At 71.3% G+C, this 45,640-nt stretch carries 40 protein-coding genes and 2 pseudogenes; 22 read left to right on the top strand and 20 right to left on the bottom strand.

The annotated features are described in order from the left end of the window. Positions 1-403: 403 nt before the first annotated feature. Together thrS and TN53_RS32120 are read left to right on the top strand one after the other, a co-directional pair. Positions 404-1,624 (top strand): annotated as a pseudogene (gene thrS, locus TN53_RS32125) (threonine--tRNA ligase); the annotation flags it as partial. A 27-nt stretch (positions 1,625-1,651) separates the two neighbouring features. Beyond that, on the top strand, positions 1,652-2,614 hold the full coding sequence (locus TN53_RS32120) for a nucleoside hydrolase (protein WP_046262265.1): 963 nt from the start codon (positions 1,652-1,654) through the stop codon (positions 2,612-2,614). A 90-nt stretch (positions 2,615-2,704) separates the two neighbouring features. On the opposite strand, the gene TN53_RS32115 is transcribed toward TN53_RS32120, so the two are convergent. Next, positions 2,705-3,631: an LAETG motif-containing sortase-dependent surface protein gene (locus TN53_RS32115; RefSeq protein ID WP_046262264.1), complete on the bottom strand. Its 927-nt coding sequence runs from the start codon at positions 3,629-3,631 to the stop codon at positions 2,705-2,707. Positions 3,632-3,915: 284 nt separating this feature from the next. Here TN53_RS32115 and TN53_RS32110 point away from each other — a divergent pair, with 284 nt between their 5' ends. Continuing rightward, positions 3,916-5,565: a glycoside hydrolase family 13 protein gene (locus tag TN53_RS32110; RefSeq protein ID WP_095046848.1), complete on the top strand. Its 1,650-nt coding sequence runs from the start codon at positions 3,916-3,918 to the stop codon at positions 5,563-5,565. On the opposite strand, the gene TN53_RS32105 is transcribed toward TN53_RS32110, so the two are convergent. Together TN53_RS32105 and TN53_RS32100 are read right to left on the bottom strand one after the other, a co-directional pair. Next, entirely contained in the window at positions 5,566-6,309 is a 744-nt protein-coding gene (locus tag TN53_RS32105; RefSeq protein WP_046262262.1) for a DUF4142 domain-containing protein, read from the bottom strand. A gap of 147 nt (positions 6,310-6,456) precedes the next feature. After that, positions 6,457-7,131 (bottom strand): DUF6445 family protein, encoded by a 675-nt coding sequence (locus TN53_RS32100; protein ID WP_046262261.1) that lies wholly within the window; start codon positions 7,129-7,131, stop codon positions 6,457-6,459. A 423-nt stretch (positions 7,132-7,554) separates the two neighbouring features. Between TN53_RS32100 and TN53_RS45795 the strand changes: the two genes are divergently transcribed. Next, entirely contained in the window at positions 7,555-11,004 is a 3,450-nt protein-coding gene (locus TN53_RS45795) for an AAA family ATPase (RefSeq protein ID WP_046262260.1), read from the top strand. A gap of 4 nt (positions 11,005-11,008) precedes the next feature. Here the strand turns inward: TN53_RS45795 and TN53_RS32090 are convergent, their stop codons facing one another. Both TN53_RS32090 and TN53_RS32085 read right to left on the bottom strand, forming a co-directional pair. Then, entirely contained in the window at positions 11,009-11,779 is a 771-nt protein-coding gene (locus TN53_RS32090) for a hypothetical protein (protein WP_046262259.1), read from the bottom strand. Positions 11,780-11,869: 90 nt separating this feature from the next. Continuing rightward, on the bottom strand, positions 11,870-12,340 hold the full coding sequence (locus TN53_RS32085; protein ID WP_046262258.1) for a hypothetical protein: 471 nt from the start codon (positions 12,338-12,340) through the stop codon (positions 11,870-11,872). 124 nt (positions 12,341-12,464) lie between these two features. On the opposite strand from TN53_RS32085, the gene TN53_RS32080 reads away from it, so the two are divergent. Next, positions 12,465-12,980 (top strand): DUF7144 family membrane protein, encoded by a 516-nt coding sequence (locus tag TN53_RS32080; protein ID WP_046262257.1) that lies wholly within the window; start codon positions 12,465-12,467, stop codon positions 12,978-12,980. Positions 12,981-13,070: 90 nt separating this feature from the next. Here TN53_RS32080 and TN53_RS32075 read toward each other — a convergent pair whose 3' ends face one another. After that, positions 13,071-13,433 carry a DUF6479 family protein gene (locus TN53_RS32075; RefSeq protein ID WP_046262256.1) on the bottom strand — a complete coding sequence of 121 codons (363 nt, stop codon included), beginning with the start codon at positions 13,431-13,433 and terminating at the stop codon, positions 13,071-13,073. A gap of 157 nt (positions 13,434-13,590) precedes the next feature. Between TN53_RS32075 and TN53_RS32070 the strand changes: the two genes are divergently transcribed. The 3 genes from TN53_RS32070 (at position 13,591) to TN53_RS32060 (ending at position 16,651) form a co-directional block, all read left to right on the top strand. Continuing rightward, positions 13,591-14,517, top strand: a complete 927-nt coding sequence (locus TN53_RS32070; protein WP_046262255.1) for an SMP-30/gluconolactonase/LRE family protein — start codon at positions 13,591-13,593, stop codon at positions 14,515-14,517. Between the two features lie 215 nt (positions 14,518-14,732). Continuing rightward, positions 14,733-15,575 (top strand): hypothetical protein, encoded by an 843-nt coding sequence (locus tag TN53_RS32065; protein ID WP_046262254.1) that lies wholly within the window; start codon positions 14,733-14,735, stop codon positions 15,573-15,575. A gap of 23 nt (positions 15,576-15,598) precedes the next feature. Beyond that, the gene (locus tag TN53_RS32060) at positions 15,599-16,651 is read left to right on the top strand and encodes an NAD-dependent epimerase/dehydratase family protein (protein WP_234441747.1); all 1,053 of its coding nucleotides are present in this window, start codon (positions 15,599-15,601) and stop codon (positions 16,649-16,651) included. Between the two features lie 38 nt (positions 16,652-16,689). Here the strand turns inward: TN53_RS32060 and TN53_RS32055 are convergent, their stop codons facing one another. Then, positions 16,690-17,070 (bottom strand): luciferase family protein, encoded by a 381-nt coding sequence (locus tag TN53_RS32055; protein WP_046262253.1) that lies wholly within the window; start codon positions 17,068-17,070, stop codon positions 16,690-16,692. Positions 17,071-17,334: 264 nt separating this feature from the next. Here TN53_RS32055 and TN53_RS32050 point away from each other — a divergent pair, with 264 nt between their 5' ends. The 3 genes from TN53_RS32050 (at position 17,335) to TN53_RS32040 (ending at position 21,110) form a co-directional block, all read left to right on the top strand. Beyond that, a complete protein-coding gene (locus TN53_RS32050) occupies positions 17,335-19,038 on the top strand; it encodes a lysyl oxidase family protein (RefSeq protein WP_095046847.1) in 1,704 nt (567 codons plus the stop codon). 212 nt (positions 19,039-19,250) lie between these two features. Further along, positions 19,251-19,841, top strand: a complete 591-nt coding sequence (locus TN53_RS32045) for a TetR/AcrR family transcriptional regulator (protein WP_046262251.1) — start codon at positions 19,251-19,253, stop codon at positions 19,839-19,841. Positions 19,842-19,991: 150 nt separating this feature from the next. After that, the gene (locus tag TN53_RS32040) at positions 19,992-21,110 is read left to right on the top strand and encodes a sugar ABC transporter substrate-binding protein (RefSeq protein WP_046262250.1); all 1,119 of its coding nucleotides are present in this window, start codon (positions 19,992-19,994) and stop codon (positions 21,108-21,110) included. Between the two features lie 566 nt (positions 21,111-21,676). Here the strand turns inward: TN53_RS32040 and fxsT are convergent. From fxsT to TN53_RS32010, 5 genes are all read right to left on the bottom strand, one after another. Beyond that, on the bottom strand, positions 21,677-25,369 hold the full coding sequence (fxsT, locus tag TN53_RS44280; RefSeq protein WP_052745346.1) for an FxSxx-COOH system tetratricopeptide repeat protein: 3,693 nt from the start codon (positions 25,367-25,369) through the stop codon (positions 21,677-21,679). Next, positions 25,369-25,956, bottom strand: a complete 588-nt coding sequence (locus TN53_RS32025; protein WP_046262249.1) for a toll/interleukin-1 receptor domain-containing protein — start codon at positions 25,954-25,956, stop codon at positions 25,369-25,371. The genes fxsT and TN53_RS32025 overlap by 1 nt, the downstream gene beginning before the upstream one ends. Positions 25,957-25,962: 6 nt before the next feature. Beyond that, a complete protein-coding gene (locus TN53_RS32020) occupies positions 25,963-26,139 on the bottom strand; it encodes a DUF397 domain-containing protein (protein ID WP_046262248.1) in 177 nt (58 codons plus the stop codon). Further along, on the bottom strand, positions 26,136-26,978 hold the full coding sequence (locus tag TN53_RS32015; protein ID WP_046262247.1) for a helix-turn-helix domain-containing protein: 843 nt from the start codon (positions 26,976-26,978) through the stop codon (positions 26,136-26,138). Before TN53_RS32015 ends, TN53_RS32020 begins: the two co-directional genes overlap by 4 nt. Before the next feature lie 125 nt (positions 26,979-27,103). Next, the gene (locus tag TN53_RS32010) at positions 27,104-27,433 is read right to left on the bottom strand and encodes an antibiotic biosynthesis monooxygenase family protein (protein WP_046262246.1); all 330 of its coding nucleotides are present in this window, start codon (positions 27,431-27,433) and stop codon (positions 27,104-27,106) included. Between the two features lie 116 nt (positions 27,434-27,549). Here TN53_RS32010 and TN53_RS32005 point away from each other — a divergent pair, with 116 nt between their 5' ends. Then, the gene (locus TN53_RS32005) at positions 27,550-28,332 is read left to right on the top strand and encodes a hypothetical protein (protein WP_046262245.1); all 783 of its coding nucleotides are present in this window, start codon (positions 27,550-27,552) and stop codon (positions 28,330-28,332) included. Between the two features lie 66 nt (positions 28,333-28,398). Here the strand turns inward: TN53_RS32005 and TN53_RS47515 are convergent, their stop codons facing one another. Together TN53_RS47515 and TN53_RS31995 are read right to left on the bottom strand one after the other, a co-directional pair. Then, the gene (locus TN53_RS47515; RefSeq protein ID WP_046262244.1) at positions 28,399-29,076 is read right to left on the bottom strand and encodes an ankyrin repeat domain-containing protein; all 678 of its coding nucleotides are present in this window, start codon (positions 29,074-29,076) and stop codon (positions 28,399-28,401) included. 89 nt (positions 29,077-29,165) lie between these two features. Beyond that, positions 29,166-29,459 (bottom strand): annotated as a pseudogene (locus TN53_RS31995) (alpha/beta hydrolase); the annotation flags it as partial. Between the two features lie 305 nt (positions 29,460-29,764). Between TN53_RS31995 and TN53_RS31990 the strand changes: the two are divergent. Next, complete coding sequence (locus TN53_RS31990; protein WP_199924682.1) at positions 29,765-31,336, top strand: CBM35 domain-containing protein; 1,572 nt, start codon at positions 29,765-29,767, stop codon at positions 31,334-31,336. 72 nt (positions 31,337-31,408) lie between these two features. Further along, complete coding sequence (locus tag TN53_RS31985; protein ID WP_234441746.1) at positions 31,409-32,032, top strand: phosphoribosylanthranilate isomerase; 624 nt, start codon at positions 31,409-31,411, stop codon at positions 32,030-32,032. Positions 32,033-32,068: 36 nt separating this feature from the next. On the opposite strand, the gene TN53_RS31980 is transcribed toward TN53_RS31985, so the two are convergent. Then, a complete protein-coding gene (locus TN53_RS31980; protein WP_046262242.1) occupies positions 32,069-32,683 on the bottom strand; it encodes a TetR/AcrR family transcriptional regulator in 615 nt (204 codons plus the stop codon). Between the two features lie 52 nt (positions 32,684-32,735). Between TN53_RS31980 and TN53_RS31975 the strand changes: the two genes are divergently transcribed. Then, positions 32,736-33,818, top strand: coding sequence for an alpha/beta fold hydrolase (locus TN53_RS31975; RefSeq protein ID WP_052745345.1), 1,083 nt, complete (start codon positions 32,736-32,738; stop codon positions 33,816-33,818). Positions 33,819-33,870: 52 nt separating this feature from the next. After that, complete coding sequence (locus TN53_RS47510) at positions 33,871-34,206, top strand: hypothetical protein (RefSeq protein ID WP_159038224.1); 336 nt, start codon at positions 33,871-33,873, stop codon at positions 34,204-34,206. Between the two features lie 193 nt (positions 34,207-34,399). Here the strand turns inward: TN53_RS47510 and TN53_RS31965 are convergent, their stop codons facing one another. From TN53_RS31965 to TN53_RS31945, 5 genes are all read right to left on the bottom strand, one after another. Continuing rightward, positions 34,400-34,810 (bottom strand): nuclear transport factor 2 family protein, encoded by a 411-nt coding sequence (locus tag TN53_RS31965; protein WP_095046843.1) that lies wholly within the window; start codon positions 34,808-34,810, stop codon positions 34,400-34,402. Between the two features lie 2 nt (positions 34,811-34,812). Beyond that, entirely contained in the window at positions 34,813-35,622 is an 810-nt protein-coding gene (locus TN53_RS31960; RefSeq protein ID WP_046262239.1) for an MBL fold metallo-hydrolase, read from the bottom strand. A gap of 28 nt (positions 35,623-35,650) precedes the next feature. Further along, a complete protein-coding gene (locus tag TN53_RS31955; RefSeq protein ID WP_046262238.1) occupies positions 35,651-36,271 on the bottom strand; it encodes a DsbA family protein in 621 nt (206 codons plus the stop codon). Between the two features lie 167 nt (positions 36,272-36,438). Beyond that, positions 36,439-36,930 (bottom strand): MarR family winged helix-turn-helix transcriptional regulator, encoded by a 492-nt coding sequence (locus tag TN53_RS31950; RefSeq protein WP_046262237.1) that lies wholly within the window; start codon positions 36,928-36,930, stop codon positions 36,439-36,441. Between the two features lie 121 nt (positions 36,931-37,051). Further along, positions 37,052-37,963, bottom strand: a complete 912-nt coding sequence (locus tag TN53_RS31945) for an amidohydrolase family protein (RefSeq protein WP_095046842.1) — start codon at positions 37,961-37,963, stop codon at positions 37,052-37,054. Positions 37,964-38,142: 179 nt separating this feature from the next. Between TN53_RS31945 and TN53_RS47505 the strand changes: the two genes are divergently transcribed. From TN53_RS47505 to TN53_RS31920, 6 genes are all read left to right on the top strand, one after another. Then, on the top strand, positions 38,143-38,283 hold the full coding sequence (locus TN53_RS47505) for a hypothetical protein (protein ID WP_159038223.1): 141 nt from the start codon (positions 38,143-38,145) through the stop codon (positions 38,281-38,283). Positions 38,284-38,466: 183 nt separating this feature from the next. Beyond that, positions 38,467-39,420, top strand: a complete 954-nt coding sequence (locus TN53_RS31940) for an aKG-HExxH-type peptide beta-hydroxylase (protein ID WP_046262235.1) — start codon at positions 38,467-38,469, stop codon at positions 39,418-39,420. Further along, positions 39,417-40,643, top strand: coding sequence for a ThiF family adenylyltransferase (locus tag TN53_RS44275; RefSeq protein ID WP_052745344.1), 1,227 nt, complete (start codon positions 39,417-39,419; stop codon positions 40,641-40,643). The genes TN53_RS31940 and TN53_RS44275 overlap by 4 nt, the downstream gene beginning before the upstream one ends. A 37-nt stretch (positions 40,644-40,680) precedes the next feature. Further along, a complete protein-coding gene (locus TN53_RS31930) occupies positions 40,681-41,958 on the top strand; it encodes an MFS transporter (protein ID WP_046262234.1) in 1,278 nt (425 codons plus the stop codon). Beyond that, positions 41,955-43,355 (top strand): metallopeptidase TldD-related protein, encoded by a 1,401-nt coding sequence (locus TN53_RS31925; RefSeq protein WP_046262233.1) that lies wholly within the window; start codon positions 41,955-41,957, stop codon positions 43,353-43,355. Before TN53_RS31930 ends, TN53_RS31925 begins: the two co-directional genes overlap by 4 nt. Continuing rightward, on the top strand, positions 43,352-45,640 hold a 2,289-nt coding region (locus TN53_RS31920; protein ID WP_046262232.1), incomplete at its 3' end, for a lantibiotic dehydratase family protein. The genes TN53_RS31925 and TN53_RS31920, both read left to right, overlap by 4 nt.

The following is a 45,640-nucleotide window of genomic DNA, read 5'->3' as shown; positions in this document are numbered from 1 at the left end:
CGGTGGTGGGGGCGGCCGAGGCCGTGCTGGGGGACGCGGCGGGCTTCTTGGCGGGGAGCGCCTTGTCCGTGGCGATGGCGGAGCAGGCGGTCGTGGCGAGGAGGGCGGCCAGCGGAAGGGCGAGGAGAGGGCGGCTCATGTGTCCACGGGAGCACCGCGGGTGAGGGGCCACCAGCGCGGCGGGCCGGATGGGGTACGGGCGTTGGTGCCGGGGAGTGGAAAACCCCTGGCGCCCGTTGGCTCCCCACCGCTACCGTCGACCCCATGAAGCGCGCCAATCCGTCTGCCACGACGACGCCGGACCACGTCCCGGCGCGCTGACCCATGAGCTGACGCGAACCCCGGGGCGAGTGCCCCGGGGTTCTTCGCTGTCCGGCGGCTCTCGCCCTCTCACCGAGAGGAAACCGCCATGTCCGACCACCGCCGCCTCGGCCGAGAGCTCGACCTGTTCGACACCGACCCCCTGATGGGCGCGGGGCTGCCGTACTGGCTCCCGGACGGGGCCGTCGTACGCCACACCCTGGAGGAGTACGTCCGTGAGGCCGAGCGGGTCGGCGGCTACCGGCATGTGTACTCGCCCGTACTGGGCAAACGGGAGCTGTACGAGATCTCCGGGCACTGGGACCACTACAGCGAGGACATGTTCCCGCCCATGGAGCTGGGCAGCGAGCAGGTCGTGCTGCGACCCAGCCTCTGTCCCCACCACGCCCTCATCTACCGATCCCGCTCGCACAGTTACCGTGAACTCCCCCTCCGCATGGCCGAGTTGGGCGGCATGTACCGCTCCGAGCTGTCCGGTGTGCTCGGCGGGCTGACCCGGGTCCGGGCCATCCAGCTCAACGACGCCCATATCTTCTGCACCCTGGAGCAGGCCGTCGACGAGGCCCGCGCCGCCCTCGACCTGATCCGCCGCGCCTACGCCGACCTCGGCATCCGGGCCGCCCGGTACCGGCTGTCGCTGCCCGGGGAGGGCAACAAGTACGTGGCGGATCCGGACCTGTGGAGGCGGGCCACCGCCCTGCTGGAGCAGGTCCTGGACGGGGTCGAGTACGAGGCGGTGGAGGGCGAGGCGGCCTTCTACGGCCCGAAGATCGACGTGCAGATCACCGACCGCGCCGGCCGCGAGTCCACCCTCTCCACCGTGCAGATCGACTTCCACCAGCCCGAACGCTTCGACCTGCACTACATCGGCGCCGACGGGGCCAAGCACCGGCCGGTCATGGTGCACCGCAGCATCATCGGCAGTGTGGAACGGGCGGTCGCGCATCTCATCGAGGAGCACAACGGGGCGTTCCCGGCCTGGCTGGCACCGGTGCAACTGGTCGTGCTGCCCGTGTCGGAGGAGCAGTACGACCAGGCGCAGCAGGTCGTACGCCGCGCACTGGACCTCGGACTGCGGGCCGAACTCGCCGGTCCCGAGCACGGCACCCTCGGCGCCCGCATCCGTGCGGCACGGCTCGCGCCGTACGTCGCGGTGATCGGCGCACGGGAGGCCGACGGTGACCTGAGTGCCGTACGGCTGCGGGACGGACGCCGGCCGGGAGCCGTACCGGTGGAGGAGTTGCTGCACCGGGTCCGGTCGGTCGTCCAGGCGCGCGGGGCCGAACTGTGGGCCGCTGCGTAAGGTCGGTCCCGACGGAAGGAGTCCCCTGTGACCGCCCAGCCCATTCCCGTGATCATCGACTGCGACACCGGTGTCGACGACGCCCTGGCCCTGTTGTTCGCCGTACGCCATCCCGGTCTCGACGTGCGGGCGATCACCTGCGTGGCCGGGAACACCGACGTCGACGGTGTCGTACGCAACACCCTGACCGTCCTGGAGCAGGCCGGGGCCGGTGACATCCCCGTCGCGCGGGGCGCCGAGCGGCCGTTGGTCGAGCCGGCCCGGTCGGCGAAGCATGTGCACGGACAGGACGGGATGGGCGACCTCGGGCTCCCCGCGCCGACCCGGCGGGCGGTGGACGTGGACGCGGTGACGCTGCTGCGGCGGGAGATCCTGGCGTCGCCGCGGCCTGTGACGCTGATTCCGACGGCACCGCTGACGAACATCGCGCTGCTGCTGCGGACGCATCCCGAGGTGGTGCGGAACATCGAGCGGATCGTGTTCATGGGCGGGGCGGTGACCACGGGGAACGCGACGCCGGTCGCCGAGTTCAACGTCTGGCACGACCCGGAGGCGGCGGCGGTGCTGCTGACCGCGGGGGTGCCGATCACCATGTACGGGCTCGATGTGTTCAAGCGGGTGCTGGTGCCGGCGGCGGATGTGCAGCGGCTGCGGGCGAGTTCGGAGCCGCGGCTGCGGATGGCGGGGGAACTGCTGGCCCACCGTGATCCGGCGACGTCCGGGGATCCCACGCCGACGGGCGGGCTGGGAGACGCGGGGGCGGTGTGTGCGGTGGTGGATCCGGGGGGTCTGAGCACTGAGCTGCTGCCGGTCGAGGTGAGTCTGGCGCCGGGGGCGACTCGGGGGCAGACGATCGTCGACCGGCGGCCGCGGCCGGGGGAGGCCGAGATTCACGAGGGTGAGCGCGAATTGGCCCTGGTGGATGTGGGGTTGGACGTGGATGTGGAGCGGTACGTGAAGTTGTGGCTCTCGGTGGTGGAGGGCGACTAGGTGGTGACTTGGCTGCGGGCCGGCGGGGGCTGGTGGTGCAGTTCCCCGCGCCCCTGAAGGGGCGCGGGTCACCGCCGTTTCGTACCGCTACTACGCGCGCGTCGCCTTACGACGGCGCGTCGCCAGGACGATGCCCGCGCCGCCGGCCAGCAGGGCGGCCGCGCCGATGGCGATCGGGCCGGTCGCGCTGGAGCCGCCGGTCTCGGCGAGGTCGTCGTCGCCGCCGTTCGGGGTGGCCGCGGGGGCCGTGGTGGACGCCGAGGCGGACGGGGTGTCCGTCGACGGGGTCTCGGAGGCCGGAGGCGTGGACTCGGAGGCCGGGGGAGTGGACTCGGAGGCCGGCGGGGTCGACTCGGACGCCGGGGGAGTCGACTCGGCGGGCGGGGTCGCCGGAGGCGTGGTCTGTGTCGTCGAGCAGTCCTTCGTGCCGCCGTTCCAGGCCGCGATCAGCTTGTCCTTGATGACCGGGCGGTCCGGACCCTTGGGCAGCTCACCGTGGGTGAAGCCGTCGCCCGCGTCGAGGTTGCCGTCGAACTTCGTGGCGCCCCGGTAGAGGTCGATCTGCGCGTAGCAGCCGGCGTCGGGCACCGCGATGTCGAGGGAGTCGGTCTGGCCCTGCTTGGCGGTCACCGTGTCGAAGTCGACGAAGATCTGCTCGCCGGAGGTCGCGAAGGTCGGACCGTGGGCGATGTAGGAGGCCAGCGAGGCCGTGCAGGTGGCCGCGTCCTGAGCCGCGCGGACCTTGATGTGGACCTTGCCGTCCTCGGTCGGCTTCAGGTTCTGGTCGTCGACCTTGACCGAGTCGAAGAAGCTGACCCCGTCCAGGGAGAACTGGCAGCGGTCGGTCCCGGTCTCCGTACCCGCGCCCGTGCCGGGCTTGTAGGTACCGCCGTGGTTCCAGCCGTCGCCGCCGGGCCCGGTGGCCCAGGCGGCGGATGCGCCCGAGGCGCAGAGGGCGAGCGTCGCGGCGCCCGTCCCCAGCAGGCGGCGCACAGTGACACGTCTCGCTATGGACATGCGTATCCCATCAGGGTGGAGTGATCCGAAAACGCCGAGGGCACAGAAAAGCACTCGGCAACACTGGGCTCATTGGTCACATGCGCCACAGCTGCGGACAGCTTGGATCTCGCCGCCGAACAGTGTCAACCTGCGGGAATACAAGGTCGGTTCCTTGGCCATCACAATTCCGCCACACAAGGAACAGGGTGCTCCGCACAGCCGGGAGGTTCGTCCCTCCACAGGTGTGGACAGATTCCCCTTTGTTCGTCTTTGCCGTAGGCACAGAGCACCCAGGAGATCGTGTGACCCCCGACCTCTCGTCCAGGGACCCGAACTGGTGGCGGCAGGCTGTCGTCTACCAGGTCTACCCCCGAAGCTTCGGCGATGCCGACGGCGACGGGCTCGGTGACATCAGAGGCGTCACCGAGCGGCTCACGCATCTGAGCGGCCTCGGCGTCGACGCCCTGTGGCTGAGCCCCTTCTATCCGTCCGAGCTGGCCGACGGCGGCTACGACGTCGCCGACTACCGGGACGTCGACCCGCGCCTGGGCACCCTCGACGACTTCGACGCCATGGTCGCCGAGGCCCACCGCCTCGGACTGAAGGTCATCGTCGACCTCGTCCCCAACCACAGCTCCCACCAGCACGTATGGTTCCAGGAGGCGCTCGCCGCCGGGCCCGGCTCGGCCGCCCGCGAGCGGTATGTCTTCCGGGACGGGCGGGGTGCGCACGGGGAACTGCCGCCCACCGACTGGCAGTCCGTGTTCGGCGGCAGTGCGTGGCAGCGGGTGCCGGACGGGCAGTGGTATCTGCACCTGTTCACACCCGAGCAGCCCGACTTCAACTGGGACCACGACGAGGTCCGCGCCGACTTCCGCACCACCCTGTGCTTCTGGTCCGACCGGGGCGTCGACGGCTTCCGCGTCGACGTGGCCCACGCCCTGGCCAAGGACCTCGCCGAGCCGCTGCGCGACCTCGGGGCACCCGAACTGAGCGGCGAGGGGGCGCTGACCGAGTTCGCGCCCGGCACCCACCCCTTCTTCGACCGCGACGAGGTCCACGAGATCTACCGCGACTGGCGGGGGGTCTTCGACTCCTACCGCCCGCCCCGCATGGCGGTCGCCGAGGCCTGGGTCCCGAGCGCGGCCCGGCGCGCGCAGTACGCCCGCCCCGAGGAGCTCGGCCAGGCCTTCAACTTCGCCTATCTGCTCGCGGGCTGGGACGCGACGGAACTGCGCCAGGTCATCGTCGACTCCCTCGCCGGTGCCCGCGAGGCGGGGGCCTCGGCCACCTGGGTGCTCTCCAACCACGACGTCGTACGCCACGCCTCCCGCCTGATGCTCCCGCCGGGCACGGACGAGAACGCCTGGCTGCTCTCCGGCGGCCACGCATCCCAGGTCGACGCCTCCAAGGGGCTGGGCCGTGCGCGCGCCGCCACGCTTCTCATGCTGGCGCTGCCCGGATCCTCGTACGTCTACCAGGGCGAGGAACTCGGTCTGCCCGAGGTCGCCGATCTGCCCGTCGAGGTGCTCCAGGACCCCATCTGGGAGCAGACGGGACGCGTCCGCAAGGGCCGTGACGGCTGCCGGGTGCCGCTGCCGTGGACGCGGACCGGGCCGTCGTACGGCTTCGGCGCGGGCGGGGCCTGGCTGCCGCAGCCGGAGAGCTTCGCGCAGTACGCCGTCGAGGCGCAGGACGGCAGCGAGGGCTCCACCCTGGAGCTGTATCGCACGGCCCTGAAGCTGCGCCGCAAACTGCTCGAGGGAGAGGCGCTGACCTGGACGGACGGGGCCGCCGACGGGGTGCTGGACTTCGTACGGCACGACGGGTGGCGGTGTGTGGCCAATCTGTCCCCGGCGGCGGTGGAGCTGCCGCCGGGTGAAGTGCTGCTCGCCAGCGGCCCGTTGGAGGACGGGCTGCTGGCACCGGACACGACCGTCTGGCTCGCCTAGTCACCCGATGGTGGGACTCGGGCTGGCGCCGCCGTTCGGGGTGCCGCCCGACTGTTCGCCCGGGATCGCGATCGGCGTGGACGTCGGGTTCGCCGGCGGGCTGAGCACGACCATCGGCTCACCGGGCTGCGGCGCCGGCGGGGTCAGGTCGTCGGTGGGCAGCTTGGGTGGGGTGGTCTGCTGGAAGAGGGCCTGGTCGAAGTTGACGAAGCCGGTCTTCTCCATGACCGTGATGTGGTCCAGGACCGTGTTGTTGGCCATGTCGGCCAGCGAGCGCACCAGCGAGTTCTTCGTGGTGGAGCGGATCTTGGCGATCGTGTTGAAGATCGAACCGTGGGTCGTGCGCAGGATGTTGGCGAAGGTCGAGTCGAACTCCCGCCCGTTGGCGGTCTGGATCTGGTTCACGAAGGCCACCTGCTGCGGGCTCGCCACGTTCGGCAGGGTGACATTGAGCATCGGGGCGATCTTGCGGCAGGCGGCGTCCAGGGCCGCGTGACCGTCCAGAAGATGCCGTCCCGCTTCCTTGACCTCCTCGGTCGTCCCCTTCTGCAGGGCGACGTTGCCCAGCGGGTACTCCCACAGGCCCGCCGCCCGGACCTTGACCACGAAGTCCCGGTCCTGCTCGGTCAACGGCCCCCACTGGGTCTGGGCGATGACGCGGTCCTGGGCGGTGGACACCTTGTCGAAGCCGAGCATCGCGGGATAGGCGAGCGCGACCAGGGTCAGGCTGAGCGCACCGCCCACGAAGAGCGTTCCCGTGGCATTCCGCGAAAAGCGCACCGTGGCTCCTGTTCCGATCGGGGTTGTTCGGCCCTGTAATACGGATGAGGAGCCACGGGTGTTCATGACGCGTACGTCACTTCGTCGGTCACTCGGTCGCGTGTCGAAGTCTCACGCCATCCAGAAGAAGACCGCCGTCATCCGCTTCTCCTCCAGGGTGGCGCCGCAGTACCCGGTCGCGCTGTGCACCAGGTTGGCGCTGTAGAGCAGCAGCCGGTTGTACCGGTGCGGCACGCGTACGTCCTCCTCGAAGGCGTCCGGTGCCACGAACCGGGTGCCGAGCGCGTCGACGAGGTTGTTGTGCGGGGCTTGGACGACGTTGCCGCCGAGGCGGCCGCCGGGCAGGGACTGGCGGTAGAAGCTGGTCCCGCAGTCCTTGGGGACGCCGGGGTTGAGGTAGAGCACCGCCGCGTACCGGCACAGGTTGCGCGAGTCGGTGTGCGGGCGGGGTGTGCTCTCGCCCTCGCCGACCACCTGGACGCAGTTGTGGTTGAGGGTGCCGCCGCCGGGTGTGCGCTGGACCCACAGCTCCTTGGCGCCGGTGGCCTGCCGCACCAGCCGCTCGACCCGGGCCAGTTCGTCCGGTTCGAGGCCCGGCATGGCCCGCAGCCCCGGCCACGCCTCCGGCTTGTGCGGGTAGCCCTCGACCCAGTCGTCCTTGGCCAGACATCGCTCCCGTACGGCGTCCGCGTCGGGCAGGACGTCGTCCAGGACCCAGTAGTCGCGCCCCTTGGTGGGCTTGCGGTAGGGGAGCACGGGCAGGGTGGCAGGGGGGTGTGGGGGCATGCGCCGAATCTAGGGGCGGGCCTTCTTTCGACTCTCCCGCAAAGGGGTCTGGACTCTCCCGCGAAGTGGTCAACGTTCCGTCAACCAGCGCACGGAATACGGGATATCACGCGGGCAATTGTCCGCATTCCGAACCCCAAGCGTCAGTAATGTGCGAGTAACGCCCGCTGCCTAAGGTCACTCGCATCGGCCCCGTTCCGACACATTGGCCACGAGCAGGGCCGAGTCTTTACCCCTCGGGACGGGAGCCGCCGTATCCCTCCTGTGGGGGGTAGGGATACACGCCGGGAGCCCCGTGAGACCGATGAGGTCACCAACCGCGGGGCCTCCGGTGATCCGTCCGGACGTTTCATATGTCTGGACATTTTGTTTGTCCGGTCATATTCCGGTCAAAACAGGAAACCGGGCTAGAGTGCGGCCCTCATGAGCAGCAGAAACGCAGAAACGGCGGACGGTGCCGTGCGCCGGCCGGCGCCGCCCGTCCTGCGGCTGTATCTGCTCGGCGGCTTCCGCACCGAACGCACGGACGGGGCCCCCGTCGCCGATCGCTGGCCGCGCCCCAGCTCCCGGCGCCTCGTCGAACTGCTGGCCGTCTCCCCCGGCCGGGTCAGGCACCGCGAGGAGATCATCGAGATGTGCTGGCCCGACACGGCCGGCACCCCCGCCGCCCTCGGCAGCCTCCGCGTCGCCCTGCACGCCGCCCGCCGCGCCCTGGAGCCGGAGCTGACGGCCCGCACGCCCTCCTCGTACCTGGTCGGCGAGGGTGCGCTGCTCCGGCTGGCACCCGGGACGGTGTGGATCGACGCCGACGAGGCCGAGACCCTCGCCGAGCGGGCCCTGCGCACCGCGACCACCGCCCACCTGGCCGCCGCCCTCGAAGCCTTCACCGGCGAACTGCTCCCCGAGCACCGCTACACCCCGTGGGTGGAGGCGCGGCGCGAGCGGCTCGACGCGCTGCGCGACTCCGTACGGCTCACCCTCGCCGAGGCGTACCTGGCGGACGGCGAGACGGAACGGGCCGCGGCCACCGCCCGCCGGATCCTCGCCGACAGCGCCGCCGAGGAACGCGCCCACCGGGTCCTGATCGGCGCCTACCTCCGCCAGGGCATGCGGCGCCGCGCCCTCGCCCAGTACCACCAGTGCCGGCGCGCGCTGGACGCCGAGTGGGGCATCCGGCCGGGTCCCGAGACCGAGACGCTGCACCGCGCGGCGCTGGCCACGTCCACGACGGTCCTACGACGTCCCGCTGCCGCCGCTCCGACACCGCCGCCGGCCGTGATCGACACCCTCGCGGCCTCGCCCTTCGTCGGCCGCCACGCCGAACTGGAACGCCTTCTCGACCCCACCCGCCCCGCCCTGTCCGTGGTCGGCGGCGAGGCGGGCATCGGCAAGACCCGGCTGGCCGCGGAGGCGGCACGGCGGGCCGCGGCGGACGGGGCGGCCGTGCTGTGGGGCGCGAGCCACGGCACGGCGGAGCAGGCGCCGTACGGCCTGTTCGTGGAGGCCCTGGAGGGCTGGCTGGCCGGCCGTCCGGCGGCCGAACGGGCCCGGGCGGGCGCGGAGTACCCCGAGCTGGCGGCGCTGCTGCCGTCGCTGGGCCAGATCGGCCCGGCGTCGGGGCCCGGCGGCGGCCCCGAGTACGAGCGCGAGCGGATCTTCGCCGCCGTCTTCGGCCTGCTGGCCTCGGCGGCGGCTCCGGGCGGTGTGCTGGTGGTGCTGGACGACGTCCATACGGCCGACACGGCGTCGCTGCACCTGCTGAGCCGTCTGGCCCGCCGCACCCAGGTGCCCGCGAACGTGCGCTTCCTGGCCACGTACCGCCCCGAGGACCTCCCCGAGCCCGACCCGCGCCGCACCCTCCTCGACGGCCTCGTGCGCCAGGGAGCGGCCCACCGGCTCCACCTGTCCCGCCTGGACCGCACGGACTGTCTGACGCTGGCGGCGGACGCGATGAGCGGCGACGGCGACTCCACGACCCTGGAACGCGTCTGGGAGCTCTCCCTGGGCCACCCCCTGTTCGCCGTGGAACTGGCCAAGGCGACGTCCGGGATGTCCGGGTACGAGGACCTGGCCCCTCCGGAGGGCGTCCGCCTCCTCGTCGCCGAACGCCTGTCCCGCCTCAGCCCGGCCGCCTGCCGGGTCATCGAGGCGGTGGCGATGGCGTGCGGCGGGGTCGCGGCGCTGACGGAGGTGCAGGAGGTCGCGGGTGCCACGGCGGAAGTCGCCGACGGCATCGACGCCGCGCTCGCCGCCGCCGTACTGGAGGAACGGGCCGTACCGACGGACGGGCGGACCGTGCCCGGCCTGGGCTTCAGGCATCCGCTCATCCGGCTGGTGTGCCGCGAGCGCCTCTCGGTCGCGCGGCGCCGCCGGCTGCACGCCGCGTACGCCGAGTTGCTGCTGCGCCGACGTCCCGGCGCGGTGGACGCCGTGGCCGCACATCTCACGGGCGCCGACGATCCGCGCGCCGCCGACCATCTGTACCTCGCGGCGCGCCGGGCCGCGGCCGTCGGCGCCGACGACACCGCCGACCACTACTACGGCGAACTGACCGCCCGCCTCGACGCGGTCGCCGTCGAGGCCGCCCGCGTCCGCCTCGACCACGCCGCCGTACTGCGCCGCATGGCCCGCCACGAGGACGCGGCGCGGGTCCTGCGGGAGGCGCTGACGGATCTGCGAAGGCACGGCAGCGCGGCGGAACAGGTGCGGGTGGCCGCCCGGTTGGCGGAGACGCTGGCCAGGACGGGAGAGGCGGAGAAAGGTTTCTCCCTGCTGGACACGTACCTCCCGAGCGAGGAGATGCCGGCGCAGACGGTCGCGGCACACTGGATGGCGCGCGGGGTGCTGTGTTTCGTGACGGGCGACTACGAGGGTTCGTTGAGGGCGGCACGTACGGCAGAACAGAGCGCCGGTGAGTGTGACGCCCCTAGGGGCGCGGGGCCGTATCGACATGCGGCTCCGCCGCGGGGCGCGACCAGCCACAACGCACCCGCACCCGCCAACGGCGAGAACACCCCCCACGGTCTGCGAGCCCGTGCACTGGCCCTGCAGTCCACATCACTCGCCCTCACCGGAAGGCTCCCCCAGGCCCGCGCGGCAGCGGACGCCGCCCTCCAGCACGCCGAGGCACACGGCGACCCCCGCCTCCTCGCGACGGTCCTCTCGATCCTGCGCGAACACGCCCGCCGTTCCGGCCGCCTCCACGAGGCCCTGGCCACCGGAACCCGAGCCCTCGACCTCGCCGACCGATGCGGAGACTGGGAGGCCGCCGCCTTCGAGAAGGCCAACCTCGCCGAAGTGCACCTCCTCCTGGGCGAGCTCGAAAGGGCCGCCGCCCTCGCCTCCGACGCCGTCGCGGAGGCTGAGGCCCGCCCCGGCACCGCCCTGCCGTACGCCCTCGCCGCCCTCGCCCGCGTCCAGTTGCGCGGCGGCCCCCGCCCCACGCTCCCCGACCCCCGGGAACTGCTGACCCGCGCGGCCCACTGTGTGTCCCGCCGCCCCGACCACCAGGCCGAGTACGAAGTACGCACTGCCCAGGCCGAGTTGGCGCTCCGCGATGTCCGCCCCGACCGTGCCCTCGTCCTGCTGGCCACCGTGTCCGGCACCGGCGTCCCCGTCATCGCCGCCTGGGCCCACCTCACGGCGGGCGATCCCGCGCGCGCCGCCCGGCTCGCCGCACAGGAGGCCGTACGGGCCGCCGGGGCGGGCGAGGCGGTCACCGAGTGCGAGGCCCGTACCGCGCAGGCGACGGCGCTGGCGGTGCTGGGCCGCACGGACGAGGCCGGGCGGTGTGCGGCGCGGGTGCGTGAACTCGCCACGGCCCTGCCCTATCCGACGGTGCTGCGCAGGGTGTCCCACGCGAACCCGTCGTGACCCGTCACCGCGTGGCGGACCCGACCGTGACGTTCTTCTGCTCGCTCACCGCGCTGACCCCGTTGAGGGAAGCGGTCGCCTGGAGCCGTCCCGGACCGGCGGGAAGCGGCAGCGCGGGCCGGCAGGACCACTTGCCGCCGGCGCCGGCCGTCGTGGTGCACACCTCGGCCCCCGGCTCCGGCCCCTGCCCCGTCACCCCCTCGTCCTCCGCGTCCTCGTGCCGCACGGTCACCTGCGCCCCCGGATACGCGGTCCCGGCCATCTCCGGCCGCGCGCCGAGCGCCACCCCGGACTCGGGCCGGGCCAGCGTCGGTTCGGGCAGGCCGACGATCACCGTGCAGGTTCCGTGGTCCTTGCGGGTGCCGCGCGCGTCCGTGAGCCGCATCGCGCAGCCGGTCAGACGGGTGCCGGGCACCGCGTCGGCCGGTACGGCGAGGACGAAGGGGAAGGTCCGCTCCTGCCAGGCGCTGCCGTTCGCGGTGCCCGTGTAGGTGTACGTGGCGCTGTCGCCGTCGGTGTCGACCGCGCCGCGGTAGCCGTGGGCGTCGAGGGGGGTGTCGGTGACCTCGGTGCCCTCGGGGGCGGTGAACGTCAGTCGTGACCCCGCGCCGAGGGCGGGGCCGGTGTATCCGGCGGCCTCCACGATGCCCTCGCGACCGGGCACGATGCTGACGGTGGCCCAGAGGTCACGGCCGCCGTGCGCGGAGGCGGGCGTCCAGGCCGATGTGATCAGGGTGAGTGCGGTGATACCCAGGGCGGCTGTCTTCCGGCTCATTCCTTGATTCTGACGGGGCGTCGGGTGTGAGGGCCTGCGCTGCGCGTCCGTACGGGTTGCGGCTGACGAACCCGCACCCCCGGACACCCGTCAGTAGCGGACCGCCCTGTCCACCTCCGCCTTCACCTCACCGGACAGATCGCGGTTGCTGCGGGCCGTCGCCTTCCCGGACCTGCCCGCCGCCACGTCGGAGACGGTCACCGCGACCGCGTCGAGGAAGTTGCCGTCGCCGTCGGTGAAGTTCACCTGCACCAGGAAGGACTTCTGCGAGCCGCCGGTGTTGGTCGCGCTCACCTCGGCCTCGGCGCGCCCGCCGGAGGTGGTGACCTTGCCGAGCTTCACGTCGTCCTTGACGTCGACGCCGTTCTTGATGTCGTCGAACCTCTCGCCGACCTTCGCCGTCGCCGACGCGAACACGTCCGCGCCCTGGGACGCGGCGGACGCGGCCCTGCTCGCCACCGATGCGGGTGTGTCGTCGTCGGAGCAGCCGGTGAGTGCGGTGAGTGCGGTGAGTGCGGCGGCCGCGACGGCCGCCGCCAGGGCCCGGCGGTAGCCGGTCATATCGCCTCCAGGGTGCTGCGGGGGTTCCCAGTGAAGATCGGCCCGCCCGCGGCCGCACCCCGGCCGTCACCCGTACGGCCCTGCCCCCGTGGTGCCCGACAGGGCCCGGGCAGATCGTCGAACCATGACTCAGCAACCGCATGCGACGCCGCCCCCCGCGACACCCCCCTCCGCGACACCGCCCGTATGGGACAAGGAGCACCAGCAGGCCGCGCCCACCCCGGCCGACATGCCGGCGGGCAGCGGGTTCGCGACCGGCGGGCTCGTCTTCGCCGGTGTTCTGATGCTGGTGAACGGGGTGATGGCGATCCTCCAGGGCATCTCCGCGCTCGCCACGGACGATGTCTACAACCGGGTCGGCGACTACGTCTACAAGATCAACCTCACTGGCTGGGGCGTCATCATGCTCGTCCTGGGCGTCGTCCTCCTGGGCGTGGGCTACGGCGTCCTCAAGGGCGCCTGGTGGGCCCGGATGACCGGCATCTTCCTGGCGTCGATGAGCATGGTCCTGCACTTCCTGTTCCTGCCGTACGCCCCCGTCTGGTCCGTGATCATGGTCGGCGTGGACTTCTTCGTGATCTGGGCCCTGGCGACGGCGCCCCACGTTTCAGGGCGCCGTACCGCTTCAGCAGGGCGCTGACCCGGGCCGGATCCCTGACGGCACATCCCAGATGGCACAGGTGAAGAGGGGCTGCCCCTGGTAGGCGGGGCAGCCCCGAGCGTCACACCGTCACACGTGTCCCAGGCCGCCGCTGCCGAAGGATCCGCTGGACCCGGGCAGCCAGCGCTTTCGCTGCTGGTCCTCGCCTCGTTTACTGCCGTGATGGAGCTGGTACGGCATGAGCCGCTCCCGCTCCGCGAGCGGGACCACGTTCGGCTCCCGCATCTCTCTGATCTCGTGGACCGCGCCGGTGCTGGGAAGACTGGGCTGCTCGTCCGGGCGGGGCCTGACAAGTTCCCGGTCCTGCACCCGCATGCCGAACTGCACGGCCCAGATCAGTGCACCGGCGATGAACGCACCACCGACGAAAGCGGCGATCACGTTGAGCACATCGCTCCCCGCGGCCGCTACTACAAACGCTGCGGTACTCATATGGCAAGTATCGCCGAAATGCCTAAAAAGGGCAGTCCTGAATTCGAGGAACCTGTCCAAGTGCTGTCTTCGGGATTTCCGGGAACTCGGCTTTGCGCTGTGCCGTTTCCAACTAAAGGAACGGTAAACGGAGTTGGATTCCACGGAGGTCCCCACCATGATCCAGAACCCGAGTCGCCGAGCCGTCCTCGGCGGTGCCGCGGCACTGGCCGCGCTGGCGGTGACGGCCGCCCCCGCCACCGCACAGGCCGCCGCCGGGCCCACCGAGTTCCCGCTGCCGAACGGCTGGCTGCCCGAGGGCATCGCGATCGGCTCGAAGCCGTACGCCTACTTCGGCTCCCGTGGCACCGGCGGCATCTACCGCGCCGGCCTGCGCACCGGCGAGGGCACGGTCCTCTACGCCGGAGCCACCGGGCAGGCAGCCGTCGGCCTGAAGATCGACCGCGACGGCCTGCTGTACGTCGCGGGCAACACCGGCGTCGCCCGCGTCCATGACTCGCGCACCGGCGAGGTCGTCCGCACCTTCCAACTGAGCGAGGCCACCGGCCACTTCATCAACGACGTCACCCTGCTCGGCGACCGCGCCTGGTTCACCGACTCCCGCGCCGCCCAGCTCTACAGCGTCCCCCGCGGCCGCGCCGGTGCCGTCCGCACCCTCCCGCTCACCGGCGACTGGGTGCAGCTCCCCGACGTCAACAACGCCAACGGTGTCGTCGGCACCCCCGACGGCCGCGGCCTGATCGTCGTCAAGTCCACCCCCGGCGAGCTCTACCACGTCAACCCGGGGACCGGGCACGCCACGAAGATCACGCTGGTCGGCCAGGACACCGTCGTCAACGGTGACGGTCTGTGGCGCGTCGGTCGCACACTGTACGTCGTCCAGAACCGTCTCAACCTGGTCAGCGTCTGGAACCTGGACGCCAAGGCCACCACCGCGACCCTGCGCACCACGATCACCGACCCGCGCTTCGACGTGCCGACCACGGCCGCCCGCTTCGGGGACCGGCTGTACCTGGTCAACGCCCGTTTCACGACCCCGCCGACACCGGAGACGACGTACAACGCCGTCGCCGTGTCCCTGTGACACCCCGGGCATCCGTGAGGCCCCGGCCGGCGCCGACCGCCGCATCGTGACCCTGGAGGAGGGGGTGCTGCTGAGCTTCGGGCCGCGGACGCCGTCGGTCATCGACATCCTCGTGGACGCCCGCCACAGGGTGTGAACAAGGCGTCGGCAACCTGTCCGTGGGCCGGAGGCGACCTGGAGGTGAAGTCCCAACCCCACGAAGGGAGTTCACCTCCATGCGCACCCGCATCGCGCGTTTCGTCACCATTCTCACCGCCCTGCTGGCGGCGGCCTTCACGACGGCGGCACCCGCCCAGTCGGCCGACAACTGGAACCCGCCCTCCAACCTCGTGCAGCCACTGAACGAGGTCTGGAACCACGTCGAGTCGACGTATCCGGACCTCTACGGCTTCCGCAACTACGGCTGGGACCAGGTCATGGCCAACAAGGGGAGCATCAACTACTGCGTCCGCTGGGAGTCGGACGCCCCCGTGAGCACCACGCTGCGCGACCAGATCCACGCCCAGTTGAAGAAGCAGTTCGGCATGTGGATGTCGGCGATGCTCGACAACGGCACGGGCACCAACGCCTGGCCGTACACCAATGTGCCCGTCAACATCGTCGGCTGGGCGGTGAAGAACCGCTCCACGCTCCAGTGGACCGACAACTCGGTCGACATCTACGCGGGCAACCTGGACGGCGGCGGCGCCCCGCAGTGCGCGCCCGACTGCGGCCGCTTCTTCCACCAGGACGGCAACTACTCGAAGTGCCCCGGCGGCGTCACCCGCCACTACGACCAGTCGCTGTGGCTCACCAAGGGCTTCCAGGGCGGCGCGGGCGGAGACTGGGGCCAGCGGGTCGGTCAGGAGTACTTCACCGGGGCCCTCGGCCAGGAGAACATCCATATCTATCTCCACGAAGTCGGCCACACCTTCGGGCTCGACGACTTCTACGACTGGACGCCGACCGGCCAGTGCTGTTTCCTCATGAAGGCCGGATCGGCCGCGCAGATCACGGAGTTCGACAAGTGGATGGCGCGTGACTTCTGGCGTCATCTGAAGAGCCGCTACGGGCTCTGACCTGTTCTGTCCGAGGAGCGCGGGTGGACGACGTGGAGAGGACCCCGGTCCTGGTGACCGGCGGCAGCGGCTTTGTGGGCAGCCATTTGGTGAAACGGCTCCTGGAACGCGGCCATCAGGTCCGTACGACGGTCCGCGCCGCCGCCGACTCGCCGAAGACCAGGCCTCTACGGGCGATGCAGGCCGAATTCCCGGACAGGCTCGACCTGTTCGAGGCGGATCTGCTCGCCGAGGGCTCCTTCGACGAGGCGGCCGAGGGCTGCGGGACCGTCTTCCACGTCGCCTCCCCGTTCCTCGTACCGGAGAGGATCAAGGACGGCCGCAAAGACGTGGTGGAGCCCGCGCTCCTCGGCACCCGCAATGTGCTCGGCACCATCGACCGCACCCCGGCCGTCAGCCGGCTCGTCTTCACCTCCACCGTCGGCGCGATCTTCGGCGACTACGCCGACGTACTGGAGATGAAGGACCGGATCCTCACGGAGGAGTACGTCAACACCACCAGCACGGTGGAGAACAACCCGTACCACTACGCCAAGACGGTCGCCGAGCAGGCGGCCTGGGACGCGGCGAAGGCGCAGGACCGCTGGAGCATGGTGGCGGTCAACCCGGGCCTGATCCTGGGCCCTTCGCTCACCCCCGCCTCGGAGTCCGGCAGCCTCTTCCTCCTGGAGGAGCTCTTCAAGGGCTACTTCTTCTACGGCGCCCCGGACTTCAGCTTCACCACGGTCGACGTGCGGGACGTCGCCGACGCGCACATCGCCGCGGCCGAGAACCCGCAAGCGCACGGCCGCTACATCCTCGCGGCGCCGGCCATGACGTCCTTCCACGACATGTCCCGCATCCTGCGCGCCGAGTACCCCAGGGACCTCCGCCTGCCCCGAACCCGGCTGCCCCACTGGCCGGTCCGGGTCCTCGGTCCGGCGTTCGGCCTCACCCAGGACTACATCCGCAAGCACCTAGGCATCCGCTTCGAGGTCGACAACAGCCGCAGCATCGACGAACTGGGCCTCACCTACCGCCCGGTCGAGGAGACCGTCCTGGACCACTACCGGGCGTGGCGGGAACCGGCGGGATGACCTCCGGATGAGCCACCGGGGACGGCCGTCGCCCCTGCCTACGCGGGGATGTCCCGCGGCATGACTGTCACCCGCCGGAAGTTGCACGCGGCCGCGGACTCACCGGGCTGTCCCTGATACGCCTTGAGGGCCATGCTGACCAGGCTCATCAGCAGGTCGACGTCGGTGTCGCAGTCCAGGTGGACGGTGACCCAGCGGGAGCCCGGGACGAGGTGGATGGCGGTGGACCCCTGGAGGTCCCTCGCGAAGCGCTCGATCGCGCGGCCGGTCAGATGCAGGTCCACGTCCCGGTCGGAGTGGAAGTGCACGATCTCGCCGTGCGGGGAGCGCAGGGCCCGCCCGGTCCCGCAGCTGGGGTGCCCCGTGCGGAGGTCGGGCCAGGCGTGGAGGCGCTCGAAGGCGCGCTCGGCGAGAGTCACGAGCCCATCGTCGCCTGCTCACCCCCGCGCAACCAGGGGTTGAGGGAAAAGTAACCGGGGCGTGAGGTGTGCGGACGGGCGCCGCCCGATGGATTGATTTCCTTCCCAACAGGCAACCTGGACACCCTCTTTACAGGTCTCACAGGTTGCTCACAGATGTGCCGCAGTGCACGTGGGGCGCATGGGGGTGCGTCCCCACCGTCGGCCGCCCGTGGGTTGTCCAGTCCGATGCCCCTGACCAGGGCACTCGCAGACGAGGAACCGATGACCAGTCAGCAACACCGCAACCGCAGCCGTTGGAAGCGCCCCGCGCTCGCCGCCGGCGCCGCGCTCACCGTCGTCGTCACCGCCGCCGGAGCGGCACCCGGCGCCGGGGCCGCGCAGGCCACCACACCCGGCAAGCCGAAGCTCAAGCTGATCGCCGCGTCGAACTCCGTGACGCTCGACCGGTGGGAGGGGGAACCCGGGGTCTACCTGGATCTCGGCACGTATGTCACCGTCGACAACGCGCCCCTGGAGTTCAAGGTGACGCGCAAGTCGTACAAGGACCCCGTCGTCGCCAAGCAGGTCCTGCGCCACGACGGCACGACGACGACCAAGGCGCTGCCCGCCGGGCTTGTGAAGGACTTCTCGGGGCTGCCCGGGTTCCTTGAGGTGTCCGTCAAGAACGCGGCCGGGCAGGAGGTGTCGAAGACCAAGGGCAACTTCTGCCCGAACAACGCCTCCGGCCGCCTGCGCCCGGACGCGCCCGCCACCTCGCACTATCCGGAGAGCTGCCCCACCAACCCGTTCACCCTCGGGTCGGTGTGGGGTGTCGAGAAGGGCTGGGCGTCCAACTCCAGCACCGTCGACTACGACAAGCCCGTGGACCTGCCGGTGGGTGAGTACACCGCGAAGGTGTCCGTGGCGAAGAAGTACCGGGATCTCTTCGGGATCCCGAACGACTCGCCGACCATCAAGGTCACCGTCCGCAAGCCCAGTGAGAGCGGCGGCGTCGGCCGGGGCATGACCGCCCACCAGGGCGGCGCGCACGGCTCGGCCCACGGGACGGCTCACGGCTCGGCTCACGGTTCGGCCCAGGGGATGGCCCAGCACTACGGCCCGCGCGGCGCCGACGAGCCCACCCCGGGAGCCCTCTCCCACGCCCTGGAGGACCGTGGCCTCGCCCACCACCTGGGCGACGGCCGCGGCCACACCGACGGCTCGCGCATCGCGGCCGCGCTGCGGCCCAACAGCACCCGGCCCACCGGACGGGCCGGCGTCCCGGCCAACGTGCCCAAGCCGGACCTGCGTTCCCTCCCGGCGTGGGACATCGCCATCACCGACGGCGAGGACGGGGACGTACCCGGCAAGGACTACCTGGCCTTCAGCGCCAACGTCTGGAACGCCGGCCCCGCGCCCCTCGTCGTCGACGGCTTCCGCAAGCCGGGCGCCGATCTGATGGACGCGTACCAGTACTTCTACGACGCGAACGGCAAGCAGGTCGGCTACACACCCACCGGCACCATGGAGTGGGACCCGCGCATCGGCCACGAGCACTGGCACTTCACCGACTTCGCCAGCTACCGGCTGCTGAGCGAGGACAAGACGAGGGAGGTGCGCAGCGGCAAGGAGGCGTTCTGCCTCGCCAACACCGACGCCGTGGACTACACGGTGAAGAACGCCAACTGGAAGCCGTACAACACGGACCTGTCGACCGCGTGCGGTGAGCAGAACTCCATCTCGGTCCGTGAGGTCCTCGACGTCGGCTCCGGCGACACCTACACCCAGTACCGCCCCGGCCAGTCCTTCGACATCACGGACCTGCCGAACGGCACGTACTACATCCAGGTCATCGCCAACCCGGAGAAGCGCCTCCAGGAGACGAACCTGAACAACAACGTCGCCCTGCGCAAGGTGATCCTGAGCGGCGAACCGGGCAAGCGCACGGTCCAGGTACCGCCGCACGACCTGATCAACGCGCCGTAACCGAACGCCTTGACACCGGCGCGGGTGCCGGGCAACGCCCCTCACGGGCACGCATCGGCACCCGCGCCCCTCGCGGATCGCCTCGGTCATTCGGCCGAGAGCGGCAACGCGGCCCTGACCTCCCACCCGCACCCCGCACGAGGCCCGGCCGTCAGCTCGCCGCCCAGCGCCATCACCCGCTCCTTCGGCCCGACCAGCCCGAAGCCACCGCCGTGCGCCGCGTCACCGAGCACGGCCTCGACGCGCCGCTGGACGTGATCGCCCGCCGGGCCGGCGTGGGCAACACGACCCTCTACCGTCACTTCCCGACCCGCGCCGCCCTCATCGACGCCGTCTTCCGCGACCAGCTGACCGGCACGATGACGGCGGGCGAGGAGGCGAGAGGCGCCCCGGACGCCTGGACGGGCCTGACCGCCTACCTGGACGCCGTGTTCACCACCCTGGCCGCCGACCGCGGCACGAACGACCTCATGACCACCCGCGTGGACGGCGTCGACTCCCTGGCGGCCGTGCACACCCACCACCGCGAGACGCTGGAACTCCTGCTGCGCCGCGGCCACGAGGAGGGCACCGTACGCCCCGACGCCACCGTCGAGGACGTCCTGTTCACCCTGGCCGCCCTGGGCCGTGCGGTCCCCGCCCTGGCCGCCGCGACGACCCCCGACGCCTGGCGCCGCTCGCTGGCCCTGCTCCTGGCGGGCCTGCGTACCGACGCGCGCCCGGCACCCCTGCCGGGCGCGGCCCTCACCCCCGCTGAACCGGGCGACGTACTCCAGGAGTTGGGCACGCACCCCACGACGTGAGGGCGGACCTGGCGCCAGGCCGGCCCTTGACGGGGCAAATGTGAAACAAGGCGTGGTGGGTGGGGGAGATTCGGTACGGGTCTCCTGTGAGCGGTTTTGGCGCGAGACGCTCGGAGCGCTCTGCCGCTCCACTGCTCGGAAGGCTCGTCAGTGAACGTTCGTACCGCCCCCCGCAGAACCGCCCTCCTCACGGTCGCCTCGGCGCTGCTGCTCACCTCCTGCGGTGTCGTCGACGCCGTCAGCGGAAGCGAGAGCTCCGCGAGTCCGAAGAAGGGCGACGACATCACGGTGGGCCTGCTCCTGCCCGACAAGGAGACCAAGCGCTTCGAGAAGTTCGACTACCCCCTCATCAAGACGCGGGTCGCCGACCTCACCCACGGCAAGGGAACGGTCCGTTACGCCAACGCCCTGGCGAGCGCGGACAAGCAGAGCCAGCAGTTCGAGCAGATGATCGCGGCCAAGGTGGACGTCGTCCTGGTGGACGCCGTCGACGCCAAGGCCATCGAGCCGGACGTCCAGAAGGCGAAGGACGCGGGCATCCCCGTCATCGCGTACGACCGCCTCGCCCAGGGTCCGATCGACGCCTATATATCCCACGACAACGAACTCGTCGGCGAGGTACAGGCCCGCTCCATCCTGGAGGCGCTCGGCGACAAGGCCCAGTCCAGCAAGATCGTCATGATGAACGGCTCACCCGCCGACCCCAACACGGCCCGCTTCAAGGCCGGCGCGCTCAGCGTGCTCGGCGATCACGTGGTCATCGCCAAGTCGTACGACACCGAGGAGTGGAAGCCGGAGATCGCCGAGGCCAACATGAACAAGGCCATCCAGGCCGTCGGGCTGAACAACATCGCTGCCGTCTACTCGGCGAACGACGGCATGGCGGGCGCCGTCATCGACGCGATGAAAGCCGCCGGCGCCACCAAGATCCCGCCCGTCACCGGTCAGGACGCCGACCTCGCGGCGGTGCAGCGGATCATCTCCGGCGAGCAGTACATGAGCGTGTACAAGTCCTTCATCGAGGAGGCCAACGGCGCCGCGGAGATGGCGGTCGCCAAGGTCAAGGGCCGCTCCATCGAGTTCGACTCCCTCGCCACGGACTCGGTCGACAGCCCGACGGAGCAGGGCATCCCGTCGATGCTGGTGCCGGTGGTCCCGCTCACGAAGTACAACATCAAGGAAACGGTGATCCGGGATGAGGTGTACACGGTGAAGGAGATCTGTACGCCGGAGTACGCGTCTGCCTGCGCGGAGATCGGCCTGAAGTAAGGCCGGGGCGCTCTGGAGTCGGCGGAACGGTTCAGCACACTCGTTCGGGTGATCGATCGGGGGATTCCGGGCCTGGTGGCGTACCGGGGTACCCCATCGTTCTGCCGGGGCACCCGCGGCGGGCTTAGCCTGGCCGAGCTGGGCTTGGCAGGCATGGGCAACGGCTATCGGGCTGCGTACAAAGACGGTCGCACCATGGCGTTGATCATTCCGGACTTCTATGTCCTCCGTCGCGAGCCGACCGAACTGGACGAGTCGTACTGCAAGGCCCAAGGGCTGGTATCCCATCGACATGATCGAGCTGGTCGGCGAGGTCACCTCCACCAACCACGAGACCGACACCGGCCCCACGTTCCGCGCCTGCGCCGCCGCCGGAGTACCCGTCTAGGTCCTCATCGACCGGCACTCCAGGACGGCCCACTGCCACACGGACCCCGTTCTGCCCGGAGACGATCCCACGGAGGCGTATTACGGCACCGACACCAAGGTCGACCTGGGTGAGCCGTTGGTGCTTCCGGGGGCGTATCCCACGTTGGACACGGCGGCCTTTGCGGAGGGCTGACGGGTCAGGGTGATCCGGAGGGTGCCGTGTTCGGCTGTTGTGGGGCTCGGTCCACGGGGCGCGGGACGTCGGAGGGGTCGTCGCCGAGGGTGAGGCGTCGTCGGTAGCGGATGTCCTCGGCGAGGTCGCGGGCCTGTTCGCGCTCTCCCAGGGCCGCGAGGTAGGCGGCGAGCATGTCGCCGCTGAACAGGGTGTCGGGGTGGTCCTTGCCGAGCACCCTTTGTTGTCGGCTGAAGGTGCTCCCCGCGAGATTGCGGGCCTGTTCGAGCTCTCCCAGGTCCACGAGGTAGGTGGCCAGGTTGGCGGCGGTGCGCAGGGCGTCCGGGTGGTCCTTGCCGAGCGCGGATCGTTGTCGGCCGAGGGCGCTCTGGGCGTGCTTGCGGGCCGATTCGGTCTCTCCCAGGTCCGCGAGGTGGGTGGCCAGGTTGGCGGCGGTGCGCAGGGTGTCGGGGTGGTCCTGCCCCAGTACCCGCTGCCGCCGGGCGAGGGTGTCGACGTCCAGTTCGTAGGACTGGCCGTGGTCACCGGTTTCGGCGTAGGCGCGGGCCAGATAAGCGGCCGCCCACAGCGTGTCCTCGGTGTCGGCGCCGAGATGTTCCTTCCAGGACCGGTGCAGTGACTGGAGGCGGTGCACCGCGGTGTCCGAGGAGCCGCGGTCCATCAGGTACCAGCAGGCCTCGCAGGCCGCGAACCGGGCCTGCGGTGTGGTGAGGTCGGTGGCGCGGACGGCGAGGAGGTGGGGCAGCAGATCGGGCCAGAGTTCCCAGGTGCTCGGGTCGGAGGCCTGGCCGGGGTAGGCGGTGGCCAGCAGAACGCTGGCGATGTGGGCCGCGCGGCGATGCTCCTCGGGGCCGAGCTGATCACGCAGAACGGCCTGAGTCAGGCGGTGCACCTGGATCCGGCCGCCGGCGGCCCGGGCCAGCCCGAACTGCTCCACCGCTGTCAGGACCCGCCGGAAGGTACGCGGGCTGGCCAGTTCCCGCACCAGCTTTCCCCCGGCGCTCTCCTTCCACCGGTCGGCCTTGTCCGGGTCACAGGTCTGCAGGGGGAAGGGCTCCGGTGCCAGCAGGACGCAGGCCCGCAGCAGGTCGGCCGCCGCGGGATGCTCGTCGGCCAGCCGGACCATGCTCCGGTTCAGCTGGCTGGACAGGGGCCTCGGATAGTCGAGGGGGGTGCCGTCGCTGACCGCGGTGTCGGCGTGCTGTTCCAGTTCTTGCAGGTACTGGTCCGGAGTGAAGATGTACAGGGCTTCCGCGGCCTGCACGAGCGCCAGCGGCAGATTGTCCAGGGCCTCGGCCAGCCGCTCCGCGTCCTGCTCGCCCAGGGTCTGGCTGCGGGAGCGCAGCAGTTCGGTCGACTCCTCGTGGGTCAGGAGGTCGATGTCGACCGACGAGGCGATCTGCCGCCAGTGCGGATTGCGGGAGGTGATCAGTACATGCCCCTCACCGTCCGGCAGGTACTTGGAGAGCGCGGCTGGGTCCTCGGCGTTGTCGAAGACGAGCAGCCAGCGCCGCCTGGTACGCAACGCCATCGTGAGGGACTGCACGGCGATGTGCTCAGGAGTGCCCGGCTCGGCACAGCCGATGGTCACCGCGAGCGCGGTCAGCTGAGCGGGAATCAAGCCGGGCTTCTCCGCGCTCACCCACCACACCAACTCGTACTCCCCGCTGAACCGGTGTGCGTATTCGATGGCCAGCTGGGTCTTGCCCACCCCGATCCGCCCGCTGAGGGCCAGTACCGGTGCCGCGCGCGCCTCGGTCAGCCAGGTGCGCACCTTCAGCAACAGCTCTTCCCGGCCGACGAAGGAGACCCGGCGCGGGAGCACGTTCCACACCTGCGGCAGGCTCCCCGGCAGCCGTGGCCCCGGAGTGCCCGACCTCCGTGAGCCCGTGGCACCCGGGAAATCGGGCGTGCCGAGCGGGCCGGTCACCGCCCGGAGCAACGCGTTGCGCGCCTCCTCCTCGCCCAGCCCGGACAGATTCGCCGCCACCAGTGCCCGCAGGGCCACAGGGGTCACGGCGTCGTCGATACGCACCGGGACGAGCCCGCTCCTCATGGCCGGCACCGCGCTCGCCTCGTAGGGCGTGTGTCGGCCGACCTCGAAGTACGCCTGCGAGAACAGGGCCACGATCCGCCCCTGCCCCAGCATCCGGTTCACCCGCTCGACGAAGTCGTCCCCCGCTCCCCAGTGCCACACGCCCAGCTCAACCGTGTACCCGGCCTCCTGCAACTGCCAGCCCACCCACTCCGCCCACGGCCGGTCCGGGCCGGCGTACGAGATGAACAGGCGCTCGTCCGACGGGGCATAGCCGGCCTCGGGGACCGCGCTCACCGGTGCGTCGCCCCGCACCCGGGCGCTGATCGCTCGCGCGACACTCGGCAGGCCGTCCTCGGAAAGGGTGTACGGCGGGATGGACTGCGCGAGGGACGGCAGCTCCAGCAGGACGTTCCGGGGGGTGATGACGGGGAACAGCGTGCGGTCCGTCTGTTCGTCCAGGGTCTGCCGCAGGAAGTGGTTCAGCTCGAACCGCTGCCGTGAACTGACGTTGTCCCGGGCGAGCAGGACGAAGTGCCGGCAGGTGTCGATGACGGTACGCAGGTCGTCCGACGCCGGATGCGAGTCCGGCGGCAGCGGGTGCGAGCAGAAGCTGGAGATGTTCTCGGTCGCCAGCAGCCCGGACAGCTTCCTCGCCTCGTCGCCCGTGTTCGGCGCGTTGCTGATGAAGAACTCGTACTCGTACTGCCCTCTGCGCAGCCCCGTCCTGATCGCCGCGTCCACATAGGAATCCCGGCTCTCGGTGAAGAGCCGCACATCTCCCAGGTTCCGTGCGATCAGTCCCGCGATCGAGGCGAGGCTGTAGCTGATCAGCTGAGGGTTCCTGAAGTCCTCGGTCAGTACCGGGAGTTCCTCGCCGAAGGACCAGTAAGCCGAGTACGGCACCGTGCAGTGATCCAGCACCCGTTCGACCGCAGCCCCCTCCGGAACCCACGCGTTGTAGCTGGACCTGAGCGCCGGATGGAGTTTGTCCTTCCACTCCGCCGCCCGCTCGTACTCCTCGCTCATGTCGAACCGGCACAGCAACGGCAGGGTGAGGAGACGGGAGCGGTCGTACGGCAGTCCGTTGCGCGCCTTCGCCGCCCTCGACACCACCTCCAGTACGCCGTCCACGTTCTGCTGGTTGGCGGTGAAGGCATACGCCAGGATGTGCGGCAGCTGAGCCGTGCAGATGCCCCCGGAGTCCGAGATCCCGGTCCTGCTGTCCACGAGGACGACGTCGTAGGAGTCGATCCAGCGTCGTCGCCACTCCTCCAGTATGTTGCCGAAGTCCCGCTCCGCGTACAGCGCGTCCCAGTCGATGCCCTGCACGTTCGGGATGTAGTCGCCGCCGACCCCGCCCGCGGCGATGAGGTCGAGCCGGGAGCCGTCCGGGAAGGTGACGGGTGTGATGTGCCCCAGAGCGTCCACCGTATGCCCGTCGCGAGCGCCCAGCACCATTTCCACCAACCCGGTTTCCGGGCTCTCCATGTGAGGGCGGAAGTAGTAGTGGAGGCCGGGGGCTTCCAGGTCCCAGTCGATACAGAGGACCTTGTATCCCCACTGTGCGAGCAGCGCGGCCGTGTTGGAGAGCAGAAAGCTCCGGCCCACCCCGCCCTTGTACGAGTAGAACGTCACGATCTTGCCGTCGAGTTTGTTCATCACAACCTCGGCAGACGGCTCTGGGGGACCTTCGTGAAGGCGTCCGGACGGTCCACCGGCCAGCCCGCCTGCCACTCCGGTGTGCAGGCGAGGAGTTCGGCGATCTCCTCGGCCACGGTGCGCATTTCCTTCTGGAAGTCCATGTAGTCGGGGGTGTCCCGGAACTGCTCACGGTCATGCCCGTACTTGCTCAGGTCCCTGCACTGCTGGGTCGCCTTGGCATCAGGGTGGAAGTGGTCGCCGTCCGCGAATCTGATCGGGTAGATGAGGGTCGGCGCTTGACCGTTCGCCTCCTGCAGCGCCGCCTGGCGCATCCGCATGCTCACCCACTCCGCCATGCACCATTCGGAACGGAAGTAGGGCGGCGACCATATCGCCACGAGACAGCGGCTCTTCAGAAGGGCGTCTTCGAGTTTCTCCGGCCAGTGTGTCCCGTTCGGTATCTCGTAATCCACGAAGATACGGGGATCATCGGGCAGGACGTCCCACAGCGACTTGGTGAGCTCTTCCTGGAAATGGTTCTTCACCCAGTCTTTTACATGCCCTCTGTGGCTGTAACTGATGAAGACGTCCCACTCGTAATCCACCCCGCGCTACCTCTGGGCGATAAAGGCGGCCCAGGCGTCCGGAGCGACGGTGAGCTGCGGACCGGAGGGGTTCTTGGAGTCGCGGACGTGCACTGCGGCGGGCTGGGTGGCGACCTCCACGCATGCGCCGCCCTCATCGCCGCTGTAGCTCGACTTGAACCACTGAAGTGCCGTGTCGCTCATTGCTCTCCCAGCAGACGGTCCAGCAGATCCCTCGTGTCCTCGGGGGTGAGGGCCTGTGACCGCAGCATGGCATATTTCTGGTTGAGGATCGCCACCTCGTCCTGATCTGCGACGAGTTGACTGCCGCGCTGGGTTTCCATGTAGGCGAGCCGCTGGTGTTCCGGGGTCTCCAGGAGGATGAACGGCCCGTTGAGCCCCGCATGTGTGGTGCGCTTCAGCGGCAGCACCTGGAGCATGAGGCCGGGGAGTTCGGAACACGTACGAAGGTGCCGCAACTGCTCGACCCAGACATCCGTCCCGCCGATGGGCGCATTCACCACCGGCTCCCAGATGACGAAGCTGGTCATCGGCCGGTCCTTCTGGTGCAGGATCGCCCGACGCTCCACGCGGCCCGCCACCAACTGCGCGATCTCATCCTCGTCGTAGACCGGCACACGGCTGCGGAAGACGCCCTCCGCGTACGTATCCGTCTGGAGCAGGCCGGGCAGCACCTGGCTCTCGTACCACGAGATCGCGATCGCCTCCCGCTCCCGCTGCAGAAACTCCTCCGCCCACAGCGGGACCAGGTCCACCTCCGGCATGTACTTGAGCGCCTCCGCCAACGCCCCCCTGGTGTCGAGGAGTTCGTCGAACTGGTCGGCGAGGTCCGGCATCAGCCGCCGTCTCCCCTGCTCGATGGAGGCGATGGTCTGTTCGCCCACGCCCGCGAACACCTCACCCAGTGACTGCTGCGTATACCCGGCCGCCGTCCGGAACACGGCGAGCAGCGCGCCCACCATCTTCATCGCCGAGGCGTTCCTGCGTGAGCCCCGCGACCGTGGACCTGTCGTCGTTCCCATGACGTTGAACTCCCCCGCCGCGCCGGTACGTTCACCTGCGCGCACCCGTACAAGGAAGTTGTACGGGTGCGCGCGGGGTTCCATGATGGACACGGAGAGTGACCCACGTCAGGGAAACGCCGGGATCAGCCCTCCTTGGGCCCGGCGGACTGCACCACCTCGAAGGACCACAGCGTCGCCCCGGTCGCCGCGGGCTTCTGCTGCGCCCCGCCCTGGGCGCCACCGCCACTGCCGTGGGAGGCCCCCATCTGGGACCGCCACTTCTCGAAGTCCTCCTCGGAGCGCCACCGCGTGTACACGAGGTAGGTGTCGGTGCCCTCCACGGGCCGCAGCAGCTCGAACCACTCGAAGCCGTCCGAGCCCTCCACCGCGCCGGCCCGGGCGGCGAACCGCTTCTCCAGCTCCGCGCGCTGTTCTTCGGGGACTGTGAGTACGTTGATCTTGACGATGCTCATGCCCCCATTGTCCGCCACGCACCAGGTGTTTCAGGTGTGATCACCGGTACGTACACTGCGTCCATTCATCAGCGGCCTGCCATGGGGATGGCGGGCCTGTCCCATGGGGGGACCTCATGCGCAGAACGACGATCGGCGCTGCCCTGACGGGCGCGCTCGCCATAGCCGCGCTTCTCGTGCCGGGAGCTCAGGCGGACGAGGTGGTGGGCAACGCCGACGCCGGGGCCTTCCGGATCACCGGCGGGGGCGGCTCGGGCAACGACGTCGTGCTGGGTGTCACGGACTCGCGGAAGATCACCGTGAGTCTGACGGCGAGCGACGACTCCGGCATCGACGTCGCGGACTTCACGCTCTATCACGGGAAGAGCCTCGCCACGGCCGACGCGGTCCTGAAGGCCGCCGAGACGACGCCGGTCTGCAAGGCCGACGGGACCACCTCCGTCTGCACCAAGCACTACACGGTCGCCCCCCGGCGCGACCTGAAGAACTCGCTGGCCGGCATCTGGACGGTGGCCGTCGACGTCCGGGCCAATGACGGGGACTACGTGACGGCGGACGGCCACACCACCTTCTTCATGAAGCGCTACGCCAAGCTGACCACCAACGCCTCCCCGGAGCCGGTCGCCAAGGGCGGCAGGCTCACCGTCTCGGGCAAGCTCACCCGGGCCAACTGGGACACCCACGACTACCGCGGCTACGCGAACCAGAACGTCTCGCTCCAGTTCCGCAGGCCGGGCACGGACTACTACGAGCCACTCGGCTACGTCGAGACCAACACCTACGGCGTCGCCACCACCACGGGCACCGTCAGCGCCGACCGCTACTGGCGCTATTACTTCCGCGGCACCATGACGACCGGCGCGGCCAAGGCCCCGGGCGACTTCGTCGACGTCCGCTAGGTGCGGGAGGTCATGGCGTAGTTGCTGTGCTGTGGGAGGCAGGGGGTGATGCGCGCCCGCTGTCCCTCACAGCATCCGCCCCTCCTGGAGGTGTACGCCGTCCACCGTCACGAGGTCCGTCCGTTCCGAGCCGCCGACCACCCGCACCCAGCTGTCCACGCTCAACTCACTGCCCTGAAGCTTGATGTGGAAGCCGCCGTACATGCCGGGGACGGGGAACCAGAGCTGGGGGATGTCGAGTTCCGTCAGGACCGCCGGGTCGGGGAGGCGCAGCGCGTGTCGGGTGGCGAGGTCGTCGGTGCCCGTGCCGCCGCCCGAGCGGTGGTGGATCAGGCGGTGGAGGTGGGTGCGGAGGCGGTCCAGGACGTCCTGGGGCTGCGGGTGGCGGTAGGCCGGTGACAGCAGGGCGACCAGGTGCTGGTGGCCGCGTTGTACGGCGATGTCCACCGGGCGGGTGCCGTCCGTGGAGCGCAGGGTGCGCCAGGCGCCGCGGGCGAGGAGGCGGCCCACCGTTTCGACGTCGGTGCCGTGCCAGGCGGCCTGGTGCAGGGGGCCGTAGGCGCTACGACCGTCCAGGCGCCCGGAGTTGATCCATTCGGGGCGCTCGTCGAGGACCTGGAAGGCGGTCTTCCAGTCGCCGCTGTGCGCGGCGTCGGACAGCCGGTCCCGCTCCGCCGCCCACTTCTCCTTGACGGAGTCCCGGCGGACGACCCCGTCCCACTGTGCGCTGCTCTCCACGGCCATGGCGTCGAGTCTACGGATCATGAGGACGAGGCCTGGTTGGCCCATGGGCGAGGCGCCGGCCCGGACAACGGACCGGCGCCTCAGGGGAGTCAGCGCAGGGTGCCGATGCGTTCCACCCGGTCGCTCACCCCGTTCCGCAGCTCACTCAGCGTCGTACCGGGCGGAGCCACCGTGGGCGTCGACGACGGCGGCTGGGTCTCGTCCGCGCAACTCGTGCCCCGCTTCGGGACCTTCAGGGCGACCAGGTATGCCGTCACAGCGTCCGTCGCGCACGCGCTGCGCCCGAACGCCGTGTGTCCCTCGGCCTCGAACGTGAGCAGCCGTCCGTTGTCGAGCTCCCGCGACAGCGCCACCGCGTCCCGGTAGGGGGTGTCCGGGTCACCTCCGCCGCGCCGACGGTTTTGAGTGGTCTGAGCACGGTGTGTTCCCCCTGTAGCTGATGTGACACCAAGAACCCGTGGATGAAGAGGAGTTCGAGGGGTTTCCAGTTCCACAGGGAACGCACAGGTGTTTCCGGGATGTCTCCGCGGTGTTCTCTCATGTGAACAGAAATCAGCTACCGGACTATTGACGTGCTCAGGCCAGCACTCCTACCTTCCGGGGGAAAGCGCTTTCCAAGCGCTGCTCTCGGCACCCCCGCTCCACCCCTCTGGCACGACCCGCACCGTCCTGGAGATGGAGATCCACGATGCACCTGAGACCCGCCATAGCCTGCGCCGCCCTCCTCGGCGGCACCTTCGTCGCCCTGTCCGGCCCCACCGCACAGGCCGCCACCGCCCGCTACGAGGCCGAGACGTCACCGGCCGTCTGCACCGGCGCCATCGAGTCCGACTGGACCGGCTACTCCGGCAGCGGCTTCTGCAACGCCACGAACGCCACCAGCGGCTACGCCCAGTTCACCGTGACCGCACCCGCGGCGGGCACGGCGACCGTGGCCGTCCGCTTCGCCAACGGCACCACCACCGCCCGGCCGGCGAACATCATCGTGAACGGTACGACGGTCAGCACGGCCTCCTTCGAGGGCACGAGCACCTGGACGGGCTGGACCACCAAGACCCTGACCGTGCCGGTCGGTTCGGGCAGCAACACCATCCGTCTCTCCCCGACCACCGCCAATGGCCTGCCCAACGTCGACTACCTCGACGCCACGACCCCCGACGGCGGCACCACACCTCCCGCGGGCGGCGCGCTCTACGTCTCGCCCAGCGGCACCGCGGGCGCGGCCGGCACGATCGACGCCCCGACCACCCTCGCCTCGGCGATCGGAAAGGTGTCCTCGGGCGGCACGATCTACCTGCGCGGAGGGACGTACAACCACTCCGCGACGGTCACCATCCCGGCCGGCAGCAACGGGACCGCGTCCGCCCGGACCACCCTCGCCGCCTACGCGGGTGAGAAGCCCGTTCTCAACTTCTCGGCGCAGACCGAGAGTTCGTCCAACCGCGGGCTCCAGCTGAACGCCAACTACTGGCACGTCAAGGGGCTCGTCGTCGAGCGCGCCGGTGACAACGGGATCTACGTCGGCGGCAGCAACAACGTCATCGAGCGCACGGTGACCCGCTACAACCGTGACACCGGGCTCCAGCTCGGCCGGATCGCCTCCTCCACCCCCAGCAGCGAGTGGCCGGCCAACAACCTGATCCTCAGCGCCGAGTCGCACGACAACGCCGACTCCGACGGCGAGGACGCCGACGGCTTCGCCGCGAAGCTGACGACCGGCAGCGGCAACGTCTTCCGGTACGCCGTCTCCCACAACAACATCGACGACGGCTGGGACCTCTACACCAAGACCGACACCGGTGCCATCGGCCCGGTGACCATCGAGGACTCCCTCGCCTACGACAACGGCACCCTCAGCGACGGCACCACGGCCGGCAACGGCGACCGCAACGGCTACAAGCTCGGCGGCGACGACATCGCGGTCAACCACGTCGTGAAGCGCAGCATCGCCTTCGAGAACGGCAAGCACGGGTTCACCTACAACAGCAACCCGGGCAAGATGACGATCTCGAACAACCTGAGCATCGCCAACACCGAGCGCAACTTCAACTTCGACGCCGGTACCTCGGTGTTCCGCAACAACACCTCCTGCACCAGCGGATCGTCCGACCGGTACGTCGGTGACGCCGACAGCTCCAACCAGTTCTGGTCCGGCACCAACGGTTCCCGCTGCTCCGCCTACTCCGGCGCCCTGGCCTGGTCCATCGCCTCGGACGGCACGCTGGTCGTGACGATCGGCGGCACCAAGGTCACGCTGTAAGGACACGTCGCGCGGGTGAGGCCCGGGTCCCCGATCCGGGCCTTCCGTGCGCCATACGGCAGTCTGGGACCCGTGAGCGAGAACTCCAGCGAAACCCTGTTCATCAAGATCTGCGGCCTGAAGACCGAGCGGGACGTCGACACGGCCGTCGAGGCCGGCGCCGACGCCATCGGCTTCGTCTTCTCCCGGAGCCCGCGCCGTGTCGACGCCGCCACGGCCCTCCGGCTCGGCCGCCGGGTGCCCGAGCACGTCCTGACGGTCGGCGTCTTCCGCAAGGAGCCCCTGGACTTCGTACGCGCCATGGCCGACGAGTCCGGCATCGGGGCCGTCCAGCTGCACGGCCCCGAGGACCACGCGTACTACGCCGACCTCGCCACCGGCGACTGGACCCTGATCCGCGCCGCCGCCTTCGGCGACTCCGTGCCTCGCGTCGGTGAGTACGGCGAGGACATGCTCCTGCTCGACGCCCCCGTCCCCGGCTCCGGCATCGCCTGGGACTGGTCCAGCAAGCCCCTCGCCGCCCCCGGCGAGAAGTGGCTCCTCGCCGGCGGGCTCACCCCCGACAACGTCCGGGTGGCCGTCGAGGCGACCAGCCCGTGGGGCGTGGACGTCTCCAGCGGAGTGGAACACGCCCGCGGCGTGAAGGACCCCGCCCTGATCACCGCCTTCGTCAAGGCGGCCCGGCCGCAGGGCTGACGGCGAACGGGGCCGGGCGGCCGGCGCGGGGTGAGGTCAGGGCGCCAGTGCCTTGAGGCACAGCGCCTCCACCGCGCCGATCACCTCCTCGACGGTGCGCCCGGGCGGCGGGTCGAGCAGGGCGCCGTGCAACTGCGCCTCCACGCCCTGCACCAGCAGCAGCGCGGTGAGCCCCGGATCGGGGCCGCCGACGCCCAGCCGCCACAGATGGAACTCGACCTCGACGGCGATCCCCTGCTGCACCTGCCGAAGCCGAGCCGCGGCCTCCGCCGGGCGCGGGGCCTGGTCGTAGAGCAGCCGGTGCATCCGGGGGCGGGCCAGGTGCGGGGCGGCGAGACCGCGGACCAGTGCGCGGACACAGTCGGCGAGTGGGGGAAGGTCGCGCCGCAACTCCGCCACCAGCGAGGCGAGTTCGGCGGTCAGGTGCCGCATGTGCTGCTCGCCGACGGCGTAGAGCAGTGCGTCCTTGTTCGGGAAGTACTGGTAGAGCGAGCCGATGGACACGCCCGCGCGCTCGGCGACGTGGTTCGTGGTCGCCCTGGTGTAGCCGTCCCGTTCGAAAAGCTGAGCAGCGGCTTCCACGATCGCGTCGTAGGTCTCCTGGGACCGCTCCTGACGTGGCCTTTTACGCGGTGTGGCGGGTGGGGTCACGGCCCGTCCAATGCGAGTTGTTCCGGGGGAGGATCGCGCCCACTCTAGGGCGGTGTTCACCTTCGACATCGCCCCCGAGGCGCTCTTCGCAGAACGGTCCCGCCAGTTCGCCGCCTGGGGCATCCCCGCCCCGACCGTCGCCCGGGCGCGCGCCGGGATCACCGACATGTGGGGCACCGGCCCGCACGGCTGGGTACCGGTGTGGGCACGCCTGGCCCGCGAGGCGGAGGCCGAGGGGCGGTGGCTGCGCGCGGCCCAACTCTGGGGCGCGGCCCGCTTTCCCGCGCCGGCCACACCGGAACGACAGGAGGCGTACGAGCGTCAGCGCGCCGCCTACGCGAGGGCTGCCGGCGGACGGCGGCTGCCGGTGCGGTTCGCCCGGGGGACCGTGGAGGTGCCGCTGGACGGTGCGAGGGTCTCGCTGCCCGTGCACCTCATGGCCCGCCGCCGACGCCGCCGTCCCGGGACGCTGGTGCTGTCGGGCGGTGTCGACACCTGGAAGGTCGAGCTGCACCGTATGGCCATGGCGACCGCGCTGGCGACGGGCCTGCTCGTGGTCTGCGTCGACATGCCCGGCACCGGCGAGGCCCCGGGGCCGCTGACCCCGGACGCCGACCGTCTGCTGGCCGGCCTGGTCTCGGAGCTACGGCGGTGGCGCCCCGGCGCGCCCGTGGCCTGTCTGGGCCTGAGTTTCGGCGGGCACTGGGCGGTCAAGCTGGCCCTGCGGGGCGTGGTCGACGCGGCGATCGACATCGGCGGCCCCACCGGCGCGGCCGAGCCCGAGGAGCCGGTCGACGTGCTCGCGCTGCCGTACGGCATGCCGGGCATCCTCGCCAACGCGCTCGGCCTGGACGGCATGCCGGAGGCGAGGGAGATCGACGCCCTGCTCGCCGGTTTCTCCCTGCGCCGCCAGGGCCTGCTGGACCCGGCACCGACCGACAGCGCCGTACCCCTCCTCGCCGTGAACGGCGCCCACGACCACTTCGTCCCCCGCGGCGACACCGCACGCCTCGCCGACCTCCCCGGCACCACGGTCTGGATCGTCCCGCGCGCCACCCACTGCGCGGCCGAACACATACGGCCCCTCCTGGCAGCGACCTGGACCTGGCTCCTGACCCGCCCACAGTTCCGGTGACGACGACCGAACACCGGAAAGGTGGAGGCAAACCGACTGTCAGGCAAGCGAGTTGACCGAAACAACGCGGGACACCGACCCGTCGGTCACCGAGCCCACCGCCCCCGCTCCGGGACGGCTGTCGGCTCCCGTCACCGGCGCCGCCAGGCCCGCCCGGTGCACAGCCTCGGACAGACGTGCCGATTTGTGGTGGTCCGGCCTCGGCGTTCCCCGCAAGCGGCCCGCCCTGGAACCGGCGCCCGGCTATCGGGTACCGGCTCCCGTACCGTCCGCAGCCGGTGCCGTCGGGCCCGCCGCGCTGGCGGGGTCCCAGGTCGAGGGCAACGTTGCCATGCAGCACCTCGACCGGTCCCAGCACGCCGAACCGCATCGTCCGCGCATCACCTGAGTCCAACGTCGCCCCCCCCTGGCGACTTCGGAGCATGCAGGCTACGGGACGCGTGTGACTGTCCTGTCGCGGGAGCCGCTCCCGAGTCGGCGACCAGGTGGCGACAAGTTCCGGGCGACGGACCGGAGTTACGCCTACGGGGAGTCGGACACCGCCCGGGCCTGATGCCCCGTGGGCGGCGCCCCTGTCCCGGTCAGTCCGTCATCGCCTCGCGGACCAGAGCCGTGTCCACGAACTGCTCGAAGCGCACGATGAGTCCGCCGCGTACGACGAAGTGGTGCGCGACGCGTACGTCGATCGGTTTGCCGGTGGCCTTGTTGACGGCGGTGTAGCGGGCCAGGACGACGACGTTCTCGCCGTCGACGACGTAGGTGTCGTCGTGGGCGGCCCAGCCGTCCCAGTCCTGGCCGAGCTTCTCCATGACGTTGGCGGTGACGCCGTCGGGGGTGCGGTAGGTGCCGGCGAGGGGGAAGCCGGCCATCTCCGTCCACTCGACGTCGGGGGCGAGGGTGGCGCGCAGGGCTTCCAGGTCACCGGCGGCGGAGGCCAGGTACTGGCGGCGTACGACATCCGCGGGCGCGGTGGATTCCGCGAACTCGGTCATGGTCAGCCCCACTTCATCTCGCCCTTGGCGACCTTCGCACCGATCTGGGCGGCGATCAGCATGCCGTTGCCGGGGTAGCGCGCGATGAGCGCCTCGGTCAGCGCGGCACCGTCGGCCGCCTTGCCGAGCTCCTCCTCGAAGGCGAGGAGGTAGTCGCGGGTGGCGGTGATGGCGCTGGCGTCGGCGGCGGTGTCGGGGAGGCGGTGGCCGGGGACGACGAGCTGGGGGTCGAGGGCGGCCATCTCGTCCAGGAGCTTGATCCAGGCGGCGCGGGACTCGGGGGTGGCGGTGTCGGCGACCCAGACGTGCTCCTGCTGGAAGAGCAGGACGCCGCCGAGGAGGGCGCGGTGCTCGGCCTGCCAGAGGTAGTGGCGGTCGGGCAGGTCGGCGGTGCCGCCCTTGAGCTCGAAGCGGTGGCCCTCCAGGGTCAGGTCGTCGCCGGTCAGCGGGGTCAGGTCGACCAGGCGGGTGGGCAGGTTCGGGCCGAGCGCGGCCCACGCCTTGAGCTTGCCCTCGTAGGAGTGCTTGACGTGCTCGATGACGATCGGGGTGGCCACGAACTTCGCCTCGGGGAAGGCGTCGGCGATCACTTCGGCGCCGAAGTAGAAGTCGGGGTCGGCGTGGGAGACGAACACGGTGGTGAGCTTCTTGCCGGAGTCGAGGATCTCGGCGGCCAGGCGATGGCCGTCGGCGCGGGTGAAGGCGGCGTCGACCAGCAGCGCCTCGGTCTCACCCGTGATGAGGGTGGCGGTCTTGTTCCTGCTGCCGGCCGGGAAGTCGAGGTCGAGGATCTTGAAGGAGAGCGTGCTCATGCGGGGCTCCTCATGGAGGGGGTGGGGTTCAGCGGGTGGTGGTCAGGGTGGCCAGTCGCCGGTCGATCTCGTCGGCGGTGGCGTGGCCGTGGGCCAGCACGGTGATGGAGTCGCCGTCGACCGCCAGGAGGGTGGGGAAGCCGGTGACGCCCAGTGCGGCGCCGCGGCGGAAGTCGGCCTCGGCTGCGGCCCGCGTTCCGGGCGCCTCGAAGGCGGCGACGACGGCGTCCGCGTCCAGCCCGGCCGCCTCGGCCACCGTGCGGTAGGTGGCCGGGTCGGACAGGCTCAGGCCGTCGACGTAGAAGGCGTCCTGCAGGGCCGCGGCCAGCTCCGCCGCGCGGTCGGGGGCCACCTGGCGCAGGGCCGCGACGCCACGGGCGGCGGCCTCGGAGTCCATGACGAACGAGCCGTCGGCGATCAGCCGCTCGTAGTCCTCGCCGAACTCGGCGCCGGTCAGCTCGGCGATCTTGGCGTTCGCGCCCTGGACGTAGCCGAACTCGCGGATCGGGACCCGGCGCGATCCGGTGAACAGACCGCCGGAGACCACCTCCACCGGCAGCTCGGGGTGGCGGGAAGCCGCCTCGTGGAGCGTCCCGGAGAAACCGTGGGACCAGCCGCAGTAGGCGTCGAAGACGTAGACGAGCTGCATGGAAGACCTCGACAAGGGTGTGGCACCCGCCGGTTGCGAGCGATTCACCTGACAAAACAGTAACTGACGTGTCAGATATTTCCTGTCAGGTGTGACGGCTGCCACACCTGTGCCTCTCCGGCCATTAGAGCAAGGCCGGCGCCCGGCCGCAGCTCAGAGCGTCGCTGTCAGGGCAGGCGGGGGAGGACGTCCCGCGCCGAATGGCTCAGGATGCGCAGATCCTCCGCGAACCGCTCGCGGTCCTCGGCCGGCAGAGGGGCCACGAAATAGCGGCGGATGTTCTCCACATGCACCCGTGCGGCGGCGACCGCGGTCTCCTCGCCCCGGGGCGTCAGCCGCACCAGACGCCCACGCCGGTCACCGGGATCCTCGGCCCGCTCGACCAGGCCCGCCGCCTCCATACGGTCCACCAGCCGGGTGGCGCCGCCGGTCGTCAGCACCTGCTCCTGGGCGACGGCCCGCATCGACAGCCCTGGCTCACCCGCCCGGCCCAGGATGAGCAGCACCTCGAACATGAGATGGCTGATCCCGCACTCCACCTCCAGGGACCGCCCCAGGATGTACTCCAGCCGGTTCGCCGCGCCCTGCAGCCGCCCGAAGGCGAGCACCAGCTCATGGTCCGCGGCATCCTTCGCCGTCGAGATCTCCCGTTCGTCCACGGCTCAGCCGCCCTTCTCCTCGTCCCCGCCGGTGCACCCCTGATCATGCCGTGCCGGTCGAGTGGGTGAGGGCGGGGTGGGTCCCGCCGACCGTCTCTTCGGGCCCGCCCCACGAGCGGGCTCACAGCCCGAACAACTCCGCCGCGTTGTCGTGGCACACCCGCCGCAGCCACTCCTCCCCGAGATCCAGCCGCTCCAGGGCATGCAGCTGGTGCAGGTACGGATAGGGGATGTTGGGGAAGTCGGTGCCGAGCAGGATGCGGTCGCCGAGGTCGGTCAGGCGGGGCAGGGCCCGGCGGGGGAACGGGATGAAGTCCTCGGTGAAGTCGGTGAACGCCATCGTCGTGTCCAGCCGCACCTCCCCGTACCGCTGCGCGAGGCCGAGGAAGTCCTCGTACTCGGGCATCCCCATGTGCGCCACGATCAGCCGCAGCCGGGGATGGCGCCCCAGCACCCGGGCGATCGGCTCGGGGCCGGTGTGCTTGCCGGGCGCCGGCCCGGAGCCGCAGTGGATGACGACGGGGACCCCGGCCTCCGCCAGCAACCCCCAGGCCCCGTCCAGGAGTTCGTCGGCCGGGTCGTACGCCCCCACCTGCACATGTGCCTTGAGGACCCGCGCGCCCGCCTCGACGGCCTCGCGGACGTAGGCCTCGGCGTCCGGCTCGGGAAAGAGGGTGGCGGTGTGCAGACAGTCGGGCGTACGGCGGGCGAAGTCGGCCGCCCAGTCGTTCAGCCACCGGGCCATGCCCGGCTTGTGCGGGTAGAGCATCGAGGTGAAGGCGCGTACACCGAACTCCCGCAGCAGCGACGCTCGTTCCGCCTCCTCCTGCCGGTAGGTGATCGGCCACTCCAGGCCGCCGGTCAGCTCTCCGAGCGCGTCGAAGTACTCCCAGACCTTGCGCAGGACCCGCTCGGGCATGAAGTGCGTATGCACGTCGATCAGCCCCGGAAGCCCCAGCCGCCCCCAGAAGCGGCGCACCTCGCCGGCTTCCTCGTCCGAAGGGATGTCGCTCATGGCCGCTTGATCGCTCATGCCGCCCACGATCGCCTCTGACGGGGCCGCGCGTCCACCCGCGCCGCACCCCGTGGCGCTTCGCTACAAGGGTCACTCCCGCCTGTCAAGTCGTGTGCTTTACCGACTGGTTGGGCCCCCGGCCGTGGCGGACTCTTGAGTCACAGCCCGAACGGCGGGCCCGACTCAAGGAGACGGAAATGGCCGAGAACATCAACGAGATGCAGTCCGCCCAGGTCGAGGACCAGGTCGAGACGAAGGTCGCCGCGGACCTGGACGTCGAGATCGAGCTCGAGACGGCGGAGACCTCCTTCACCTACACCGAGCCGCGCCTCGCCTGAGTCGCCGGCCGAGAGCTTCCACCACCGCGATCCGCGGGGTGACGGCGGCCGTGACGACGGCCCGCACTCGGGGCGGGACCTCGGATCCGAGGTCCCGCCCCAGCTCTTCGCCCCTCGGGAAGCGAACGGAGCGAAGCGGCAGCGACGACGGAGCGACGTCAGAGCGACGAAGGAGGAGAAGCAGTGAAGGCGATCCCCGCCGACCTGGCCGAACAGGCGCGTTCGGTCGTCATCGAAGTGGCCGCGACCGAGCGGCTCGCCGCGGTCTTCCACCGCAGCCTGGCCCGCCGCGCCGCGGCCGCACTGAGCGAGACCGAGCGCCCCCTCGTGGAGGAGCTGGTCCGCGGTGCCCGACGGCTCCCCCCGGCCACCGTCCACTCCGTCTACAAGGGCGGCGCCCCGGAGGCCGGCCTCACCGAGCTGACGCGCCGGCTGACGGAAGCCGGGACACCCGGACCCACCGAGGTCTACACCGGGCGTACCGACCCGCCGTGGCTGCGCGACGGGTTCCAGGAGGTACTGCGCTCCCTCAACTGGGGCGAGGAAGAGGCGGGAACGGTCGTCGTCGACCTCCCCGACGACGTACGCACCGCGCTGGGCCTGGCCCGGCAGGCCCTCGCCGGCTGCTGGCCGGAGGCCTGGGCCGAGCACAACACCCTGGTGCGATACCTGGTCTTCGCCCGCGGGCCGCTGCGCTCCGCCACCGTCCAGAGCACCTACGGCACCGTCTACGCCGAGGTCGAGGAGGCGAGCGACCCGCTGCGCATGTACGAACTGCTGCTGCACGAGACCGCCCACCACTCGCTGGCCCTGCGCGAACAGTTCACCCACTTCATCGCCAACCCCGAGGCCGTGGGCACCCACGCGCTGCGCCCCGACCCCCGGCCACTGCGCGGTGTCCTGCACGCCGCGTTCGTCATGTGCCGTATCGCCGAGGGGTTCCGGCGCTATCTGGACGTCCATCCCCGGGGCGGCCCCCTGGACGGCTGCCCCGTCGAGGAGCGGCGCCGCTTCGCCCTGGACTCGCTGAACGACGCGCTGACCCTCCTGGACGACACGGCCCGATGGACCGACGACGGCAGGGCGCTCCGGGTGTCGATGGGAGCCTGCCTGGCGCGAGAGGGCGTGCCCTCATGACGCCGGCCACCGCCACCGACCCCACCGATACTGCCACCGACCCCGTCGCCGCGGCGCCCCCACGGTTCGGCGTCGCCGGACGGACCACCGCCGAACACACCGCGCTCCCGTCCGAGGCGGATCAGCGCTGGCAGTTCAGCAACCAGTGGGAAATGCTCGAACTCGCCGACGGCTCCCTGTTCTTCGACAGCGTCTACGCCGACCACCGGGTGATCTCCGGACCTCCCCGGACCCTGCGCCGCATCCTGCTGCTCATCGAGAGCGAGCGGCCCACCCTGAAGGAGGCCGCCGCCCGTGTCGTCGGCGCCGCCTCCCCCGACGTCGTCGACCGGGTGGCACGGCTCCTCGCCCCGCTGGCCCGGGCGGGCATCCTCGTACCGCTGCGCGACGGCGAGCGCCCGGCGTGGGCCGACGACGCGCTGGTCGAGCGCTTCTCCACCGAACTGGAGTGGCTGGGCAGCCTGTCCACCGACGCCCAGGGCCACTGGGACTACTTCGGCCGGCTGCGCGAGGCCCATGTGGCCGTCATCGGCCTCGGCGGGGCGGGCAGTCTGCTGGCCCAGGCGCTCACCGCCGTGGGTGTGGGACGGCTGACCCTCGTCGACGGCGACACCGTCGAGCCGTCCAACCTGGTCCGGCAGATCCTCTACAGCCCGGACCAGAGCGGACAGGGCAAGGCCGACTGCCTCGCCGAGCAGCTGACGCGCTTCTCCCCGTACACCTCCCACCGGGTGCTGGACCAGTACGTCCGCGACCCGCAGGACGTACTGCGCTGCATCGAGGGAGCCGACTTCGTGGCGGTCTGCGCCGACGCGCCGCGCTTCGTCCTCAACCGGTGGATCGACGAGGCCTGCAAGGAGAACCGCACGCCCTACCTGGGTGCCTTCGCCGGCTCGGTCGGCCCGATGTACCGGCCCGGCGCCACCGGCTGCTTCGGGTGTCTGGAACACCGGCTGCGCGCCGAACTGGGCGACCGCCACGACCTGTTGGTGGACGCCCTCGCGGCCAAGACGTCCTGGCGCTACCCGGCCTTCGTGTCCGGGCCGCTCACCGTGGCCCACCTGATGACCACGGAGATCGTCCTGCATCTGACCGGTGCCGCGCCGCCGTCCACGGCCGGGGGAGTGGTGCGCTTCCAGCACCCCCACACCGTGCTGGAGCCGTTCCCCGGACACCCCGCCTGTGACTGTGCCGAGGGCGCCCACGGTCCGGTGGCCGGCTGAGCGAACGACCGGATCGGCGAACGAGGAGAGCAAGCCCATGAAGAACGCCTTGACGAACTACCGGAGCATCGCGCACGTCCCCGAGGCCCGGCGGCTGCTCGCGGCGGACGCGATCTCCAAGGCCGGCGACTGGATCCTCTACGTCGCCATGAGCGTGCTGGTCTTCGAGGCGGGCGGGGCCGGTGCGCTGTCCCTGTTCACGGCCCTGCGGGTCGTCGTGCCCTTCGCGCTGGGCCCCTGGGCGGGGCGGTGGGGGGCGGTGCTCGCGCCCCGGACGCTCATGATCGTCGCCGATGCGCTGCGGGCCCTGCTGCTCCTGCTGGCCGCCGCGGCGGCCGCCGCGGATCAACCGGCCTGGCTGCTCGTGGTCCTCGTGGTGGGGTGCGCCTCGGTGAGCGCCTTCCACGGACCGGCCGAGCGCCGCTTCCAGCGCGATGTGATCGACAGTGAACAGCGGGCCGGTTTCAACGCCGTGCTCGGTGCGACGGGTACCACGGTCATCGTCGTCGCCCCCGCGGTCGGTGGCCTGCTGACCACCACGGTCGGCAATGTCGGTGCCCTGGTCGCGGACGCGGCCAGCTTCCTGCTGTCCATGGCCTTCGTCCTCTCGGTACGCCCGCCCGCGACCACCGAGGAGCCGCGCCGGCGGGAGCCGGCCGCCTCGCCGGTCGGACTGCGAGGCGGTGCCCTCGCCACCGCCGTCCGCGCCATGCGCAAGGACCCGGCCGTGCTGGCCTGCGTCCTGACCCAGGCGATCGCCTGCACCGTGGCCGGCGCCTCGCTGGTCCTGCTGCCCCTGCTCGGCGACCGTCTGGACGCCGGAGACGGGGCGATCGGCTGGCTGACCGCCGCCGTCGGTATCGGCAGCGTCGTCGGCGTGCTGATCGGCGGCAGGGTCGCCACCCAGGGACACCTCCTGCTCTGCGTGACCAGCGTCGTGTCGATGGGCGCCGTCCTCGGACTGCTCGGCTCCAGCCCGGACCTGCTGATCGCGCTGCTGTGCGCGGTGGCCCTGGGCGCGGCGGCCAACATCCCGGAACCGATGTACTGGACGTCGTACGCCGACCGGGTCGGCAAGGACGACTCCGGTCCCTTCTACGGCCTGGTCGAGTCGTCCATCACCGGCGGCTTCGCGCTGGGCGGGGTGCTCCTGGGCGCGGCGGTCGCGGCGTTCGACACGGTCACCGGAACCTGGGTCCTCGGACTGGCGGGCAGCGGCCTAGCTGCCCTGGCCTTCCTGCCCGCCCTACGCCATCACCGGGCCCGTCCGCGGCCGGTGAGCGTTCCCGCCCCGGCCACGGAGCCCGCGTCATGACCACGGTGGCGGACGAGCGCGCCCTGACCCGGGCGAGCGCGGGCGTGGCGGTGCTGGCCGCGGGGGGCGGGCCGGCGTGTGTGACGGTCCGCTGCCACCGGCGCGCGGCCGCGGCGGCCACCCGCAGGGGTACCGGGCCCGCCGAGGTCCGCCGGGTCGCCGACCACATCCGGCGGACCACCACCGCGTTCGCCCTCGTTCCGGGAGCGGGCGGGGGCCCGTACGAGGTGCGCCACGCGGCAGTCGACGGGTACGGGACGCATGCGGTGCACGAGGTCGTGGGACGCGCGGCGGACGGCAACGGCGTCGGCGCTCCGGCCGGTCCGGATCTGCCCCTGGCCGCGCCGCCGGCCGGGGAGCGGGATGCGGCGGACCTCGTCGAGGGGATCCTCCGGCGGCTGCCCGGCGTCGAGGGGTACGACGTGGTCGCCGAGGCGCACACCGTCGTGGAGGAGCGGCTGTTCGTCCCCGCGCAGGGGCCTGCGGTACGCGAGACCCTGCGCACCGCGGCGGTCGTCGTGGACGTGCTCAGGGCGGGGCGGCTCGTCGCCGATGCCGACACCGGCTGGAGCGGTGAGGTGCCGTGGGGGCCGGACTCGCTCGCCGAGCGCGTGGAGGCCGCGGTACGCCGGGCCGGTGCGCGGCCCCGGACGGTCGCGCCCCGCGTACAGCTGCTGTTCGTGGACGGCAGTGCGGGCGCCTTTCTGCACGAGGTCTGCGGCCATCTGCTGGAGAGCACCGGGCACCGCCCGTCCCTGCTGGCGGAACACGGCGGCCGGCACGTGGCCTTCGACGGGCTCGGCGTCGACGACGACCCCACCCGCGCCGGGAGCTTCGGAGCGCACCGGTACACGATGCTGGGCGAGGCCACCCGTCGGCGGCCCCTGCTCACCGCCGGGCGGCTGACGGGCCTGCTCGCCGACACCGCCGACGGCCCGTGGCGGACCGAGGACGCCCGGCACGCCCCGCAACCCCGCATGAGCCACCTCACCCTGGCATCCGCGCCCGCCCCGACGGCCCTGGACACCGCTCTCGGCGCCACCGTCGTCCCCGTGGTCCGCGTCCACCGGCTGGGCTTCGGCTCGCTGGACCACCGGGACGGCACCGTCGTACTGGAGGTCAAGGACGCGACGTACCGGGACGGCACCGCCGAGTACCGGCTGGAGCCCTTCGTGGTCACGGCCGAGGCGCGGCAACTGCTCCGGGACGTAAGGGCGGTGGGCTGTGCCGCCACCGTCCGGCCGTGGTCCGCGTACTGCCTGGCGACCTCCGGCAGCCTCCCCGTCGGCGCCACCACACCCGCCCTCCTCACCGGCGCCGTCACGACACACCCGCACCGCCCGCTCGCCCCACCACGAGCCGCGGTTCCCCAGCCCGCACCGGGACACGGCGCATGACGGCCGACCACGCAGACAGGAGCGCCCCGGCCCCGACCTCCCAAGTCCCGGCGCAGGGAGGCCGATCGACGGCCGATGTTTCCCACCCCGGCACGTTCACCGTCGCCGGGCCCGCCCTCGTACGCCTTCCCCTCGCCCCGACGGACCGCGCCGCCGACGGCGCCGTTCCGGCCGCGGCGGCGCCCACCGCCGGGCAACTGCGGGCCCGTATCGAGGAGTTGCTGCGCGACGACGTACTGCGGGAGGCCGTCGCGCTGGCGAGTCCGTCCACGGCGCTCATCTGCCGGCAGCCCCTCGACCGGCTTCCGGAGAAGCGGCTGCGGTCGCTCGCGGCCAGTCTGACCGCCTACGCGGCACGGATGCGGGGCCGCGCCACGCCGTTCGGGCTGTTCGCGGGGGTGACCGTGGCACCGTTCGCGGACACCGCCCGGGGGCGGATGGCACCACCGCACCGCCATCGCCGCGCGGTACGCCCGGACGCGGCGTGGCTGCGCGCGGTCGTGCAGGCACTGGCACGGTCCCCGCAGAGCCTGACCGCGTCGACGTACACGGCCGGTCCCGCCGTACGACGCGACGGCACCACCCATGTGCTGACGGCCCCGGACGCCCGCGTCAGCCGCGTGGCGCTGCGGACCACGCCCCCGCTCGAAGCCGTCCTGGACACCGCCGCACGGCCGGCCAGGGGCGACAGCCTCCAGGCGGCGGCGCGAGCCCACGGCCTCTCCCCGCAGGACGCCGGACGACTGCTCGCCACACTCGTCGCACACGGCTTCCTCGTCTGCGAACTCCAGCCGCCCGCACACACCGACGACCCCCTCGGCCACGTACTGAAACATCTGCGCCGCACGGCACTCCACCCCGAACCGACGCGACTCCTGGAGGAGTACGAGGCTGCCCTGACCGCATACGCGGACACCCCGCCCGGTGAAGCCGAGGACGCCCTCACCCGCGTCCACGACCTCGCCGACCGGGTCGCACGGTCGGCCGGCGCGGACCCGGGCACGGGCAGCCCCCTGCACGTGGACACCCTGGTCGAGGCCGACATCGCGTTCGGCCCCGAGGTACGGGCGGAGGCGGAGCGCGCGGCGGCCGTCCTCGCCCGGTTCGCCACGGCCCGCGAGCGACGCCACCTGCAGCAGCAGCTACGGCGCGTCAGTGACGGTTACGCGGTGCCCCTCGCGGAGTTCCACTGCCCACCGCTCCCGGCCCGTCCGCCCTCCACCCCTCCGGCGCTGCTCGCCGCGTACGCGGACGCCCTGCGGGAGGGGCGAGCGGAGATCGTGCTGGACGACACCCTGCTGGACGCGGTCGCCCCGGCGTCCGAGGCGGCGCCGGTCACGGAACTCGACCTCTTCGCGGTCGTCGCCGCGCCCGACCTCGCGGCGCTGCGGCGCGGCGACTTCGAGCTGCATGTGCGCCGGCCCGCCAGTACCAGCGCGGGCACCGCACTGGCCCGCTTCGCCCCCGCGCTCGGCCCCGTCGGCGAGCAGGCGCTGCGCACCATCCACGACCGGACCGACCAGGCAGCCGCCGACCGGTCGGGCGGCCCCGTCGTCCTCGCCGACCTCACCTACCGGCCCCGGCAGGCCCCCGCCGAGAACGTCGCCCGGGCCGCGCTGACCCGCCCCGCCCGCATCCACACCAACAGCCCGGTCGACGCTTCCCGCCCCGGCGACCTCCACCTCCATGACCTGCTGCTCTTTCCCGGCCCCGACGGCCCCCAGGTCTGGTCCCGCGCCCTCGGCAGCCGGGTACTCCCCAGAGCGGCGACGGCTCTCAACGCCGAGACCACCGGCCCCCACAGCGCCCACCTCCTCGCCGCGGCCGCCGGGGAGAACCTCGCCCTCGGCTTCGACTGGGGCACCCTCACCACCGCGCCCTGGCTGCCACGCGTACGCCGCGGACGCACCGTCCTCAGCCCGCAGACCTGGCGCCTGGAACCGGCCCTCACCCACGGCGCCTCCTGCTACGAGCGTTTCGCCCAGTGGTGCCGCCAGTGGAACGTGCCCGCACACGTCACGCTGGTCGACGGCGACCGCCAGCTCCCCCTCCACCTCGACGACCCCGTAGACCTCCACCTACTGCTCCGCCACGCCCAGAAAAACCCCGTAACCCTGACCGAATCCCTCTCCCACGAACACTCCTGGGCCCACTCCCCCCACGGCACCCACCTGGTAGAGGCCGTCTTCCCCCTGACCACGGCAGACACCCCCACCACGACCACACCGGTGTCCGCCCCCTCTGCGACCCCCTCGGACCGGCGGCCCGCCGTCCCCCACGGCTAC

Origin of the sequence: Streptomyces sp. WM6386 (assembly GCF_000972385.1) — a bacterium.
Classification (GTDB): Bacteria; Actinomycetota; Actinomycetes; order Streptomycetales; family Streptomycetaceae; genus Streptomyces.
Note: the sequence above shows the minus strand (reverse complement) of the source record. Positions and strands in the feature narration are given on the sequence as shown.

Excerpts from the sequence above, each read along its gene's own strand:
- TN53_RS31965 (WP_095046843.1), bottom strand. The coding sequence starts at position 34,810 with ATGACCGAGTTCGCGGAATCCACCGCGCCCGCGGATGTCGTACGCCGC.
- TN53_RS32015 (WP_046262247.1), bottom strand. The coding sequence starts at position 26,978 with ATGGGAACGACGACAGGTCCACGGTCGCGGGGCTCACGCAGGAACGCC.
- TN53_RS32020 (WP_046262248.1), bottom strand. The coding sequence starts at position 26,139 with ATGAGCGACACGGCACTTCAGTGGTTCAAGTCGAGCTACAGCGGCGAT.
- TN53_RS31930 (WP_046262234.1), top strand. The coding sequence starts at position 40,681 with ATGAAGAACGCCTTGACGAACTACCGGAGCATCGCGCACGTCCCCGAG.
- TN53_RS45795 (WP_046262260.1), top strand. The coding sequence starts at position 7,555 with ATGAGCAGCAGAAACGCAGAAACGGCGGACGGTGCCGTGCGCCGGCCG.
- TN53_RS31990 (WP_199924682.1), top strand. The coding sequence starts at position 29,765 with ATGCACCTGAGACCCGCCATAGCCTGCGCCGCCCTCCTCGGCGGCACC.
- TN53_RS44275 (WP_052745344.1), top strand. The coding sequence starts at position 39,417 with ATGACGCCGGCCACCGCCACCGACCCCACCGATACTGCCACCGACCCC.
- TN53_RS32115 (WP_046262264.1), bottom strand. The coding sequence starts at position 3,631 with ATGTCCATAGCGAGACGTGTCACTGTGCGCCGCCTGCTGGGGACGGGC.
- TN53_RS32065 (WP_046262254.1), top strand. The coding sequence starts at position 14,733 with ATGCGCACCCGCATCGCGCGTTTCGTCACCATTCTCACCGCCCTGCTG.
- fxsT (WP_052745346.1), bottom strand. The coding sequence starts at position 25,369 with ATGAACAAACTCGACGGCAAGATCGTGACGTTCTACTCGTACAAGGGC.
- TN53_RS32010 (WP_046262246.1), bottom strand. The coding sequence starts at position 27,433 with ATGAGCATCGTCAAGATCAACGTACTCACAGTCCCCGAAGAACAGCGC.
- TN53_RS47505 (WP_159038223.1), top strand. The coding sequence starts at position 38,143 with ATGGCCGAGAACATCAACGAGATGCAGTCCGCCCAGGTCGAGGACCAG.
- TN53_RS32080 (WP_046262257.1), top strand. The coding sequence starts at position 12,465 with ATGACTCAGCAACCGCATGCGACGCCGCCCCCCGCGACACCCCCCTCC.
- TN53_RS31955 (WP_046262238.1), bottom strand. The coding sequence starts at position 36,271 with ATGCAGCTCGTCTACGTCTTCGACGCCTACTGCGGCTGGTCCCACGGT.
- TN53_RS32085 (WP_046262258.1), bottom strand. The coding sequence starts at position 12,340 with ATGACCGGCTACCGCCGGGCCCTGGCGGCGGCCGTCGCGGCCGCCGCA.
- TN53_RS31960 (WP_046262239.1), bottom strand. The coding sequence starts at position 35,622 with ATGAGCACGCTCTCCTTCAAGATCCTCGACCTCGACTTCCCGGCCGGC.
- TN53_RS31945 (WP_095046842.1), bottom strand. The coding sequence starts at position 37,963 with ATGAGCGATCAAGCGGCCATGAGCGACATCCCTTCGGACGAGGAAGCC.
- TN53_RS32070 (WP_046262255.1), top strand. The coding sequence starts at position 13,591 with ATGATCCAGAACCCGAGTCGCCGAGCCGTCCTCGGCGGTGCCGCGGCA.
- TN53_RS31925 (WP_046262233.1), top strand. The coding sequence starts at position 41,955 with ATGACCACGGTGGCGGACGAGCGCGCCCTGACCCGGGCGAGCGCGGGC.
- TN53_RS47515 (WP_046262244.1), bottom strand. The coding sequence starts at position 29,076 with ATGGCCGTGGAGAGCAGCGCACAGTGGGACGGGGTCGTCCGCCGGGAC.
- TN53_RS32005 (WP_046262245.1), top strand. The coding sequence starts at position 27,550 with ATGCGCAGAACGACGATCGGCGCTGCCCTGACGGGCGCGCTCGCCATA.
- TN53_RS32090 (WP_046262259.1), bottom strand. The coding sequence starts at position 11,779 with ATGAGCCGGAAGACAGCCGCCCTGGGTATCACCGCACTCACCCTGATC.
- TN53_RS32050 (WP_095046847.1), top strand. The coding sequence starts at position 17,335 with ATGACCAGTCAGCAACACCGCAACCGCAGCCGTTGGAAGCGCCCCGCG.
- TN53_RS32075 (WP_046262256.1), bottom strand. The coding sequence starts at position 13,433 with ATGAGTACCGCAGCGTTTGTAGTAGCGGCCGCGGGGAGCGATGTGCTC.
- TN53_RS32100 (WP_046262261.1), bottom strand. The coding sequence starts at position 7,131 with ATGCCCCCACACCCCCCTGCCACCCTGCCCGTGCTCCCCTACCGCAAG.